This window comes from Mesorhizobium sp. M7A.F.Ca.MR.176.00.0.0 (assembly GCF_004023165.1).
GTDB lineage: Bacteria > Pseudomonadota > Alphaproteobacteria > Rhizobiales > Rhizobiaceae > Mesorhizobium.
In genome coordinates, this window is the sequence record NZ_RZTC01000021.1 from 1 (window position 1) to 57,671 (window position 57,671).

42 protein-coding genes and 2 pseudogenes (1 of these 44 running past the window's edge) are annotated in these 57,671 nt (G+C 60.2%); 28 read left to right on the forward strand and 16 right to left on the reverse strand.

Annotated features, from left to right (window positions below):
• The 11 genes and pseudogenes from EOB59_RS35620 to EOB59_RS09840 all read left to right on the forward strand — a co-directional run.
• The coding region (locus tag EOB59_RS35620; protein WP_206622037.1) for a hypothetical protein at positions 1-531 on the forward strand (531 nt) is incomplete at its 5' end.
• Positions 532-651: 120 nt separating this feature from the next.
• Positions 652-1,461, forward strand: coding sequence for a CpsB/CapC family capsule biosynthesis tyrosine phosphatase (locus tag EOB59_RS09795; protein WP_128288256.1), 810 nt, complete (start codon positions 652-654; stop codon positions 1,459-1,461).
• Complete coding sequence (locus tag EOB59_RS09800; RefSeq protein ID WP_128288257.1) at positions 1,461-2,243, forward strand: polysaccharide biosynthesis/export family protein; 783 nt, start codon at positions 1,461-1,463, stop codon at positions 2,241-2,243. Before EOB59_RS09795 ends, EOB59_RS09800 begins: the two co-directional genes overlap by 1 nt.
• A gap of 29 nt (positions 2,244-2,272) precedes the next feature.
• Entirely contained in the window at positions 2,273-4,651 is a 2,379-nt protein-coding gene (locus tag EOB59_RS09805; protein ID WP_128288258.1) for a polysaccharide biosynthesis tyrosine autokinase, read from the forward strand.
• Positions 4,652-4,688: 37 nt separating this feature from the next.
• A complete protein-coding gene (locus EOB59_RS09810) occupies positions 4,689-5,798 on the forward strand; it encodes a hypothetical protein (RefSeq protein WP_245486578.1) in 1,110 nt (369 codons plus the stop codon).
• A complete protein-coding gene (locus EOB59_RS09815; protein ID WP_128288260.1) occupies positions 5,795-7,126 on the forward strand; it encodes an O-antigen ligase family protein in 1,332 nt (443 codons plus the stop codon). Before EOB59_RS09810 ends, EOB59_RS09815 begins: the two co-directional genes overlap by 4 nt.
• 144 nt (positions 7,127-7,270) lie before the next feature.
• Positions 7,271-8,153 (forward strand): annotated as a pseudogene (rfbA, locus tag EOB59_RS09820) (glucose-1-phosphate thymidylyltransferase RfbA).
• Positions 8,154-8,708: a dTDP-4-dehydrorhamnose 3,5-epimerase gene (rfbC, locus tag EOB59_RS09825; RefSeq protein WP_127272014.1), complete on the forward strand. Its 555-nt coding sequence runs from the start codon at positions 8,154-8,156 to the stop codon at positions 8,706-8,708.
• Positions 8,709-8,730: 22 nt separating this feature from the next.
• Complete coding sequence (gene rfbB, locus EOB59_RS09830; RefSeq protein WP_127295707.1) at positions 8,731-9,801, forward strand: dTDP-glucose 4,6-dehydratase; 1,071 nt, start codon at positions 8,731-8,733, stop codon at positions 9,799-9,801.
• Positions 9,798-10,700 (forward strand): dTDP-4-dehydrorhamnose reductase, encoded by a 903-nt coding sequence (gene rfbD / locus EOB59_RS09835; protein ID WP_128288261.1) that lies wholly within the window; start codon positions 9,798-9,800, stop codon positions 10,698-10,700. Before rfbB ends, rfbD begins: the two co-directional genes overlap by 4 nt.
• The gene (locus EOB59_RS09840; RefSeq protein WP_128288262.1) at positions 10,697-15,115 is read left to right on the forward strand and encodes a glycosyltransferase; all 4,419 of its coding nucleotides are present in this window, start codon (positions 10,697-10,699) and stop codon (positions 15,113-15,115) included. Before rfbD ends, EOB59_RS09840 begins: the two co-directional genes overlap by 4 nt.
• 38 nt (positions 15,116-15,153) lie before the next feature.
• Here EOB59_RS09840 and EOB59_RS09845 read toward each other — a convergent pair whose 3' ends face one another.
• From EOB59_RS09845 to EOB59_RS09880, 8 genes are all read right to left on the reverse strand, one after another.
• Complete coding sequence (locus EOB59_RS09845) at positions 15,154-15,990, reverse strand: class I SAM-dependent methyltransferase (protein WP_128288263.1); 837 nt, start codon at positions 15,988-15,990, stop codon at positions 15,154-15,156.
• A 136-nt stretch (positions 15,991-16,126) separates the two neighbouring features.
• Complete coding sequence (locus EOB59_RS09850; RefSeq protein ID WP_128288264.1) at positions 16,127-16,783, reverse strand: hypothetical protein; 657 nt, start codon at positions 16,781-16,783, stop codon at positions 16,127-16,129.
• Positions 16,776-18,332, reverse strand: coding sequence for a glycosyltransferase family 39 protein (locus EOB59_RS09855; RefSeq protein WP_128288265.1), 1,557 nt, complete (start codon positions 18,330-18,332; stop codon positions 16,776-16,778). The genes EOB59_RS09850 and EOB59_RS09855 overlap by 8 nt, the downstream gene beginning before the upstream one ends.
• A gap of 52 nt (positions 18,333-18,384) precedes the next feature.
• Positions 18,385-19,317: a lysylphosphatidylglycerol synthase domain-containing protein gene (locus EOB59_RS09860; protein WP_128288266.1), complete on the reverse strand. Its 933-nt coding sequence runs from the start codon at positions 19,315-19,317 to the stop codon at positions 18,385-18,387.
• 4 nt (positions 19,318-19,321) lie between these two features.
• Entirely contained in the window at positions 19,322-19,945 is a 624-nt protein-coding gene (locus EOB59_RS09865; protein WP_128288267.1) for a methyltransferase domain-containing protein, read from the reverse strand.
• Positions 19,946-20,965, reverse strand: a complete 1,020-nt coding sequence (locus EOB59_RS09870; protein ID WP_245486579.1) for a glycosyltransferase family 2 protein — start codon at positions 20,963-20,965, stop codon at positions 19,946-19,948.
• A 99-nt stretch (positions 20,966-21,064) separates the two neighbouring features.
• Entirely contained in the window at positions 21,065-21,637 is a 573-nt protein-coding gene (locus EOB59_RS09875; protein WP_245486580.1) for an ATP-binding cassette domain-containing protein, read from the reverse strand.
• A gap of 134 nt (positions 21,638-21,771) precedes the next feature.
• Positions 21,772-22,563, reverse strand: a complete 792-nt coding sequence (locus tag EOB59_RS09880) for an ABC transporter permease (protein WP_128288269.1) — start codon at positions 22,561-22,563, stop codon at positions 21,772-21,774.
• 411 nt (positions 22,564-22,974) lie between these two features.
• Between EOB59_RS09880 and EOB59_RS09885 the strand changes: the two genes are divergently transcribed.
• The 3 genes from EOB59_RS09885 to EOB59_RS09895 all read left to right on the forward strand — a co-directional run bounded on the left by EOB59_RS09885 (position 22,975) and on the right by EOB59_RS09895 (position 26,596).
• Entirely contained in the window at positions 22,975-24,963 is a 1,989-nt protein-coding gene (locus tag EOB59_RS09885; protein WP_164873880.1) for a nucleoside-diphosphate sugar epimerase/dehydratase, read from the forward strand.
• 32 nt (positions 24,964-24,995) lie between these two features.
• The gene (locus EOB59_RS09890) at positions 24,996-25,931 is read left to right on the forward strand and encodes a glycosyltransferase family 2 protein (protein ID WP_127320325.1); all 936 of its coding nucleotides are present in this window, start codon (positions 24,996-24,998) and stop codon (positions 25,929-25,931) included.
• A 122-nt stretch (positions 25,932-26,053) separates the two neighbouring features.
• Positions 26,054-26,596, forward strand: a complete 543-nt coding sequence (locus EOB59_RS09895; protein ID WP_128288270.1) for a sugar transferase — start codon at positions 26,054-26,056, stop codon at positions 26,594-26,596.
• A gap of 52 nt (positions 26,597-26,648) precedes the next feature.
• On the opposite strand, the gene EOB59_RS09900 is transcribed toward EOB59_RS09895, so the two are convergent.
• Positions 26,649-27,584: an NAD-dependent epimerase/dehydratase family protein gene (locus EOB59_RS09900; protein WP_127397108.1), complete on the reverse strand. Its 936-nt coding sequence runs from the start codon at positions 27,582-27,584 to the stop codon at positions 26,649-26,651.
• Entirely contained in the window at positions 27,581-28,906 is a 1,326-nt protein-coding gene (locus EOB59_RS09905) for an O-antigen ligase (RefSeq protein WP_127397110.1), read from the reverse strand. The genes EOB59_RS09900 and EOB59_RS09905 overlap by 4 nt, the downstream gene beginning before the upstream one ends.
• Before the next feature lie 481 nt (positions 28,907-29,387).
• Between EOB59_RS09905 and cysD the strand changes: the two genes are divergently transcribed.
• The 3 genes from cysD to cysQ are packed head-to-tail and all read left to right on the forward strand — an operon-like array spanning position 29,388 to position 33,032.
• The gene (gene cysD / locus EOB59_RS09910; RefSeq protein ID WP_027035869.1) at positions 29,388-30,293 is read left to right on the forward strand and encodes a sulfate adenylyltransferase subunit CysD; all 906 of its coding nucleotides are present in this window, start codon (positions 29,388-29,390) and stop codon (positions 30,291-30,293) included.
• A gap of 2 nt (positions 30,294-30,295) precedes the next feature.
• Positions 30,296-32,233, forward strand: coding sequence for a sulfate adenylyltransferase subunit CysN (cysN, locus tag EOB59_RS09915; protein WP_164873879.1), 1,938 nt, complete (start codon positions 30,296-30,298; stop codon positions 32,231-32,233).
• Between the two features lie 10 nt (positions 32,234-32,243).
• Positions 32,244-33,032: a 3'(2'),5'-bisphosphate nucleotidase CysQ gene (cysQ, locus tag EOB59_RS09920; protein WP_164874015.1), complete on the forward strand. Its 789-nt coding sequence runs from the start codon at positions 32,244-32,246 to the stop codon at positions 33,030-33,032.
• 15 nt (positions 33,033-33,047) lie between these two features.
• On the opposite strand, the gene EOB59_RS09925 is transcribed toward cysQ, so the two are convergent.
• The 4 genes from EOB59_RS09925 to EOB59_RS09940 all read right to left on the reverse strand — a co-directional run bounded on the left by EOB59_RS09925 (position 33,048) and on the right by EOB59_RS09940 (position 37,030).
• Positions 33,048-34,190, reverse strand: a complete 1,143-nt coding sequence (locus tag EOB59_RS09925) for a DegT/DnrJ/EryC1/StrS aminotransferase family protein (protein WP_127810963.1) — start codon at positions 34,188-34,190, stop codon at positions 33,048-33,050.
• 247 nt (positions 34,191-34,437) lie between these two features.
• Positions 34,438-35,361, reverse strand: a complete 924-nt coding sequence (locus EOB59_RS09930) for a carbohydrate kinase (RefSeq protein WP_127810962.1) — start codon at positions 35,359-35,361, stop codon at positions 34,438-34,440.
• Complete coding sequence (locus EOB59_RS09935; protein WP_127396452.1) at positions 35,358-35,804, reverse strand: RbsD/FucU domain-containing protein; 447 nt, start codon at positions 35,802-35,804, stop codon at positions 35,358-35,360. Before EOB59_RS09935 ends, EOB59_RS09930 begins: the two co-directional genes overlap by 4 nt.
• On the reverse strand, positions 35,804-37,030 hold the full coding sequence (locus tag EOB59_RS09940) for an ROK family transcriptional regulator (protein WP_127810961.1): 1,227 nt from the start codon (positions 37,028-37,030) through the stop codon (positions 35,804-35,806). The genes EOB59_RS09935 and EOB59_RS09940 overlap by 1 nt, the downstream gene beginning before the upstream one ends.
• A gap of 227 nt (positions 37,031-37,257) precedes the next feature.
• On the opposite strand from EOB59_RS09940, the gene EOB59_RS09945 reads away from it, so the two are divergent.
• From EOB59_RS09945 to EOB59_RS09990, 10 genes and pseudogenes are all read left to right on the forward strand, one after another.
• The gene (locus EOB59_RS09945) at positions 37,258-38,274 is read left to right on the forward strand and encodes a sugar ABC transporter substrate-binding protein (protein ID WP_164874014.1); all 1,017 of its coding nucleotides are present in this window, start codon (positions 37,258-37,260) and stop codon (positions 38,272-38,274) included.
• A 159-nt stretch (positions 38,275-38,433) separates the two neighbouring features.
• The gene (locus tag EOB59_RS09950) at positions 38,434-39,495 is read left to right on the forward strand and encodes an ABC transporter permease (RefSeq protein ID WP_127269995.1); all 1,062 of its coding nucleotides are present in this window, start codon (positions 38,434-38,436) and stop codon (positions 39,493-39,495) included.
• Positions 39,496-39,497: 2 nt separating this feature from the next.
• Positions 39,498-40,280: an ATP-binding cassette domain-containing protein gene (locus EOB59_RS09955; protein ID WP_164762554.1), complete on the forward strand. Its 783-nt coding sequence runs from the start codon at positions 39,498-39,500 to the stop codon at positions 40,278-40,280.
• Positions 40,281-40,514: 234 nt separating this feature from the next.
• Positions 40,515-42,983, forward strand: coding sequence for a glycogen/starch/alpha-glucan phosphorylase (locus EOB59_RS09960; protein WP_128288271.1), 2,469 nt, complete (start codon positions 40,515-40,517; stop codon positions 42,981-42,983).
• Between the two features lie 106 nt (positions 42,984-43,089).
• Complete coding sequence (glgB, locus tag EOB59_RS09965) at positions 43,090-45,303, forward strand: 1,4-alpha-glucan branching protein GlgB (RefSeq protein ID WP_127397875.1); 2,214 nt, start codon at positions 43,090-43,092, stop codon at positions 45,301-45,303.
• Between the two features lie 35 nt (positions 45,304-45,338).
• Entirely contained in the window at positions 45,339-46,604 is a 1,266-nt protein-coding gene (glgC, locus tag EOB59_RS09970; RefSeq protein ID WP_127810959.1) for a glucose-1-phosphate adenylyltransferase, read from the forward strand.
• A 3-nt stretch (positions 46,605-46,607) separates the two neighbouring features.
• The gene (gene glgA / locus EOB59_RS09975) at positions 46,608-48,053 is read left to right on the forward strand and encodes a glycogen synthase GlgA (RefSeq protein WP_127327162.1); all 1,446 of its coding nucleotides are present in this window, start codon (positions 46,608-46,610) and stop codon (positions 48,051-48,053) included.
• A gap of 3 nt (positions 48,054-48,056) precedes the next feature.
• Complete coding sequence (locus tag EOB59_RS09980; RefSeq protein ID WP_127398063.1) at positions 48,057-49,685, forward strand: alpha-D-glucose phosphate-specific phosphoglucomutase; 1,629 nt, start codon at positions 48,057-48,059, stop codon at positions 49,683-49,685.
• Between the two features lie 208 nt (positions 49,686-49,893).
• Positions 49,894-51,905 (forward strand): annotated as a pseudogene (glgX, locus tag EOB59_RS09985) (glycogen debranching protein GlgX).
• The gene (locus EOB59_RS09990; protein WP_127396101.1) at positions 51,892-53,511 is read left to right on the forward strand and encodes an alpha-glucosidase family protein; all 1,620 of its coding nucleotides are present in this window, start codon (positions 51,892-51,894) and stop codon (positions 53,509-53,511) included. The pseudogene glgX and the gene EOB59_RS09990 overlap by 14 nt, the downstream one beginning before the upstream one ends.
• An 11-nt stretch (positions 53,512-53,522) precedes the next feature.
• Here the strand turns inward: EOB59_RS09990 and EOB59_RS09995 are convergent, their stop codons facing one another.
• On the reverse strand, positions 53,523-55,304 hold the full coding sequence (locus EOB59_RS09995; protein ID WP_127396102.1) for a TadG family pilus assembly protein: 1,782 nt from the start codon (positions 55,302-55,304) through the stop codon (positions 53,523-53,525).
• The gene (locus EOB59_RS10000; RefSeq protein ID WP_127396103.1) at positions 55,305-55,739 is read right to left on the reverse strand and encodes a TadE/TadG family type IV pilus assembly protein; all 435 of its coding nucleotides are present in this window, start codon (positions 55,737-55,739) and stop codon (positions 55,305-55,307) included.
• 390 nt (positions 55,740-56,129) lie between these two features.
• On the opposite strand from EOB59_RS10000, the gene EOB59_RS10005 reads away from it, so the two are divergent.
• Positions 56,130-57,671, forward strand: the 5' portion of a protein-coding gene (locus EOB59_RS10005; protein WP_127810955.1) for a peptide ABC transporter substrate-binding protein. Its footprint extends 51 nt past the window's final position; the window shows 1,542 of its 1,593 coding nt (coding positions 1-1,542); it begins with the start codon at positions 56,130-56,132; its stop codon lies beyond the right edge, outside the window.

Sequence of the window (57,671 nt, forward strand, 5' to 3'; positions counted from 1 at the left end):
ATTCGTACCAACAGGGCGAGTTACAGGTTTTGGTGGGGTAAAATGATGAGTTGCCATCGGTTCGGGGTTGCTTTTGCTTTTGTTGCATTCGTCGCAGGGGGCGCCCTGTTCGCCGCGCCCGAGGCTGTAGCTCAGCAAACCTGTTCCTGTCTTGTGCCGGCGTCCGCAGACGCAATAGGTCGTCTTACGCAGGTCCGGGGTGATGTCCAGATGTCCCAGGCCGGCGGCTATGCAGGGGTGGATGCCGAGGCGCCGGTGTATGCGGGCGCGCGCATCATGACCGGGGCGCAGGCGTCTGCTTCGCTGGCTATCGGAGCCAATTGCGCGCTCGATATTCCAGCCAATGCCACCGTCAAGGTCGACCCTATCGAAGGCGGCATGTGCGTTTCGCTTGAGACACCGTCTGCGACGATCGTACCCGCCAGCTCAGAACCTGGCATGCTGCCGGTTCTCTTGGGCGGCGCCGCCGTCGGTGGTGCCGCCGCCCTTATTATCGGCCTGCAGGATGACGACGACGCGGTCAGCCAATAGGCGGGATACGACCCCCGCTGTTTTGCGTAAATTTGTCAAATGCGTCATTCGCCTTCATGCGGGTGACGCGTTTCTATTTTGTCGAGGCGAAGCTTTGCCTCCTCTCAACCAGAAACGCCAATGATCGACCTGCATTCACATATCCTGCCCGGTCTCGATGACGGTTCTCCTGACTTGGCCATGTCGCTGGAGATGGCACGGCTGGCAGTGGCCGACGGTACAACGCATATGGCATGTACGCCGCATGTAATGCCTGGGGTTTATGAGAACGCCACGCCAAAGATTGTCGGGGCTGTTCAGGCGTTGGAATTGGAGCTTCATCGCGCTGCCATACCGCTTACCCTATATGTTGGCGCTGATGTTCATCTCGCGCCTGATCTCCCCAATCGATTGAGGCTTGGTACGGTGCCGACTCTGAACGGATCCCGCTATTTCCTGTTCGAACCGCCACATCACATTTTGCCTCCGCGGCTCGAAGACTTCGCCGCCCGTCTCATAGGCGCCGGCTTCGTGCCGATCCTCACTCATCCAGAGCGGTTGACCTGGATCAAGGCGAATTACGACGTCGTCGAGAGGTTGAATACGCTAGGCTGCCTTATTCAGCTCACGGCTGATTCTGTGACGGGGGCCTTCGGACGTACGGCGCTCTACTACTCGGAGAAGCTGCTGGATGAGGGCAGGGTGGATATTGTCGCCTCCGACACCCACGGCGCCAGCCGGCGGCGGCCAGGGCTTTCGCAGGCGGTTGTCGCCATCGCGAACCGGTGTGGGGAAGATGAGGCTTACAACATGGCAGTGAAACGCCCGGACGCGATATTGCAAAATCGGCCGCTCGTGCCCATCGGAAAGCAAAGCCCGAGAAAATCGGGCGGCAGCAGTGCGGGGCGGTTTGGCGGATTGGGCCGGTTGTTCAAGAGCGGGGCTCTTTGATGGGCATTTTCGATCTTGCAAGAAGTCATGCGGGCACCGTGCCCGCTTTGCTCGCATCGCTAGCAATATCTGCTTGCGCAAGCACTTCGTCGACATCGACGTCCTCCACCAGTTCTGTCGATGCGCTGCAGCCGACGGCGTCTTCATCGGCGCTCTCTGGCGGTGGTACGCTGCAGGTGGTCAAGGATCTCCCGCCGCCGCAGAATACCCAGAACGGCAGCGAGCAGCCTCTGTCTGCCAACGATGTGCTCGAGGTCAGTGTGTTTCAGGTCGATAATTTGAACAGAACAGTTCAGGTCGACGCGGGCGGACAGATTTCGCTTCCGCTGATTGGGACCATGACTGCAGCCGGCAAGACCGTTCGTAAGCTCGAGAAGGAAATCGAGACTGCCTACGGTGAAAAGTACTTGCAGTCGCCTGACGTGACGATTTTCGTCAAGGAGTCGATTGGCCAGCGCATCACGGTCGATGGTGAAGTCAACAAGGCCGGCATTTATCCGGTGTCCAGCAGCGCTTCCTTGCTCGACGCGATCGCCCTTGCCGGAGGGTTCAATCCGATCGGTGATGCCGGCAAGGTCTTCGTCTATCGCAATGTCGGCCAAAACAAGCTGGTCGCAAATTACAATGTCGAGGAAATCCGCGCCGGCAAGAACCGCAACCCGCGCATCTATGGTGGCGACGTGGTCGTCGTTTTTGCTTCGAAGTCGAAAATCGCGATGAACAATTTGAAGGATGCGCTGGGCCTCGCCTCCAGCGCTGCCCGCATTGCGGTCATTCCGTAGACACGGACAACCCCAGGATCACCTCGCGCATGCTCGATCGCAACAGGCAGCCCCAACTTGCCGGACCCGGACATGGCCAGGCCCTGTCCGCGGACTCCTATTACGACGTGCCGCAAAACTACGGTCCCTATGGTCGCGACTATGCGGGCCAGGATGAGGGGTTCAACCCGCTCAAGCTGCTTTTATACATCGTCCAGTATCGCTGGCTGATCGTCATGATGGCGGCGGCCGGGCTCGTTGCCGGCGTCATCGTGACGATGATGCAGACACCAAAATACCTGGCGACGACGCAGCTCGAAGTTCTGGTGCCTTCGGCGAAAGTGTTTCAGGACATTGAGGTCGTTTCCGAAAACAGCGACGTCCGGGCCTTCCTGACCGCTCGGGAGAAGCTGAAGAGTCGGGCATTGGCTCAGCGCGTGGTGTTCCAGCTTGGGCTTAGCGAAAAACCGGATTTTCTGTTTCCGACGCCGAGCTTTTCCCCGAGCAATATTGTCTACCGTGCGTTCGGGATGTCCAAGTCACCCTCCATTGAGGAGAAAACGCCTGAAGAGCGCGAGGCAATTGCGATCAAGCGCATCCAGGAAGATCTGACGGTCAATCTGGTCACCAATACGAGCCTGCTATCGATCACCTTCGTCGATCAAAAGCCGAAATATGCAAGCGACGTTGCCAATCAGGTCGCGCAGAGCTTTATCGATCAACGTCTCGATCAGACCAGCGAGACCTCTGATCTGGCACGGCAGTTCATCCAGGAACAGGTTTTGCAGGTGAAGCAAAAGCTGCAGACCTCCGAAGAGGAACTGGTCACCTATGCAAAAGATGCCGGCATCACGGTTACCGGCGATGACAAATCGCTGATCGGCTCCAACATCGAAGCCCTGAACACCGCCCTGGCCACTGCAATCCAGGAGCGTCTTGATGCGGGGCGGGTGGTCGATCAGATAGAAAAAGGCCGCGGGTCGAGCCTCGGTCCGGTTCTGGAAAGCGAAGGTCTGCAGAAGCTTAGCGAAAAGCTGGCGGATCTGACCAGCCAGTATCAGCAGAAATTGGGCATCCTGAAGCCCGGTTTTCCGGAAATGCAGCAATTACAATCGCAGATCAAGGAACTGCAGCGACTCTACAACAATGGCGTTCTGGCGATAACCGATTCGTTGCGGCTGAAATATCAGGAAGCACAGAACAAGGAAACCGACCTCAAGTCCAAGCTCGCGGAGATGGAGAGGCAGCAGGTCGTCTTCAACGACAAGAATATCAAATACACGATCCTGAAGCGCGAGGTCGACTCCAACCGGTCGCAGTATGACAGCCTTATCGCCAAGCTGAATGAAGTCGGCGTCAGCTCGGAGCTCAAGACGCAAAGCGCTGCGATAGTAGATTTCGCTTCGCTGCCCACAGCCCCCTATTCTCCACGTCTGAGCATCAACCTTGCAGTCGCTCTCGCGCTTTTCATGGCCCTGGCTGCATCGATCATCTACATCATCGAGTTGCTGAACAACACTTTCACCAACCCAGAGCAGATCGAGAAAGAGCTGGGGCTGGCGATGCTCGGCATCCTGCCGCTTGTCGGTGACCGCGAACTCATAGCCAGCATCGCCGATCAAAAATCCGGGCTCTCCGAGGCCTATCGTTCGCTGCGAACATCGCTGCAGTTCTCCGGTGCGGAGGGCGCGCCGCGATCGCTGCTGGTGACCAGTTCGGAACCGTCGGAAGGCAAGTCGACCACGTCGTTCAAGCTTGGCCAGGATTTCGCGGCGCTCGGCGCAAGGGTTCTGCTTGTCGACGGCGATCTCCGCAAACCCAACCTGCACCGGCTGTTCGGCCTCGACAATGCGATCGGGTTGAGCAACCTGCTGACTAATACCGTCCGCAAGGACGATCTGCCGGGCATTTTCAGACCGACGAAATACCCTAATGTCACCGTGCTGACGTCCGGAACGATTCCGCCGAATCCGGCCGACCTGCTCTCGTCACCGAAGATGGCGTTGATCTTGACCAATCTCGGCAAACGCTTCGATCTGGTCATCATAGACGCCCCGCCGGTCGTCGGTCTTTCCGATGCACCAATCCTCAGCCGGCTTGCCGAAGGCACATTGATGGTCGTTTCGACCAATCAGGTCACACGCAAGTCAGCCAAAACGGCACTCAAGCGTCTGCGCTCAGCCGGTGCGAACGTGATCGGAGCGGCGATGTCGAAATTCACGGTCAACAAGTTCGATTACAATTACGCCTATAAATACATGAACTATCAGTACTACGACTATGGCGCGAGTACCCCGAAAATTGAGGGCAAAGTCGATGACGGAGCAGGCGAGCCCGCTCACGCGAAATCTCCGGCGTTCAGGCGTTTGGTTCGTCGCCTCCGTTCTGGTGTTGGCGGTTTCGTCGATAGGGCTAAGTCGGCTTCTTGAGTCGGAAACGCCGGCCGTCTCGCTTGCGCTAGATCCGTTGAACATAGATGCCTTGATAGGCGAAATTGCCGGTCGGCTGAGCGAAACAGGCGACGGTGTTGATCTCGACGTCTTGGCAGCAAAGGCGAGGAGCGCGCTTCGTTTCAACGTCGCGGACGCCCGGCTCTACAGCCTGATAGGCGAGATTGAGTATCGACAAGGCGAGAAAGACGAGGCTTTTGAACTCTTCGACCAGGCTCGAAAGCTGTCCAAGACTGAAATCCATTCGCTTCAGAGATCGATCGATCGCTCGATCGAGATGGGCGACCTGTCAAAGGCCGTCGCCGAGATCGACACGTTGCTGCGCCGGTGGCCGGACACATTTCCAGTCATCGCGGCGGGCTTGCCGGCTATTCTTTCAAACCCGGACGGATATCAGGCTGTCCTGGCAGCCTTAAGGATCGAGGCACCGTGGAGGTCCAATCTTTTCTCCGCTCTTGGTAAGGATCCGCGGGGCCTGCGCGTCGCAAATCAACTGTTGCTGGACCTTACCGGATCGAACTCACAACCGACGTCGAAGGAATTGTCTGCCGTAATCAACGGGTACATCCGGCAGAAGGAATACGAGGCGGCCTATCGGCTGTTCCTGTTCAGTCTGACCGACCAGGAGCGGACACTGGCCGGATACATTTTCAACGGCGGCTTTGAACAGATCCTCAGCGACAAGCCATTCGACTGGCAGGTTCGCGACCGCTCCGGTCTGGAAATTACCTTTGCCGGGGCGCGCGATGTCGCAGAAAGCGATAGCGGAGCGACTGTCCGATTCCTGAATACGCCGGTGAAGAACGCCGCGCTCCAGCAATATGTCGAACTGCCTCCCGGCTCCTACAGGATTTCCCTGATCGCCTCCGCGAGAAACCTGAAGCTGCCCAAGCAGTTGTTCTGGTCCATCAGATGCGCGGATCCGGCGGGAGAAATAGCTCGGTTCAACATTCCGGAGGGCACATTCAATCGGCGGCAGTTGAGTCTGGATTTCGCGATCGGACTAGGCGCGTGTCCCATGCAAGTGTTGCGGCTGGAAACAGCTGCCATCGCTGAGAGCTGGCGATTTCGATACGTTGGCACGTTGGTCATGCACAAATTGAGCATCGAAAGAGTTTCATCTTGAGAGCGCGGTCAGCCCGGTCCACGGAATGGGAAAAATATCTGCTTGGGTCGGTTCTTTTCCTGTCAGTGCTGATTGGCGGCGGCACCGCGAGCGGTCTCTACACCGAAGCGCTGATCGAGGTGGCGGCGATTGTCGCGGCCGCGGCCATCTTTTCAAGGCCGTCTGAGCACGGCATCCCTCGCTCGGCCCTGTGGTTGCTTGCTCTGGGTCTTGCCGTGTTCTGTTTTCAGATCATGCCGCTGCCCGCCGCCCTGTTGAGCGGATTGCGGCCTGAGGTTCTACTTGCAAATCCATGGCTGAGCGGTGAAACCGGGCTGCGTTTCGTCAGTGTCGGCGTGGGACGCACGATCGAGTGTCTGTTGTACTTCGTGGCGATGGCTGCATTCTTTCTGAGCGTCACCCGCTTGCGCCCAGATCAGGTCTACGGCCTTCTGCCCTTCTTTTTGATGGGTGTCATCTGTAACGGATTGGCTGCGGCGATCCAGTATTCGCTCTCCGATACGGTTGCCATACAGGGTTTGCTGCCGTTCACGATCAATGCGGGACTGTTTGCCAACCAGAACCATTTTTCAGCTTTGCTCTTCGTCTCCATCCCCTTCGTCGTCTACTACGGCCTGTTTCGCGGGCACCTTCTGTCCGGGTCGCTCGGTTTGATAACGCTGCTGCTGCTGCTTCTGGCCGCCGGTTCGCGCGCCGGTATTCTGATAGGGCTGGCGATCACCATAATATCAGTCGTCTTTCTGTCCGCGCGCTCGAGGCTGGGCGGGTATGGAATACCCGCTGTCTTCATCGGACTTTCGCTCTACACGATCGGGGCGTGGACGAAGATCGATGCGGAAGTGGTTGACCCGGCCTTTGGACGGGCCGAATTTGCCCGCACGACGATCGCGGGAATTGAAGAGAACTGGGCGACGGGCGTCGGCTTTGGGAGTTTTCCGAAAGTCTACCAGATTTACGAAAAGGGAGAGATGATCTTCAAGCCCTACGTCAATCACGCCCACAATGATTATCTGGAACTGGCACTTGAAGGTGGCGCGCCTGTTGTCTTTCTGGTCGCGGCCTACTCGATATTGCTTTTTGCGTTTTCCCTGGCGGCACGGCGAGATCCGCTGCAGAAAATGGCGTTTCTCTCAGTATCGTTTCTGCTCGTTCATTCCCTGGTCGATTATCCCATGCGAACGGCGGCGCTTGCGATGACTTTCGCCTATATGAATGGCATCATCTTTCACAAGGGATTCGCTGGGCGGTTAAGCCAGAGAGGCGAGTCGACCGAGGCCCATGATGACAATCTGCTTGTTCCCGTCAGGCCGGCTCTGGCAAGACGATAGCAATGCGTCGCCTGGAATTGGCGATGGATTGGCGCCGGATCGTGACCCAGACGTTTGCCGAACGCCGAGATTGACAAGCCATTGCATGGAACCTAAGCACGGTCGGCTGGGGCCGGGGGGTTCAGGCATGTCAAGGAGAGCTTCTTGAAAGGAATTATCCTTGCTGGAGGCAGTGGAACGCGTCTTTATCCGCTAACATTAGCAGTCTCTAAGCAAATTCTGCCGATATACGACAAGCCGATGATCTATTATCCGCTGAGCGTTCTGATGCTCGCGGGTATCCGTGAAATTCTGATCATTTCGACGCCGCGTGACCTGCCGGTTTTTCGCGATCTGCTTGGCGATGGATCGGAGTTCGGCCTCGACCTGTCCTATGCCGAGCAACCGCAGCCCAACGGGCTGGCGGAGGCCTTCATCATCGGCCGCAATTTCATCGGCAAGGACAACGTGTCGATGATCCTCGGCGACAACATCTATTTCGGCGACGGGCTGTCGCAGCTTTGCCGCGACGCTGCCTCGCGCGAAAAGGGCGCTTCGGTGTTCGCCTATCATGTCGAGGATCCCCAGCGTTATGGCGTGGTTTCCTTCGACAAGGCCACGGGAACGGCGCTGACGATCGAGGAAAAGCCGCAGGCGCCGAAATCCAACTGGGCGGTTACCGGTCTCTACTTCTAATGACAACGACGTCGTCGACATCGCCCCTGCCATCCGCCCCTCGGCGCGCGGCGAGCTCGAGATCACGGCGGTCAACAACGTCTACCTCGAGCGCGGCCAGTTGCATGTGCATCGGTTGGGGCGCGGCTATGCCTGGCTCGACACCGGCACGCATGACAGCCTGCATGAGGCCTCGTCATTCGTGCGCACCATCGAGCACCGCCAGGGCATCAAGGTCGCTTGTCCCGAAGAGATCGCCTTTGAACAGGGTTGGCTGACAGTGGACCAGGTTCTGCGTCGCGCCGACCACCTGGGCAAGAATGAATATGCCGCCTATCTGCGCCGGCGTGTCGTCGACCTGTCGGAGGGCTAGGTGTTGGAGGTCAGGCCCCTTGGCATCGATGGCGTGCTGGAAATCGTGCCGAAGCGACATGGCGACGCGCGCGGCTTCTTCGTGGAAACCTACAATGCCGAGCGCTTTTCGCAGGCCGGCATAGACCTGGCTTTCGTGCAGGACAATCATTCCTATTCCGCCGCGGCGGGCGTCTTGCGAGGGCTTCACTATCAGCTTGCGCCGCGCGCCCAGGACAAGCTGCTGCGCGTCATCCGGGGCAGCATTCTCGATGTCGCGGTCGACATTCGCCGCGGTTCGAAAACCTTCGGAAAATGGGTCGCTCTCGAAGTGTCGGCCGAAAAGGGCAACCAGATTCTGGTGCCGAAAGGCTTCGCGCACGGTTTCGTGACGCTCGTGCCTGACACCGAGGTCCTGTATAAGGTGACCGACACCTATTCGCAGGCGCATGATCGGTCGGTCCGTTTCGACGATCCCGCCATCGGCATCGAATGGCCGTCATTGGCCGGCGGGTTCCAGCTCTCGGACAAGGACCTCAAGGCGCCGCTGCTGGCCGCCGCCGAGGTGTTCGCCTGATGGGTTGCGTGAGGACAGCGGCATGAATTTTCTGGTGACGGGCGGTGCTGGCTTTATCGGTTCGGCGGTGTGCCGGCATCTATGCGCCAACCCGGCCTATCGGGTGACCAATCTCGACAAGCTAACCTATGCGGGAAACCTGGCCTCGCTGCGGCCGATCGAGAACGCACACAATTATCGCTTCGCGCAGGCCGACATCTGCGACGAAAAGGCGGTGCTCGATATCCTCCGGCGCGACGATATCGACATCGTCATGAACCTTGCCGCCGAGAGCCATGTCGACCGCTCGATCGATGGGCCGGGCACCTTTATCGAGACCAACATCGTCGGCACCTACAAGATGCTCAATGCCGCGCTGGAATACTGGCGCGGCCTGCCCGAAGACCGGAAGAGCCATTTCCGCTTCCATCATGTCTCGACCGATGAGGTATTCGGCGATCTTCCCTTCGACGGCGGCATGTTCGTCGAGGAAACGCCCTACGCGCCGTCGTCGCCCTATTCCGCCTCGAAAGCCGCCTCGGACCATCTGGTGCGGGCCTGGCACGAAACCTATGGCCTGCCGGTCGTGCTTTCCAATTGCTCGAACAATTACGGACCCTATCACTTTCCCGAAAAGCTGATCCCGCTGGTCATCCTCAACGCGCTCGATGAAAAGCCGCTGCCGGTCTATGGCGCCGGCGCCAATGTGCGCGACTGGCTGTTCGTCGAGGATCACGCACGCGCGCTGGAACTTGTCGCGACCAGGGGTCTGCCGGGCGAAAGCTACAATGTCGGCGGCAATTCCGAACGCACAAACCTGGGCGTCGTCGAGACGATCTGCGATCTCCTCGACAGCAGGCGGCCGCGGGCAGGGGGCAAGAGCTATCGCGACCTGATTTCCTTCGTCACCGACCGCCCCGGTCACGATCGCCGCTATGCCATCGACGCCTCGAAGATAGGCCGGGACCTGGGCTGGGCGCCCAATGAGAATTTCGACAGCGGCCTCGCCAAGACCGTCGACTGGTTTCTCGACAACAAATGGTGGTGGGGACCGATCCGCGAACAGCGCTATGCCGGTGAACGGCTGGGCGAAGCACGCAAGGGGGCGGCGTGAGGCTGGTTGTCACCGGACGCGACGGGCAGGTCGCGGCAAGCCTCCTGGAGGCCGCCCAGGCGGCCGCCGGCGTTGAGGTCATCGCCATTGGCCGTCCGCAACTCGACCTCGCAAGACCCGACACGGTGATCGAAGCCATCGCGGCCGCGAAGCCTGATGTCGTCGTGTCGGCTGCCGCCTACACGGCGGTGGATCAGGCCGAGGACGAGCCCGATCTGGCATTCGCGGTGAACGCCGTCGGCGCCGGCAAGGTGGCGCAAGCCGCGGCCCGCCTGGGCGTTCCCGTCATCCATCTTTCGACCGACTATGTCTTCGACGGCACCAAGGACGCCGCCTACGTGGAGACCGATGCGACCGCACCAGCCAGCGTCTATGGCGCCTCCAAGCTTGCCGGCGAGCAGGCGGTAGCATCAGCCAATCCGCGCCATCTGATCCTGCGCACGGCATGGGTCTACAGCCCGTTCGGCAAGAATTTCGTGAAAACCATGCTGCGGCTGGCCGCCGACCGCGACGAGATCGCGGTGGTGGCCGATCAGTGGGGAAATCCAACATCGGCACTTGATATCGCCGACGCGATCCTGCATGCGGCGGCACGGCTGCACGAGGGCGCCGGCACATCCGGCATCTATCATCTGGCCGGAACCGGCGAGGCCAACTGGAGCGGCTTTGCCCGCCATATACTCGACACAAGCCGCGTGTTGGGTGGTCCCTGGGCGCGGGTACGGGACATTGCTACGATGGACTACCCAACCAAGGCGCGCCGCCCCGCCAATTCCCGGCTATCGAGCGCGAAATTCGCCTCCGTCTTCGGCTGGAATGCGCCGGACTGGCGGCAATCGACGGAAGCGGTGGTGCACCGGCTTCTCGACGGTGAGACGAAACAGGCATTGACGGCATGAACAAGCACCCTTCTGCGGACAACACGCGCGATGCCGCGCCCGTCGACGAGCCGAAGGCACGCAAGGCAAAGCCGAAAGCAGCCAAACGCACCTGCATCATGGTGCTCGGCATGCATCGCTCGGGCACCAGCGCGCTGACGAGGGCGATCAATCTGCTTGGCGCGGAACTGCCTAAGAACATGCTGGGCGCCAATCTATCCAATCCAACGGGTCACTGGGAGCCGGAGCGTCTCATTGCGCTGCACGACCAGATGCTGGCCGAAGCAGGAAGCAGCTGGGATGATTGGCGATCCTTCGATCCCAACGATCTCGGCGCGCAGCGTCTGCGCTTCTACAAAGCAGAGATCGCGCGGCTGATCGACGAGGAATACGGCAGCGCGCCGTTTTTTGTGCTCAAGGAGCCGCGTATCTCACGTTTCGTGCCGCTTTATGCGGAGATCTTGAGGCGCATGCGCATCGATGTTCGCTATGTGCTGATAGACCGCAATCCGTTGGCTGTGATCGCTTCCCTGGCGAACCGAAACGGTTTCACGATGGGCTTCAGTTCGCTTCTTTGGCTTCGCCACGAATTGGAAGCCGAGCGCGCAACTAGGGGTCGGTCACGCATCTTGTTGTCTTACGAGAGTCTGCTTGATGACTGGCGACAGGGTATCGACGGGATCACTGCTACTCTCAGCCTAGACTGGCCGGTACCCGACGTGAAATGGCAGTCCCTGCTGTCTGAGCATTTCGCTACCGACAATCAGCACTTTGCCGCCAGCACTGAGTTGCTCGACGCAGACTTGCGCATCATTGACTGGGTCAAAGACGCTTATACCGCACTGATAGCGCTCAGGTCCGATGATGCTGATGCAGTTGCAATAGAAAATCTTGATCGGATCAGAGCAGAGTTCGAATCTGTTTCAAGAACTTTTGGCGACGCTTTTTTCCCTGAAATTGATTGCCGTCTCAGCGTGTTTCATCGGCAGAAGTTGGAACAGCAGCAATTAGCCAAACAGCGCGATGCGCGGCCCGCAATGCAGGAACCATTCGTTTCACTTCGTGACCTGTACGACGCGCATCGCGGCAAAGTGTCGGATAAATGGTCGATCTATCTCAGCACCTATGACCATATTTTTTCAGAGTATCGAGACAGGCCGGTTCGAATCCTGGAAATCGGAGTTCAGAATGGCGGATCCCTGGAGATATGGCAGAAATATTTCCCCAATGCTGAAATAATCGTTGGCTGTGACGTCAATCTGGCTTGCGGAAATCTCGTTTTCGACAGCCGGAAGATAAAGATTTCCGTAGGTGACGCCAATACTGATGAAACAGAGCGCGACATCATCTCGATGTCGGAAAAATATGATATTATAATTGATGACGGATCGCACCTATCCTCGGATATAATACGCTCGTTCGCGCGATATTTCCCCCACCTTTCCGAAGGGGGCATCTACATCGCCGAAGATCTGCATTGCAGTTACTGGCAGGAGTTCGAGGGCGGTCTCTACGATCCGCTTTCCTCGATGTCGTTTTTCAAACGCCTGCTTGATGTGGTCAACCATGAGCACTGGGGGCTGGATCGCCGTCGGGTCGATGCCTTGGCGACTTTCGCCGACAGGCACCAGGTCGCATTCAACGAAGCTTCTCTCGCATCGGTTCATTCCGTCGAGTTCTTGAACTCGCTTTGCATTGTAACGAAGCTGCCAATTCCGGAAAACGTCCTGGGCGCGCGCAGCGTGCACGGGCGGGTCGCGCTCGCCGACGAGGGCATGGTTGCTCTCGACGAGACGAGGAGCAAGGCGACTGACCAAACCCGAAACCAGTGGTCGCTGAGAACGACGACCATGGAAGCGGAAATCGAAACCAACAGGGCGTTGGTGGTAAGCCAGGAAGCACGCATCGAGGCCTATTCCGGTGAGATTGCTGCGCTGACGGTCGAGCGCGAGCATCTCCGCGCGGCCACGCAAGCGCTGGAGTTGGCCCACACCAATCTCGCGGCAAAGGACCAGGACATAGCGGCGCTTCAGCGTGAGTTGCAGGAGCGCGAACATAAGCTGCAGGAACGCCACCGGCAGATGGCCGTGTTGAATCACGAAATCGAATTGGTTCACAGCAGCCGGACCTGGCGGTATCGATCGGTTTGGAAGAGGCTTGTGTCACCCCCAGCCAACGCAATTCTTTATGCCGGACGGACCGCTACGCTCAACGCACTTCATCACCTGGAAGGCGTGCCATTGGGCAAGGGGGCGACGGAGTGGACAATAACGGGCGATGATCCGCAGTTCGAACTCCTCTGGCCGGGCTCCCAGCCATTGCTCCCCGGACACTACAGGCTCAGCGTACACGTCCCGGCTGAAACGGACGCGTTGACTGACGCGCGCCTCTATGTCGACAGCGGCAGGGGGTACAACGAAATCGAACGGATCGATCTGCGGTTTCTTTCGAACGGCAAAGGCCTGGCAGCGGCGACCTTCCTGCTTAATGTAGCAGCCTCGAACCTGCGTTTCGATCCAAGCGACCGTGCCGCCCAGATCACGATCGGTCGCGTCCGGGTGCGTCGACTCGGACGAGTCGAATATTATGCTCGTCTTATCGCCGGGCTAGCCTCCCGCCACCTGACAAGCCCTCGTTCTCTCGGGCGGTTTGCCGCGCGTGCCGTAAAAATCTTGAGGCAAGGCGGCCTCAGGGGATTTGCGGCGACCCTCCGATCCGCGGAAGCACGAGGCGCACTGGGGGGCGCTACATATGAAGGGTGGATTGCGCTCAACGATACGCCAACGGAACACGACGTTGCGGATTTGAGGCGGCGGTTGGCTCTGTTGGAGAAGCCGCCGCTCATTTCGGTGCTCATGCCGGTCTACAACACCCCGGAGAAACTCTTGCGGGAGGCGATCGAGAGCGTCCGCGCCCAGGTCTACGAGAACTGGGAGTTGTGCATAGCGGACGATTGCTCGACAGAGCCGCATGTGAAGCGCGTTTTGAGTGAATATACGAAACGCGATCCACGCATCAAAATCGTCTTTCGCGACAAGAACGGCCATATCTCGCATGCATCCAATTCTGCCCTGGAACTGGTCACCGGCGAGTGGGTCGCATTGCTCGATCACGACGATCTTCTCCGTCCGCATGCGCTGGCCGAGATCGTGCTGGAAGTCGATCGCCATCCTGACGCCGAACTGATCTACAGCGACGAAGACAAGATCGATGCGGAAGGCAGGCGCTATGATCCCTGTTTCAAGCCGGATTTCTCGCGGGAACTTTTCCGCTCACAGAACTATCTGAATCATCTCACCGTGCACCGGGCGGAAAATATCCGCGCTGTCGGCGGCTGGCGCCCCGGCTTCGAGGGCAGCCAGGACTATGACCTCAATCTGCGCGTCTTCGAGCGCATAGCCCCTGAGAGAATTCGGCACATTCCGAAGGTGCTCTACCATTGGCGCGCGGTGGAAGGCTCGACGGCGCTCGATGGTTCGCAAAAGAACTACGCCTATATGGCTGGGTTGCGTGCGCTGGAAGAACATGTCGAACGCATGGATATTCCGGCGAAAGCTGAGGAAGCTCCCGGCACACCCTTTTACCGTCTTCGGTTTTTCGTCCCCGAGCCGCAGCCGCTCGTAAGCCTGATCATCCCAACGCGCGACAAGGTTGAACTCCTTCGCAACTGTGTGGAATCCATCCGCGAAAAGACCACCTACGGGAATTACGAGATTTTGGTGGCTGACAATGGCTCAGTGGAAGAAGAAACGCTCGCCTATTTCAGCGAGCTTAAGAAAACGAAGAACGTTCGTGTGCTCCGTTACGACAAGCCGTTCAACTATTCCGCAATCAACAATTTCGCCGTGGGAAAAGCGAAGGGGTCGATCATCGGCCTCGTCAATAATGACATCGAGGTGATCTCGCCCGACTGGCTGACGGAAATGGTCTCCTGGGCTGTCCAGCCGGATGTGGGTTGCGTCGGCGCAAAGCTCTACTATGCCGACGACACGATTCAGCACGGCGGTGTGATTGTCGGCTTGGGCGGCACCGCAGGGCATTCGCATAAGAATTTTCCACGCGATCATCCCGGGTATTTTTACAGGTTGAAGGTGTTGCAGAACCTTTCTGCTGTCACGGCAGCTTGCCTCCTGATCCGCAAAGGCGTGTTCGAAGAAGTCGGGGGCCTCAATGAGATCGACCTGACGGTCGCCTTCAATGATGTGGACCTCTGTCTGAAAGTCGGGGAAGCGGGCTATTCAAACGTCTGGACGCCCTACGCCGAGCTGTACCATCTCGAAAGTGTTTCTCGTGGTTTTGAAGATGCTCCGGAGAAAGTGGCGCGTTTCAGCAGCGAAATTGCATATATGCAAAGACGATGGAAGGAGATCATCGAGCGTGATCCTTTCTACTCGCCAAACTTGACAAAAGGGCGCGAAGATTTCTCGCTAGGCTGACATCGGAAAAGTCGCCTGAATTTCAGCCTTGATTTGACCTACGCTTTGCGGGCTACCAGAGCCAATGCCGGACCGTTCGGATGGTCCGGGTGGTCGAATTCGATCGCCTCCACGGTGAAGCCGAAATCGGCGATCGCCCGCATCAGGGAATCCCGGGTAAGCCAGAATGCCCAAGGCTTCCCGCCGCCGCAGAAGCCGGCCCATTTGAGCGCCTCCTGATAGTTCCGCCTGGATACTGTATAGGCTTTGCCGCTGACTTCGATCTCGTACGGCTTCTCGAACTGCTTCGCCAAGTCTTTCCGGGTGCGCAGCGAGTCGTCGTAGTAGTGCGTCCATAGAAAAATTGTATCGGATACACGCGCAATGTTGCCTAGAAATTCAATGGGGTGGGTCATATGATAGAGTATTCCCGACGCCACACACACGTCAAAGCGCTCGCTGGTTTCCGACAGATACTTCATCGCATCGCCATAGAGAAACCGTGCGCGGCTGAGGTCGAAGATTTCCTTGACGCAGAGGCATTTCAGGTAGGATCGCGAGTTGGCTTCGACGGCGAGTATCGATTCCGCCCCTGCTTCATGCATCATGTATGTGTGTCCCGCTTCCAGCGGTCCGAGTTCCAGAATGCGCTTGCTGCCAAATCCCCCGATGGTTTTCGAAAGCCAGTCGATACGCGGGTCCTCAAATAGGGCGGCGCTCCCAGGAGTCGTCGTCGCGCCGGCAGACGCCGGAAATTTGGACGACCATTCGTCTTTGAAGATATCAACTGCATTTTGAGCGCTTGGCGAAGTCGCGACATATGCGTCTAGAATGTCCATCATTTCCCCTAAAGTCGATGCTGGCCGGACCTTAGCAGCCTGCGGAGCTATCGTCACGCCGGGCTTCCTCGCACGCCTCTTCAACAGTGCGTGGCTGTGTCGGGCGAGCAGCAATGAAGGGAGGCGGGGCCACCCGGATAGGTCATAACAGTCGTGGTGTCGGCGGTGTTGCTTTCGGCTTGTTGCACTCGTATCAGGGCGCGTTATTTCTGCGTAGCGCCGAGAGCATCAGCACTGCGGTGGCCATCAAATAGATCAGGACGAGGATATTCTGCAGGTTGACCCGGTGGGCCAAGTCTGCCCGCTTGCTGATTGTGAACACAAGGCTCATGTTCGTTTGCCGGCCATTGATGGCAGCCGAGCCACGAGACGTATCTTGCGTGAGCCATGCGGTAATCGATGAGCCGTTTTCGCCTTCGAGGCTCTCAATGCGGAGGACGGGGTTTTGAACGCCGGTCGATTCATGCTTAACGTCCTGGCAGATCATAGCATAGTCGTTGTTCGGAGAATTCTTGAAATCGAAAACGCCTGTTGTGCTCCACTGGCTGGCAGTCAAAGATATTCGCATCTTCCCACTGTTGGGACGAACATATGTAGCAAGGAGCGGCTCGATGCATACCTGGTCAAGATTGGAGATTAATGCGTCTGTAGCCTGATTAATCACCAATGGTTGATCCAGAACAAACCCCTTTGTGAATTCACCAGCGGGCTTATTGTTGACGAGCGGGCTGGCCGAGACAATATCGTTGGTGCCAAGCGTGAAATAGTCCGGTGCGCGTAAAAAAAGGGTTGACCCAGCCAGGATGCAGATCAAGGCGGTGGCGGCAAGTGCCCGGACGGTATTATTCATAGAATGGAACCACCTGCACGATGAAGGTTTCGATTTCGAAATAGGCCATTATCAGAACCACAAGGATCGATACCGCGCCGAGGGTCCGAGAGCGTTTCGTGAGCATCCCAAATGCCAGGACAAGGAATGGGATGACTGGATACATGTAACGGCCATGCGAGGCTCTGAGTTGACCTAGCGCATTGGAAAGTGAATATATCTGCTCGACCAGAACAATAGCGAAGAAACCCGCTGTAAGAACGCAATACGAAAACAAACGCACGTCATTCGATTGCCGCCCAGAAACGATAGTGAATAAGGAGATCACGGCAGCATACATCAGAGCCATGGCGCCGATGGCTATGACGTAGCTGGTATTAGGAGATTGTGTCAGCACAAGAACAACAGCGGCTGCGACGGCGGCGCCAATCAGGATCAAGCCCGAGTATGCAATCCGCGATATCGGCGCGAGCCAATCATAGAATCTCCAGAAGTAATTGATGATCGGGCCGGGTGCCGGCAGCGCCGGCATAGGTCTTTGCGCTAGGCTCAAGGTGGCGCCGACCGCGACAATAATGGAAAATCCGCAAAAGATTACTGAATAGGCCGTCAGCGGAAGACCATTTATCTGGAACCACGAAACTGCGCCTTTGCCCGTCCCGATCCATCCGAACAGACCAAAGAAGTTGACGACGAAATGCTCGATCGCAGGGTAGGTGCGCATGAATTCAAAGAAAGAGAGCGACGTTGTCGACTGGCCAGGTGCTGCGCTGAGGTCAACGGAAGTTGTGAACGGATCGCTAAAATACCAGATATTTCGAGCCAGCCAAATTGAAGGCAACGAAATTGCGATCAGCGTCAAGCTCACGGCACGATTAAAAATCCTGCCCAGATTTCCATCAATCTCGAATACCAGGATTGCGACTATCGGAGCCAAGAGGACAAGCGCCGTCATCTTCGTTGATGCTGCCACAGCCAGCCAGAACGCGCATAGGTAAGCGTCTGATATCTGTCGGTCGACAATGTACCTGGAAAAGTATTTGGCCACCAGCGCGCAAAACAGGAAGAGTGGAACATCATGATTTGTACCCGACGCCAGATGGCTGAACATGGGGACAAACCCAGTAGCGGCGGCGACTGCCGTGGCCGTGCGGCGATCGACGGATAGAAACAGCAAGGTTTGGTACAACACGATTAGCACCAAACCGCCGGCCAGCGCGGCGACGATGCGTGGGGATCTGAAACGCAGATCCTGATTATCGGAGAGGATCGTTGTTATTTTCAGCGGAATGGCTGCGATCAAGTAATAGATGGGAGGGTGTTGCGCGATCCAGTTATCAGATGAAGGGCTGGGAACCCCAGTGACGTTAGTATTGATCTCTGCGCTGATATTGGCTGTTCCGAGCAGTGGAAAACCGCGCCCCGAGGCAATGTCCTCGGTATAGGCATAATGTCCGATCTCGTCTGGAATATCCCAAAGAGGCGTAACCCAGAAGGCCAGGAAAAATGCCTTCGCTGTAAACAGCAGTGCCAACGCAAGAATTGGCCAGTCCGATTTTATCCTGAGCATTGCACCCCATCCCGTTTCCCGCTGCCCGCTGCCTTGCTTAGGGCTCTCGCGCTTATGCGCTCTTCCCCTTTTGCAATATCAATTCCACCAGGGCGACCAGGCAGTCTCCGAGAACGGTGACGAGCCGGTTGCCGAGAGCAATCGCGGTGGCTGCCGGAGGCGGCAGGCCCGCGGCGGTAAGCCCCATGATCAGAACTGCTTCACGCACCCCAAGGCCACCCGGCGCTCCCGGAACGACAAAGCCAATGAGCCAAGCAGCCGCTCCTATGCCGACCAGCTCGGCCACATGCCCCGCATCGTCCAAGGTTCTGGAAAGCGCAACGATCAGCAACCCATTGCCGATGAAAAACAGTGCATAGAGAAGAAATGCTTCGGCAGAGGCGATTAGCGCTCTTCTCCCGATGCCGGCGATCCTGAAGCGAAACAAAAGCGCTGTCCCGACGGCAAGCGCCAAAAGCCCGGCGGCGATTATTCCCGCGAGCAATCTAGGGTTATTGAGACCATAGCGCGCATAGGCATTCTGGAAAACCGGCCATGCCAGCAAGGCGGCCAACGTTCCTGCGGCAAGGACGATGATGGACAATTCCCCTATCTGGGCAAAGGCAAGCGCCTTGTTCGACGCTCCGGCATTGCGGGCGAGGGCAAACCGGCCAACCATATGCATCACGTTGCTCGGCAGGTATTTGTAGATCTGCGTCTTCCCAAAAATGCCAAGCGCACGACTCAACCCAAGCGACGGCCCGTCAACGGCAACCAGGAAGCGATACCACGCGATGCCGACCAGTTGCAGGATGACGGCATAGGCGATGGCGCAGCCCGGTATGGCGATCAGAAAAAATGGTGAAATAAGTTGTCGTTGCAGGTCGCCGAAGGAGCGATGGATCGCCAATCCGACGAAGACAAGCGCGGCAAGGCTGACAATCAGACCCCCGGCACGAATTATTGAATTCAGCTTTCTGCTTTTGGCTGTTGGTGCCGTCTGCATTGTCTCAGTCACAACGGCAAAGGGCCATGGTCCAAGGAAGCGGCTTGCGGACCTCCACGACCTCCAGCGATTTGCCCAGCAGGTTGATGAAGGATGCGGATGACCAGTGCTGGATATGCCCCGGCGTGTTTCCAAGGCTTCGGATGTATTTACCTCTGGCCATGTTAAGTGCCCGCCAGACAGGCTCGCGTGGCACGCTGACAAGAAGGTAAGGTTTGGCAAGCGATTTGAGTATCGCAAGGGCTTGTTCGGTATCTGGGATGTGTTCGAGAACTTCGCAACAGATCACCAGTTCGGCCGAAGCGACTTCCGGTGTCAGGTCGAAAAGCGAGCGTGTTTCAAATATCGGCTCCAGCCCACGCTTCGTGCATTGCTCATTAGCCTCCGAAACACTGACGGATTCCAGGTCGCTGCCGCGAACATTCCACCCCCGATCATGAAGGCGAATCGACAAATTTCCCTCGCCGCAGCCGACCTCGTAAGCGTTGCGGACGCCTGTCTTCGCCGTCAACATATCGAAACTGCTCAGAAAGCCATCCATGAGATATCGTGCGATCGGATTCCGGGTATTGTATTTGTCGTAATAATTGCCCGGGACGTTATCGTAGGCTGCTGGCGCTTCGTTCATCTACACTATTCCGCTTATTTTACCTGCCTGAACCTTGGAACCCTCGCGATCTATCGAAAGCGAGCGGATCAATGCATTTTCCCGATGTTCCTGTTGCAATTGCCTGATCCTGATTTCTTCGAGGATTTGCCTGTTAACCGCGATCAGTTCGGAAAGGATACCGCTCATGGCGAGGATGCCAGCAAGGGCAAGCAAGGCGCTGGAGAGAACCAGCGACTGAATGTTGCCGCTGCCTTCACCCCTTAGATAATGGAAAAGGAACCGGGCGATCATGATCAAACCCGGCGTGGCGACTATGGCCGCACACACCGAAAAGAAGCGCAGCGGGCTATAGACGACAAAGATCCTCACAACCGTTATCAGGGAGCGCCGCACATAGCTTGGTATGCTCTTGACCAGCCGTGAGGGCCGGAGATCGCCGTTCACGCGGATCGGCACGGAGGTGATCGGAATGTTCCTGCGGCCCGCCTGGATGATCGTTTCCAGCGTGTAGGTGTAGCGGTTGAAGACGTTGAGCTGTATCGCCGCGTCCCGGTGGATGGCACGGAAACCGCTCGGCGCGTCGGGAACCGTCGTGCCGCTGGCAAGCTTGACGACCAAGCTTCCAAGCTTCTGCAGGAATTTTTTGACGGGAGAAAAATGCTCTATCTCGCTGATCGGCCTAGCGCCGACGACGATCAGGGCCTTTTTTTCCAGTATGGGGCGGACGAGATCGGGAATGCAGGAGGCATCGTATTGGTTGTCGGCATCTGTGTTGACAATAACATCGGCGCCGAGCTTCAACGCCGTCTCAATGCCGGTCATGAAGGCTTTGGCAAGCCCCTGATTGTGGGGCAGCGAGACCACGTGATCCACACCGTTTTCCCGGGCAACCTCCACTGTGCGGTCAGTGGAGCCATCGTCGATCACGAGCCACTCTACCTGGTCGAAACCCTCGACCTGACGTGGGAGATCAGCAAGCGTGACGGCGAGTGTCCCCTCCTCATTCAAGCATGGGATCTGGATGATAAGCTTTGACAATCCACCCTCTTCTCTTTTTTCTTAAGACCGGCTGGCTGCCATTCACGGCATGGACCTGAAGAACTTTGGATATGACGCCAATTGATCGCGAGGCGGCTTTTAAACCAGGGACTCGATCCGTCCAGCCCGAAGCGTCATTTTCTTCGTGCAAACGCGCTCGATGAGCGCTTCGTCGTGGCTGGCCAATACGATGATGCCGGCCTTTTCCGCCAGTTCGTTCATCCGTTGTTTGGCTTTTTCCTGGAACGATGCGTCGCCGGCGCCAATCCATTCATCCATCAGCAGAATTTCGGGCTCGAGCGTGGTCGCCGCCGCAAATGCCAGGCGCGCCGCCATGCCCTGGCTGTACGCCTTGAACGGCAGGTCGATGAAGTCACCCAGTTCGCTGAAATCGATTATTTCTTCCATCTTCTCTTCGATCTCGGTCGCCGTCCAGCCGCTGATCAATCCTCTCAGCACGATGTTCCTGCGCCCGGTGGCCTCCGGGCGAAACCCTATGTTGATGTTGAACAGGGCATCGACCTTGCCCGCGATCGATATCGTGCCACCCGACGGCTGATAGATTCCATATAGAACCTTGAGCAGCGTTGTCTTGCCGGCACCATTCGGGCCGACAAGGCCCAACCGGTCGCCTGCCTTGAGTTCGAAGCTGACATCGTCGAGCGCCTGCACGACCTGCTTGGTGCCCGACTTGGCTATGTTGCCGCCAAGAGCGCTGCGACGCCGGCCAGGCGCCGAAAGTGTCAATTTTTCGAACAGACGATAAACGAGGCTGACATTGTTCAGTTGGATGGATGTCATGGAACTCAGATCAGGAAAACGATGCGTTTGCGATAACGGCCCAACAACAGCAACGCAAGAGCCCATAGGCCGAGACTGATGTAACCAGCCACGGCCAACGCATGCGTCGGAAATATGCCGGCCGTGATCGGCTCACGCACGCCCTCCAGGAAATAGGTGAAAGGATTCCAATGATAGGCATATTTTTGGACGCCTCCCTGACCGCTATAGACCCAGAACACCGGCGTGAAGAACATGCCGACCCGCATCAGATTCCCGACGATGAACTCACTATCGGGAAAGAAGGCGCCCAAGAACGCAAAAACCGTTACGAATGCAGGCGTTGCCAAGATGATGAGCAGTAGACCCAGCAGCGACAGCAGCCAATTCGCGCTGATCCCGTAACCGCCCAGCAGCAGAACAAGAACGCAACCCGCCAACGAATAAGCAGCCCTGATGATGCATTGCATCGTCAATCGCATCACATAGACGAACAGCGGCAGCGTTGTGCCTTGAATGAAGCTCGCTTCTCGCTGGAAGAGCGACACGCTCATGGTGATGGTCTCGGTGAGATAGAACCAGACCAGCATGCCGATGGCTACATAGGCTATATAGCTTGGGTTGCTGGCGTCGGTGGTCACGAAAACAAAGACAAAAGTGCCGACGAAAGCGAAATAATTGACCAGCATCCAAAGCGGGCCGAGCGTCGTGCGTCTGTGCTGGTCGCCGATGTCCTCGTGGGCAAGCGCGATCCAGACCCGGTGTAATCTCATGGCCTTTGAGATATCGTCAAAAGCGCCGTTTAGTGCCGCAATCATAGCTGGGAGTATCGCAATCCGTTATTCTGGCGCATTATTCTTCGCTGGCCATAGCGAACCACCAAGCCCGTCTCTAATAGCCATTTCGATGGGCATATGGCAACGCATTGCGTCGTAACGCGGTGGGGAGCAGAGTCAACTGCGGCAAAACTGAACGCATGCTGATGCTGTGTGACTTATCTATTAGCTCTTGATAATGTTTCCTTTGCGGCAATCGCCCCAGCATGATCCATGTTCTCCACTGGACGCCTCTTCTCGAAAAAACCTCTAGCTATGCCCTCCGCCCCGCAGTATGCGATACACCACGGCGGGGGCCGGGGATGGCACTTAAGGTGGATTGGTCGCGAAGTATCTTCGTGTTCGCACTTCGCTGGTGTCGATCCCCTTGAGCCTGGAGTCTAGTGCCGTCCAATGAATTCTTACCTCGAATCAGTATTCGGGCTCAGGCCACAGATGCGGCGCGTCTTCATCATGGTCCAGGACGTGGTCATGGTCCTGGTCGCCGTGGCGCTCAGCCTCGTGCTTTCGCGGTCTAATCTTTCGTTCGACGCGCTCTCCAAGGAGGGTCTGGCGACATGGGCGGGCATCGTCGTCATCAGTCATTTGCTGTTCCGCTACAGTGGCCTCTACACCACCGTCTGGCGCTTCGCCTCGACGCCGGACTTTTTCAACATCCTGAAGAGCTGCGCGATCTTGACGTTCACTCTTTATGTGGCGTCGCTGCTGCTGCGGTTTTACCGGCCGGTGGCGGGGCTCAACGAGCGTCAGTTCATCGTCTTCTTCCTCGTCTCCTTCACGATCATATCGGCACCCCGGCTGTTCTACCGCTTCCTGCGTGACGGCGCGAGCTGGGGGATTCTGAGCCGCAAGACCGACATCAGGCAGGCCAAGCGCGCTCTGTTCGTCGGCCGGCTCGGCGAGGCCGACCTGATCATCCGCTTCACGCGCACGGCGCAACCGGCGGACTATTCCATCGCAGGCATCATGGCGACCGAGCGCGGCGCCCCGTTGGGCACGCGGATTCAAGGTGTTCCCGTGGTGGCGACCATGCCGCGCCTGATCGATGTCCTGGAAGACTATGCGACCGGCACCAAAAGCCTGGACTTGCTGATTTTCGGCAGCGGCGCCGAGCACGAAATCGAGGACTATTCGGAACTCGTGCGCATTGCCCGGCACGGCGACATAAATGTGGTGCAGTTCTCAGGCCTTTCGGAGTTGGAACAACACGGAAAGCTGGTTCTCGACACCGTCGAGATGGAAACGATCCTGCGCCGTCCGGCGGTCGCGTCCGACATCCAGCGCATCGGCGCCTTTGTCAGCGGCAAACGCGTTCTGGTAACCGGCGGTGCCGGTTCTATCGGCCAGACGCTGGTCAAGCGGTCGCTGGAACTGGGAGCCGAGGCGGTGCTGGTCGCTGACAACTCCGAATTCGGCATCTTCCAGCTGAGCCAGTATGTTGACGAGAAGGACCATGACCGACTCAAGGTCCGCATCGTCGATGTCTCCGACCGGCGCCAGATAACGCGTGTCGTCACGGAATTCCGGCCGGACATCATCTTTCACGCCGCGGCGCTCAAGCACGTGCCGCTGCTCGAGGAGAACTGGGATTCGGCCATTCAAACCAACATTTTCGGAACGCTCGTCTGCGCCGAGGTTGCCGCCAAGTGCGGGGTTGCGCAATTTGTCCTGATATCGAGCGACAAGGCGGTGGATCCCTCATCGGTGCTTGGCATGACGAAGCGGGCCGCCGAACAGATCATCAGTGCCTTGCACGGCACGCCGGCAGGCGAGACGGGCGGGCGCCTCCCGGCCACCAAGTTCATTGCAGTGCGGTTCGGCAATGTCTTCGGCAGCAATGGTTCGGTGGCGACCATATTCCAGGCGCAGATCGAGGCTGGGGGACCCGTCACCATCACCGACCGACGCATGACGCGCTATTTCATGACCGTGGCCGAAGCCGTCGATCTCGTCATCATGTCGGCGGCCGATGCCGCGTCGCGGCAGAGCGGACACGATTACGCCGTCTATATGCTCGACATGGGCAAGCCGGTGCCGATTCTTGAAGTGGCCGAAACGATGATCCGCTTGTCCGGAAAGAGCCCATACAAGGACATCGCGATCCGGTTCACCGGCATCAGGCCGGGCGAAAAACTTCACGAAACGCTGCATGGCGAAGACGAGGAACTCGTCGAACTCGGCATCTCGAAGGTTTTCGGCCTCAGCACGGACGTCGTGGAATGGTCGGATGTCCAGGTCGCGCTCACGGCCCTGCAGCAGTCGGCGAAAAACCAGGACAAGGCTGGCGCGCTCGCCGCATTGGCAGGTCTCGACCGCGCCAAGAAGGCCAGGGCAAGTGCACGTCAAGACGCGATCCCGAAAACGGCGGGGCAGGCGAGCTAGGCCCGTTCAGAATTCAGAAAGCGATCTTGCTCGTGAGCAAAGATGATCTGCGCATCGCGGTCCTGATGGGCACGAAAGACGGCGCCGCCTTCATCGAGGAGCAGCTGCAGTCCCTGCTCGAGCAGTCGCACCCTCTGGTCGACTTGTGGATTTCAGACGATGGCTCCACCGATGGCACGACCGCCATCATCGAGACATGGAAATCCCGCTGGCGGCCCAAGGGGCGGATGACGCTGGTAGAGGGGCCGCGGCAAGGCTTCGCCGCCAATTTCCGCTCCATGATCGTCGACCGACGCATCGAGGCGGACTGCTATGCCTTCTGCGACCAGGACGATATCTGGGAGACCGACAGGCTGGAGAGCGCTATCAGCTGGATGCGGACCCAGGATGCGAAAACCCCGCTGATGTTTTGTTCGCGAACCGCAACCATGACGGAAACAGGAAGCCTTGTCGGCCATTCGCCGCTGTTTGCCCGGCCGCCATCCTTTCGCAATGCGCTTGTGCAAAGCATCGCCGGCGGCAACACAATCCTGCTCAACGCCGCGGCACGCGACCTGCTGGCCAGGGCCTCCACGCGGACCGGGTTCGTCAGCCATGACTGGTGGGCCTATCTCATAGTGACCGCCGCCGCCGGCATCGTCCGCTACGATCCGCGACCGCTGGTGCGCTACCGGCAGCACGCGGCAAACCTGGTCGGCGCCAACGTGTCCTGGAAAGCAAGGTTCTCTCGGCTTGGCCGCCTGTTCAAGGGGGAATTCGCCGGCTGGACGGACCTCAACCTCGACGGTCTCGCCGTCAATCGCGATCTCCTGACCGAGGACGCGACGGCGTGCCTCGACCTTTTCATCCGCGGGCGCAACGGTGGCCTTTCCCGCCGCTTGGCAGGCTTGCGCCAAAGCGGCGTCTATCGGCAGACCGTTTCCGGAAACATTGGGCTCTATCTCGCCTTCATCCTGGGGCGCATCTGAACATTGCGACGGCTGCGTGGCGCGCTTGGTCAAGAGATCGGCTCATGCTACGTCGACCGGATTGACGGCATTGGCCTGCGGCGTTGCCTCGGGACTTCGGCAGGGAGCACTATCGGCCGTTCATGAAGACAGCCAAGCAAATCTTCGATATTGCCGGTGCGGCTCTGCTGCTGGTGGCCACATCTCCTGTCTTGGCGCTCACCGTCCTTGCCGTTCGGGCATCGTCGCCGGGCCCGGCTATTTTTTCACAGGTGCGGGTCGGCCGTGACGGTCGGCTTTTTCGCTGCCACAAGTTGCGCACGATGTATGTCGGGACGCCGTCACTACCCTCGCATGAGGCGCCGGCGGATTCCGTGACATCGGTCGGGAAGGTCCTACGGAAGTTCAAGCTCGACGAGCTGCCGCAATTCTGGAATGTCCTGAAGGGCGAAATGAGCCTGGTCGGGCCGCGCCCCTGCCTGCCGACCCAAAGCGAGTTGATCGAGTGTCGCAGGCGGCTGGGGGTTTTGGCGGCGCTGCCGGGCATAACCGGCCTGGCCCAGATCAGGTGCATCGACATGTCGAACCCGGAGCTTTTGGCCGAAACGGATGCTGCCTACCTCCGCACTGCGTCGTTCTGGCTCGATCTTCGGATACTGTTTGGAACGCTCTACCGCAGACCATGATCCCAAAAAGTGGAAGCCGGTTTTTGGGAAAGATCATGGTCAAGCAAGAAAGTCAGGATCTACCGAGCCGCGCCAGCTCGGCCAGCCGCTCGACCGTGCGGGCTTCAGGCGTCCACCCCTGCGATACCAGCAGGGCGGGGTCGCATATCTGTGTCGCGGTCAGGCTGTCCCAGAACGCCCGCCTGCCGAGCGCGGCCACGACCGGCCGTATCAGACCGGCCGGCACAGCCATCAGGCGCTCACGCCGCCCCAAACCTCTGCGAAAGGCGGCGATGATGGCCTCGACGGCGACCGGCGGCACATCTGCGCCGACATAGATCGGGCGAAGCGGTCCGGAATGGCTGAGCAGGTGCGACACTGCTCGCACCGCGGCCTCGGAAGACATCAGCGAGCGGATTCCGGTCAAGGCACCCGTCGGCAGCGGCAGCGGCGTATCGGCAAGGCGCATCAGCGTTGCCAGATTCCCCCTCATGCCGCTTCCATAAACCGGAGGCAGGCGCAACACGGCGGCGTCCGAGCGGCCGTGTAACGCGTAGGCGTCCAAAACCTTGATCTCGCCTTCGCGCTTCGAGCGTCCATAGGCGCATTGTGGGGCAGGAAGCGTGTCCTCGTCGATCGTTGCGCTGACGTGCGCGCCGATCACCGCTCGGATCGAGGAGAGATGGATGAAACGTCCGCTTATCTGGGCGGCCGCGGCATGCGCCAGCCTTGCGCTCAGTTCCACATTGGCCGCTTGGTAATCGGCTTCGGTTGCATTTCCCTGATCATTGTTGAGGCCGGCGCAATGGACGACGTCAGTCATATGCCGGGTCAGTTCCAGGAAGGCGGCGGCCGGCGCATCGAAGCCGGGCATCGGCACAGTCTCGTTCTCCGAACCAAGCCTCTCGGGATGGCGGGAGGCGAGGCGAAGCTCGGCACCGGCTTCGCGAAGGTGGCGCACGACAAGGCGCCCGATGAAACCTGTCGCGCCCGTGACCAGAACCTTCATGGCCTTACCCGAAACAGCTCTTTGGTGGCTGATGGAAGTGCTCGCTCTTCCATCACTGGTGCAAGTGCCTGCTCTTCCAACAAAGGAACATGGCGTCCGGAGGCGAGATATGTTCCGCTCACCAGGAAGACCATCAGCACCGAGTCCAGAATGTCATGGCCGATCAGGATGCCTGTCATTCCGGCCGTCAGATAGGTGATCACCACGACAACAATCATGGTCGCGCCGAACCGCTCGCTCGGATCGTTGCTGTTTCGCAAGACCCGGGCGGCATTTCCAGCGGCAACGATAAAGATCGCCGCCAGCGTCACGGCACCCAGAATTCCCGCTTGCACCAGGGCGGTCAGGAAGCCGTTGTGAAAATGGTTGAAGCCTGTGTCCATCGCGAACTGCTCATGAAAGCCCTGCTTGATCAGATGCTGGGTTGCACCCACACCGTGCCCGAACAGTGGCATGTCATGGAATGCTTTGAGGCCGATCTCCCAAAGCGCAACACGTATTCCCAACGAGGTGTCGTAATTGCCGCCAGCCCCAAGCGCACCCCAATCGGAGCGCAAAAAATCGACCCGCCCGGATATCGCCTGGAAGCTGGAAGCGGCGATCACGACGCCGACCGCTGCCAGCAGCAGCAGCAGGCGAACGGCATTCCTGCCTCTGAGCCTGTGCCGGTTGATCAGCATGACGGCGATGCCGGCGATCAGCAGTGCCAGCCAGACGATACGCGAGCCGGAATAGATGACGGCGATCGTCCCTGCCAGTGCCGCGTAGAAGAGGGGTGTCCGGGCTTGCTCAACACCGGACAAGGCGCCAGCCACACACATCACCACGGCAAGGCACACCACGGTTGCGAAGACGATCGGATTTCCGGCTCCACCCTCGGCCCTGACGCCAATCCAATATTGCTGGATGACGGCCATGAGCAGCGCGGCAAAACAGGCGGCCATGCTGGAAAGCACGATGATGCGGGTAAGCGTGGTTTTCTGAGTGATGCTCCAGGTCGAATAGGACACGGGAAAAAACAGGAAGGTGACGAGCGGGATAAGATGTGGCGCATCCCGGGCGAACGAATTGTTGACGATGGACGCCAGGAGATTGGAGGCGCAGTAGGCATAGATCGCGACCGTCATCCAGATCATGGCCCGGTCGGCGTTGAAGCGCCTTTTCCGTAAAGCAGTCAGCAGGACTGACGAAAGGCCTCCGCCATTGAATACAAAGCTGACCACCGATCCCAGAACCGGTGGAAAAAAGAAGCAAAGGATGGAGAAGTAGTTGTTGATCCGCGAAGGCGTGAATTGCTGTCTCAGGGATGAAAGCCGGGTCAATTTTCGGGCTCGCTGTCTTCGGCTAGTTTCATGCGGCGGATCTTGTTTGGCGAAGTTTAATGCGCTCGCCTCGAAATTGCCCATGATGCACTTGCCCACTTCCCGAGGCTGGTATAGCGGCTGCCCCCCATTTTCGATAGTGTATAGGGCAGATTGCCACCGAAAAGCGGCGGCAGGCGCGGGCCGACCAGAGGAAGTCCCTTGAAAGCCGCAGCTGATCCATTCAAGCAATATTTTCCCCGCGTTTTCTGGGCCGTTGAGCTTGCAGGCAGGAATTTCCGGATTTGCCGGCATCTGTGGAAAATTCATTCTCGAACCATGTGCGGCCGGGTCAGTCCAGCATTGTTCTTGACAATGGCGATCTGCTAGAACGCCGGCACGAGAAAGAACGTCCAGAAACAAGGCTCGAACCGGGCGCGAAGAGCTCGATGATTTGAGGCAAGGTCTTCTGTTGGAAGATACGAAAGAACGCCCACGGCCCATGACAACAGCGCTTACGCATCTTCAGCGGCTTGAAGCCGAGTCCATCCATATATTCCGTGAGGTTGCGGCCGCTTTTGCCAAGCCGGTCATGCTCTATTCGGTTGGCAAGGATTCATCCGTGTTGATGCATCTGGCGATGAAGGCGTTTTATCCCGCCAAGCCGCCGTTCCCCTTTCTTCACGTCGACACGACGTGGAAGTTCCGCGAGATGATCGCCTTTCGCGATCAGATGGCGCAGAAACTCGGCTTCGATCTCCTGGTTCATGTCAATGAAGACGGCGTGCGCGACAACATCAATCCGTTCGACCATGGTTCGAACACCCACACCCATGTCATGAAGACCGTGGCGCTGCGCCAGGCGCTCGACAAATACGGTTTCGATGCGGCCTTTGGCGGCGCTCGTCGCGACGAGGAGAAATCGCGCGCCAAGGAGCGCATCTTTTCCTTCCGCAACGCCCAGCATGTGTGGGATCCGAAGAACCAGCGCCCCGAAATGTGGAAGATATTCAACACCCGCATCGCATCGGGTGAATCGATCCGCGTCTTTCCGCTGTCGAACTGGACCGAACTCGATATCTGGCAGTACATCCTGCAGGAAAGTATCCCGATCGTGCCGCTCTATTTCGCCAAGGAACGACCGGTGGTGGAACGCGACGGCATGCTGATCCTGCGGGACGACGAGCGCATGAAACTGCGCCCCGGCGAGACGGTGGAGAACAGGCTGGTGCGGTTCCGCACGCTTGGCTGCTATCCGCTGACCGGCGCCATCGAATCGGATGCCGACACGCTGGAAGCCATCGTCGGCGAAATGCTGACGGCACGGACGTCCGAACGGCAGGGTCGCCTGATCGACCGCGATGAAGCCGGCTCGATGGAAAAGAAGAAGCGCGAGGGGTACTTTTGACCATGCGCCACATCATGGCAAAGAGCCTCGCTCCCACCGACGGCGTTCGCGACTATCTGGCTGCGCAGGAGAAGAAGTCGCTGCTGCGCTTCCTGACCTGCGGCTCGGTCGATGACGGCAAGTCGACGCTGATCGGGCGCCTGCTGTCCGACACCAAGCAGATTTTCGAGGACCAGCTCGCCGCGCTCGAACGCGATTCGCGCAAGCATGGCACGACGGGCGACGACATCGATTTCGCGCTGCTGGTCGACGGTCTGGAGGCCGAGCGCGAGCAAGGTATCACCATCGACGTCGCTTACCGCTTCTTCGCCACGCCGAAACGCAAATTCATCGTTGCCGACACACCTGGCCACGAGCAATACACCCGCAACATGGCCACCGGCGCCTCGACCGCCGACCTGGCGATCGTGCTGATCGATGCCCGGCAGGGTGTGCTTCGCCAGACAAGGCGGCATTCGATCATCGCCTCGCTGCTCGGCATCCGCCACGTCGTGCTGGCCGTCAACAAGATCGATCTTGTCGATTTCGATCAGGCGGTTTTCGACCGGATCGTCGAAGACTACGGGCAATTCTCGCGCGATCTCGGCTTCCAGACCATTGTGCCGATCCCGATGTCGGCCCGTTATGGCGACAATGTCAGCCGCCGGTCGGAAAGCATGGAATGGTATTCCGGTCCGACGCTGATCGAGCATCTCGAAACCGTGTCGGTCGACGAAGCGATGGTCGAACTGCCGTTTCGTTTCCCTGTCCAGTATGTCAACCGTCCCAATCTCGACTTTCGCGGCTTTGCCGGCACGGTCGCCTCCGGCTCGGTTGCGCCCGGCGACGAGGTCGTTGTCGCCAAGTCCGGCAAATCCTCGCGCGTCAAGCGGATCGTCTCGTATGGCGGCGATCTCGCCCAGGCGGCCGCCGGCCAGGCCGTCACGCTCGTCCTCGATGACGAAGTCGAAATCTCGCGCGGCAACATGCTGGTTTCGCCTGCCGCACGGCCGCAAGTCGCCGACCAGTTCGCCGCCAACATCGTCTGGTTCGACGAGCATGCGTTGCTGCCAGGCCGCTCTTACATCCTGCGCACCGAGACCGACCAGACCAGCGCCACCGTCACCGACCTGAAATATCGGATCAACGTCAATGACTTTGCCCATGAAGCGGCAAAGTCGCTCGACATGAACGAAGTCGGCATCTGCAACATTTCGACGCGGACGCCGATCGCCTTCGATCCCTTCGCCGAAAACCGCACCACCGGCGCCTTCATCCTGATCGACCGCATCTCCAGCGCCACGGTCGGCGCCGGCATGATCCTGCACTCGTTGCGCCGCGCCGAAAACATCCATTGGCAGTCGCTCGATGTCGGCAAGCGCGTGCGCGCCGACATGAAGAACCAGCGGCCCGCCGTGTTCTGGTTCACCGGGCTGTCGGGTTCCGGCAAGTCGACCATCGCCAACCTGTTCGAAAAGAAGCTGTTCGCCACCGGCCGCCACACTTATATCCTGGACGGCGACAACGTCCGTCACGGTCTCAACCGCGATCTTGGCTTCACCGACGCCGATCGCGTCGAGAACATCCGCCGCGTTGCTGAAGTGGCGCGTTTGATGGCCGATGCCGGATTGATCGTCATTGTTTCGTTCATTTCGCCCTTCAGCGCCGAGCGGCGCATGGCACGTGAATTGATGGCCGACGGCGAATTCGTCGAGGTGTATGTCGATACGCCTTTCGAGGAATGCGCCCGGCGTGATCCGAAGGGCCTCTACGCGCGCGCGCTGAATGGCGAGATCAAGAATTTCACCGGCGTCGATTCCCCTTATGAAGCGCCGGAAACCCCGGAGGTCCATCTTCGGACACTCGGCAAGTCGGCCGAAGAGATGGTCGACGCCCTGGAACACTGGCTGAACGAGCGCGACATTGCCGAAGACCAATACGATAGCGGCGGCGGCATCTGACGACAGGCTGATGCTTGAAATCTTCGAGCGCCTGGCCTTGTCGGCCGGGCGCGAGGTGATGCGTGTGTTCCACGCCGGCTGTGCGGTTGACCGTAAGTCCGACGCCTCGCCGGTGACCGAGGCGGACCGCGAGAGCGAAAAGATCATTCTCGCCGGACTGCGTGCCGCATTTCCCGATATCCCCTGCGTGGCCGAGGAAGAAGCTTCCGCCGGCATCGTGCCGCCCGATCTGGACGGGGCTTTTTTTCTGATCGATCCGCTCGATGGGACCAAGGAGTTCGTTAACCGCCGCACCGATTTCACCGTCAACATCGCGCTGGTCCGCGATGGCGTGCCGGAAGTCGGCGTCGTCTTTGCGCCCTGCACGGGCCGCTTCTTTTCCGGCCTGCCGGGCAGGGCGGAATCACTCGAAATCGATGGCGATTACCAGATCGTCGGCCGCCGGCCGATCGCGGCGAGAGCGGCCGCGACGCCGCTGGCCGTCGTCGCCAGTCGGTCTCACAACACACCGGAAACCGAGGCCTATATTCGCGACCTCGGTGCCGCCGAAATCGTTTCGGTCGGTTCGTCCTTGAAGTTCTGCCTTCTCGCCAGTGCCGAGGCTGATGTCTATCCGCGCTTCGGCCGCACCATGGAATGGGACACAGCGGCGGGCGACGCCATCCTGCGCGCCGCCGGCGGCATGACGCGCACGCTGGACGGCCAACCTCTGGTCTATGGCAAGCGCAGGCAAAGCGACGACGAGGATTTTGCCAATCCGCATTTCATTGCCAGCGGCAGGGCGGCGGGCCCCGGCTGAGAAAGGCTCGGCAGCTTACTCTGCCGCGGCCTGCGCCGAATTCGAGCCGATATAGTTGCGGATCGTCTCGATGATGCGGTCCTGGTCGGCTTCGCTGAGATAAGGGTGCATGGGCAGGCACAGGATCCGCTTCGGCAGGTCTTCCGATACGGCAAGGCCGGTCGGCGTGCGCGGGTAGTCGCGATAAGCGACCTGGGCATGCAGCGGCTTCACGTAGTAAATGACAGACGGAATGCCCTTTTCGCCGAGATGCGCCCTCAGCCCGTCGCGCTTGGGCGTCTCGATGGCGTATTGCGCCCAGGCCGAACGGCTGCCGTCCAGATTGCGGGCGGCGGTGACGATGTCGCCAAGCCCTTCGGCATAGCGCTTTGCCACCACCTGGCGGGCGACCATCTCGTCTTCGAGGATTGCCAGCTTCTCGATCAGGATCGCCGCCTGGATCGTGTCGAGGCGTGAATTGATGCCGACGCGGACATTGTCGTACTGCGTCTCGCCCTTGCCATGGAAGGCGAAGGAGCGAAGCTGCTCGGCCAGCGCATCGTCATTGGTGAACATCGCGCCGCCGTCGCCGTAGCAGCCAAGCGGCTTGGCCGGATAGAAGCTGGTCGATCCGACATGGCCGAAAGCACCGCACATCTTGCCGTCGAGCGAACCGCCCATCGACTGGGCGGCATCCTCGATCACCATCAGCCCTTCTCGGCTGGCGATCGCCATGATCGCCTCGTAGTCGGCGGCAAGGCCAAACAGATCGACGGGAATGATTGCCTTCGGCTTCAGCCTTCCTTCCTTGTTGATCATGGCAATGGCCGCTTCGAGGCTGGCAATGTCGATGTTGTAGGTATGTGGGTCGACATCGACGAACACCGGCTCGGCCTTGGCCAGCGCCACCACTTCGGCGGTGGCGGCGAAAGTGAAGCTCGGCACGAACACGGCGTCGCCCGGGCCGACGCCGGCCGCAAACAGCGGCAACAGCAGTGCATCGGTGCCGTTGGCGCAGGCCACGACATGCTTGGTGCCGATATAGGCGGCGAGCTTGTTCTCGAATTCGGTGACTTGCGGGCCAAGAATATAACGGCCTTCGTCGACGACACGGTCGATCGCGGCCTTCAGCCGGTCGCGGATTCGTTCGCGCTGCGCGCCAAGATCGATGAACTGCATGTCGGCCTCAAAACGGGTTAGCCAGATAATCGGCCGCTGGTACCAGAGTTGCGCTTGCCGAGAAAGCCGGGCAGGCGGAGCCCAAATTGCCCAAGTGTCGCAGTCCGTTACCAGTATTTCCCGGCGAATGTCAGTCAGATGCCGGAAATCCGGGCTTCGTCGGGCGCCATCCCGCCCTTATAGCCCTGTAAAAGAGCCCTGCGAAACATAAAGTGATCGATTGGGCTCAACTTATGTTGAGCGTTGCTCAGGCGATTTCATGTCGCCAGGGTGGATTGGCGCCGGCCCGCGACACGGTCACTGCCGCCGCCTTCGCGCCGAGCGCCAGCGCCTTGTGGATGGCGTCTTTCGACAAGGCGGAAATCGCCGCCTTGGTCAGCAGGCCCTGCTCATGCAAGGAGGCGAGGATGCCGGCGTTGAAGGTATCGCCGGCGCCGACCGTGTCGACCACCTCGACCTTTTCCGGCATGACGGTGACGGCATGTTCCCTGGTATAGCCGACGGCGCCTTCGCTGCCATGGGTGACGACGATCAGCTTCGGGCCTCGGTCCAGCCAGTTGCGGATGACATCCTCGTGCGAGCCGGCTTCGCCGAACCAGTTCAGGTCTTCGTCCGACAATTTCACGATGTCGGCCATCGCCATCATCGCGCGAATGCGCCTGAGGTGCTTGGCCTTGTCCGGTATGAAGTTCGGCCGGATGTTGGGATCGAGCATCATCACTCGACTTTCATGCTCGCGCCGCATGAACTCCTCATAGGCACTGCCGGCGGGCTCCGAAATCAGGCTGATGGCACCAAACAGCATGGCTTCGATCTCGCTGCCAAGCTGCGGCAGGTCGTCGACGGTCAGCATGCGGCCGGCGGTGTTCTCGTCATAGAAAGTGTAGGTCGCCTGGCCGTTGGTGAGCTTGACGAAGGCCAGCGTCGTTGGCCGTGGTGAGGTGTGCGCATAGGTGGAGCTGACCTTGCTTGCCCCCAGCGCATCCCGGAACTGGCCGCCGAACAGATCCGACGACAGGCCCGAAAAGAAGCCTGCCGGCGCGCCGAGCCGGCCAAGCGCGATCGCCGTGTTGAACACCGCGCCGCCGACATAAGGCGCAAAGGCCGGCTCACCCGCTGTCGTCGTGCGCGGCAGCATGTCGATCAGGGCTTCGCCGCAGCAGAGGATCATGGCTTCCTGGTCTCCGGCGGATGGATCACGCCCTTGCGTATGATGATGTTGGCGTAGAGCCGCGGCTCGCTGGTCGCGACGATGGCATGCGCCGATTTGACCCGTGCATAGAAGTCGGCGCCGGCCAGCGCAACCACCTTGCGGTCCGGCGCGCGTTTGGCGCAGATCGCCTCGATCTCATGGTGGACAGGATCGGCAAGCGAGGGATCGCCTTTGACAGAGGCGCGAAACAGCGCCTCTGGAACGGCGTCGTCTACCGGCAGCACGCTCAAGATCGCGTCGAGCACCGGGATGAGATGGTGCCCGTCGGCTCGCACCAGCCGGGTGGCCTGTTGTTCGGCCGGATAGTTTCCGTCGACAAGGGCGATTTCGTCGCCATGGCCCATGGCACGCAACGTGGCCAGAAGCTCCGGACCGAGCAGCGCCGGGATTCCGATCAGCATCAGGCGCTCCTGGAAATCGTCGTCGAGCCGATCAGGAAGCGTTCGGAAAGGGGCAGGCTGGCGCCGCCGAGCGCCCGGGCGTGAATGCCGACGGTTCCCTCGCGAACGGCGGGCAGCTTCAGGCCTTCGCCGTCGATCGTGGCGATTGCCGCGATGATGGCGTCGACCAGCCGGCGGCGCACCGCCTTCGGCATCCAGCCGTCGATCACCGCCGCTTCGAAATCGATGACCGAGGATGCGGCGACGATGGCGTAGGCAAGGGCTTGCGAGGCACTGGCGATCCAGTCGTCGAGTTCGGAGCCGATCTCGCCCCAGTCTTCCGGCGATGTCCACAGATGCGAGGCCTCGACGCCGCGCGCATTGAGCGCCTTTTCGAGCATGGCGATGGACGCCACGTCGATCAGCTGGGCCGGTTTGCCGTCCGGTCCGGGTACGGGCATCGAACCCAGCGCGCCGGCATTGCCGGTCGGGCCGCCAAACAGCCGGCCATTCAGCACGATTCCGCCGCCGGCAAAGGCGCCGATGTAAAAATAGACGAAGTCACGCGCGGCACCCGCCTGGCCGAAGACGAGCTCGGCGCCGCAGGCCGAAGTCGCATCGTTCTGCAAATAGACCGGAAAATCGCATTGCGCCTGGATGTCGGCCCTGATGTCGCGGTGGCGCCATTCGTCCATGACGTCGCGCGGGGCGCCGGCGGTATCGGCCCAGTTCCACAATTCGAACGGCATGGCGATGCCGAGCCCGGCGATGCGCTTGTCCTGTGCAGGCGTCAGCTCGCCGCGCATCTGCCGCATGCCGTTGCTGACGAAGTCTACTGTCTCGCGCGGCGCCGGGTAGCGATAGGAATGCTGCAGCATCGAACGGACATGGCCAAGGAAATCGATCAGCACCAGTTCGGCGCTGCGGCGGCCGATCTTGAGACCGATGAAGAAAGCGCCTTCGGGATTGAGCGCCATCGGGATGGAGGGTTGGCCGATCTTGCCGCGCAACGGCGCCTGGCGCAGCAGAAGGCTTTCTTCCTCCAGCTCGCGCATGATGACCGAAACCGTCTGCGCCGAAAGCCCGGTCATGCGGGCGATGTCGGATTTCGCCAGGCTGCCGTGCTGGCGCACCAACGAGAGCACCAACCGCTCATTGTGGTCGCGCATGCCGCTCTGGTTGGTGCCGCGGTGAATGAGGCTGTCATTCACCTCGGGCGAACCGTGCCTCGCAATGGCGGTTTCCACCCTGTTCCTCCCGTCGTTTCCCCTCAATGCTTTTGGGCCAGAATGGGTGAATGAAGCAAGGCTGTCAATAATAAATAAGAGTGATTTAATTATTGACAGAAGCTTCGGCCTGGTGTCTGTTGAGGCAGCGTCCACGCTGGGAGAATTTCGTTGGATGCGCTGCAGGTGCCGGTTGGCCGGCATCGGAATGGTTCCACTGGGAGGAAATCGTGACCAATACAAAACTGTTGAAATCGACCGTGTTTGCCGCCGCGGCTCTGGGGTTGGTGGCGTTTGCGTCGTCCGCATCCGCGGCCGGTGTCGGTGCCTGTCTGATCACCAAGACCGACACCAATCCCTTCTTCGTCAAGATGAAGGAAGGCGCCACGGCGAAGGCCAAGGAACTCGGCGTCGACCTCAAGACCTACGCCGGCAAGATCGACGGCGACAGCGAGAGCCAGGTCGCGGCGATCGAGAGCTGCATCGCCGACGGCGCCAAGGGCATCCTGATCACTGCATCCGACACCAAGGGCATCGTGCCGACCGTGAAGAAGGCGCGCGATGCCGGCCTGCTGGTGATCGCGCTCGACACGCCGCTCGATCCGATCGACGCCGCCGACGCGACCTTTGCGACGGACAATCTCGAAGCCGGCAAGCTGATCGGTTCCTGGGCAGCCGCCACGCTCGGCGACAAGGCCAAGGACGCCAAGATCGGCTTCCTCGACCTGACGCCTTCGCAGCCGACTGTCGACGTGCTGCGCGACCAGGGCTTCATGATGGGCTACGGCATCGATGTGAAGGATCCCAACAAGATCGGCGATGAGGACGATCCCCGCATCGTCGGCCACGACGTCACCAATGGCAACGAAGAGGGCGGCCGCAAGGCGATGGAGAACCTTCTGCAGAAGGACAACACCATCAACGTCATCCACACCATCAACGAACCGGCCGCTGTCGGCGCCTATCAGGCGCTCAAGGCTGTCGGCCTCGAAAGCCAGGTGTTGATCGTTTCCGTCGACGGCGGCTGCCCCGGCGTGAAGTCGGTGGCCGAAGGTGTCATCGGCGCGACGTCGCAGCAATATCCGTTGCAGATGGCAGCACTCGGCATCGAGGCGATCGCTGCTTTCGCCAAGGACGGAACCAAGCCGAAGCCGACCGAAGGCAAGGACTTCTTCGATACCGGCGTCAACCTGGTGACCGACAAGCCGGCCACCGGCGTGAAGTCCATCGACACCAAGGAAGGCCTCGCCAAATGCTGGGGCTGATGCCGGTCTGACAGGCATCTACCGAACCTGGGCGGTCGGGGCTTGATCCCCGGCCGCTTCGGGTGGACGATGGCTCGCGTGACCGCGAACAATCCCGGCAGCAGACCGGAAAGGCGTGGACTGGCGTCGGCGTTTGGCTGAAGCCTATGGGGAGTAAACATGGCTCAAGCTCAGGAATTCGAGAAGGTTCTCTCGAGCAGCGACACCAGCGTTGCTGCTTTTGACGAGCACAAATCGGCCGTCAAGCGCATCCAGCATTTCCTGCATTCGACGCCGGCCGCGGTGCCGCTGATCGTCCTGGTTCTGGCGATCATCGTTTTCGGCATCACCATCGGTGGCCGGTTCTTTTCGTCCTACACGCTGACGCTTATCCTGCAGCAGATCGCCATTATCGGCATTCTGGGTGCTGCGCAGACGCTGGTCATCCTGACCGCGGGCATCGACCTGTCGATTGGCGTGATCATGGTGATTTCAGCGGTGATCATGGGCAATTGCGCCGTCAGCTACGGTATGCCGAGCGCGCTCGCCGTGGCGATCGGGCTTGCCGCCGGCGCGGCATGCGGGCTGCTTAACGGGGTGCTTGTCGCTTACATGAAGCTGCCGCCCTTCATCGTGACGCTTGGCACCTGGAACATCGTCATGGCCACGAACTTCATCTATTCGGCCAACGAGACGATCCGCGACACCGATGTCGACACCCAGGCGCCGCTGCTGCATCTCTTTGCCATCAGCTTCAAGGTCGGCACGGCGGTGCTGACGCTCGGCGTCATTGCCACGGTCGTGCTCGTGATGATCCTCTGGTACGTGCTAAATCACACGGCATGGGGCCGCCATGTCTACGCCGTTGGCGATGATCAGGAGGCGGCGAAGCTGTCGGGCATCCAGACCAAGAAGGTGCTGATGACGGTCTACACCCTTGCCGGGCTGATCGCCGCTTTCGCTGCCTGGGTCTCCATCGGCCGCAACGGCTCGATCTCGCCGTCGGCTGCCGTCACCGACTACAATCTCCAGGCGATCACCGCGACGGTGATCGGCGGTATTTCCCTGTTCGGCGGACGCGGCTCGATCCTGGGCACGCTGTTCGGCGCGATGATCGTCGGCGTCGTCTCCATGGGCCTCAACATGCTGGGCGCCGATCCGCAATGGAAGGTGCTGCTCACCGGTGTGCTGATCATCGGCGCCGTGGCGGTCGACCAATGGATCAGAAAGGTTTCGGCATGACCATGACCCAGGAACCCATTCTTACCGCGCGTGGCCTGGTCAAGCGCTACGGCCGCGTCACCGCCCTCGACAACGCCGACTTCGACCTCTACCCCGGCGAAATCCTTGCTGTCATCGGTGACAATGGCGCCGGCAAATCGTCGCTCATCAAGGCGATTTCCGGCGCTGCCGTGCCCGATGAAGGCGAGATCCGGCTCGAAGGAAAACCCGTCTCCTTCAAATCGCCGATGGAGGCCCGCGAAGCCGGCATCGAGACCGTCTACCAGAACCTGGCGCTGTCGCCGGCGCTGTCAATCGCCGACAACATGTTCCTTGGCCGCGAAATCCGTAAACCGGGTTTTCTGGGCGATTGGCTTCGCATGCTCGATCGCCCGGCGATGGAAAAGCGCGCCCGCGACAAGCTTACCGAACTTGGCCTGATGACCATCCAGAACATCAGCCAGGCTGTGGAGACGCTCTCGGGCGGCCAAAGGCAGGGCGTTGCCGTGGCGCGTGCGGCCGCCTTTGGCAGTCGTGTGGTGATCATGGACGAGCCGACGGCCGCCCTTGGCGTCAAGGAAAGCCGCCGCGTGCTCGAGTTGATCCTCGACGTCAAGAAGCGCGGCCTCCCGATCGTGCTGATCTCGCATAACATGCCGCATGTCTTCGAAGTGGCCGATCGCATTCACATCCATCGGCTGGGCCGTCGCCTCGCCGTCATCGACCCCAAGCAATATACGATGTCCGACGCCGTCGCCTTCATGACAGGAGCCAAGGCCCCGCCGGAGGCGGCGCTGGCGGCTTGATACATCTCGCCCAAGTGGCTGGCGCATGGCGACAACGGCAAGCACGGAACAGGGATTTGAAGCGCGGCGCGCGGGCCGTCTTGGCGCGTCACCCTTCAGAATTGCCAAATTGCCGCAGGGGGCAAGCCGGATCGAACCTGTTTAAATCGATTGAATATATGGCGGTATCAGCTAGCATGGGCTGGGAGGAGCGATGAAAGCCGGTATGATCATGGCAACCGCACGAGAGGCATCATGACGAGCGCGATGACATCCGAACCCCTTCCTCCACTGCTCGAAAATCCTGACCCAAAGACACTCGCACGTGAAGTCTTGGTTGCCCTCAAATACAGGGTCGGCAAGGACACCACCGTTGCGACCCAGTACGACTGGCTGACCGCCTCGATCAAGGTCGTGCGCGACCGGATCGTCGATCACTGGATGCAGGCGACGAGAGAGGCTTACGACCAGAAGGAAAAGCGCGTCTATTATCTGTCGCTGGAATTCCTCATCGGCCGCCTGATGCGCGATGCCTTCTCCAATCTGGGCCTGATGGACAACATGCGCGAGGCGCTGTCCTCTCTCGGTGTCGATCTCGACTTGATTGCAGCACTCGAGCCCGATGCGGCGCTCGGCAATGGCGGCCTCGGCCGGCTCGCGGCCTGCTTCATGGAAAGCATGGCGACCGTCGACATTCCGGCGCATGGCTACGGCATCCGCTATGCCAATGGCATGTTCCGGCAGGAGATTCACGACGGCTGGCAGGTCGAACTGCCAGAGACCTGGCTTGATCACGGTAACCCGTGGGAATTCGAACGTCGCGAACGCTCCTTCGAGGTTGGTTTCGGCGGTTCGGTGGAATCGATCACCTCCAAGGACGGGCGCCTCGAACGCCATGTCTGGAAACCGACCGAGCATGTGCTGGCCGTCGCCTATGACACGCCCGTCGTCGGCTGGCGGGCCAATCGCGTCAACACGCTGCGGCTCTGGTCGGGCATGCCGATCGATCCGATCCTGCTCGACAAATTCAATGCCGGCGACCACATCGGCGCGCTCGCCGAAAGCAACAAGGCCGATGCCTTGTCGCGCGTGCTCTATCCCGCCGATTCCCACAAGGCCGGGCAGGAACTGCGGCTTCGGCAGGAGTATTTCTTCTCTACCGCCTCGCTGCAGGACATCGTGCAGCGCCATCTGAGCCAATATGGCGACCTGAAGTCGCTGCCCGACAAGGCGGCGATCCATCTTAATGATACTCATCCGGCCATCGCTGTGGCGGAGTTGATGCGCCTGTTGATGGACGTCCACGGCATGGACTTCGACCAGGCCTGGGATATCACCCAGCGCACCTTCGGCTACACCAACCACACACTGCTGCCCGAGGCGCTGGAAAGCTGGCCGGTGCCGCTGTTCGAGCGGCTTTTGCCGCGCCACATGCAGATCGTCTATGCCATCAACGCTGAAGTGCTTCTGGAGGCGCGTGCTTCCAACCAGTTCTCGGACGAGCAGATTGGCCGCATCTCGCTGATCCAGGAAAATGGCGACCGTCGGGTGCGCATGGGCAATCTGGCCTTTGTCGGCTCGCATTCCATCAACGGCGTTTCGGCTCTTCACACCGACCTGATGAAGGAGACGGTGTTCGCCGATCTGCACAAGCTCTATCCCGATCGTATCAACAACAAGACCAACGGCATCACGCCGCGGCGCTGGTTGATCCAATGCAATCCCGGACTGACGTCGCTCGCCCGTGAGGCGATCGGCGACCGTTTTCTCGATGACATCGACGCCATTAAGGATCTCGACGGTTTCGCCGGCGACGCCGCCTTTCGCGACAAGTTCGCCGCCGTCAAGCGCGCCAATAAGGCGCGATTGGCCAACCTCGTCGCCGACCGGCTCGGCATCAAGGTCGATCCTTCGGCGCTTTTCGACATCCAGATCAAACGCATCCACGAATACAAGCGCCAGCTTCTGAACATTCTCGAGGCGATCGCCCTCTATGACCAGATCCGCTCGCACCCCGAGCGCGACTGGATGCCGCGCGTGAAATTCTTCGGCGGCAAGGCGGCGCCCAGCTACCACAATGCCAAGCTGATCATCAAACTCGCCAACGATGTCGCAAAAGTCATCAACCGCGATCCGGCCGTGCGCGGTCTGCTGAAGGTGGTGTTCGTGCCGAATTACAATGTCAGTCTGGCCGAGATCATGATGCCGGCGGCCGACCTTTCCGAGCAGATCTCGACTGCCGGCATGGAAGCGTCGGGCACCGGCAACATGAAGTTCGCGCTCAACGGCGCGCTGACCATCGGCACGCTCGACGGTGCCAATGTCGAGATCAAGGAATGCGTCGGCGACGACAACATCTTCATCTTCGGCCTGACCACCGCCGAGGTCGCCGAGCGGCGCAACAACGGTTACGATCCGCGCGCCGTCATCGAAGGATCATCTGAGCTCGCGCAAGCGGTCGCTGCCGTCTCGTCGGGCGTCTTTTCGCCGGACGATCCGGAGCGTTACCGCGACCTCGTCAACGGCCTCTACAACAGCGACTGGTTCATGGTCGCCGCCGATTTCGACGCCTATGCCACCGCCCAGCGCGAGGTCGATGCGGTCTGGCGCAACAGTCCCGACTGGTACGCCAGGGCAATCCGCAATGTGGCGCGTGTCGGCTGGTTCTCCTCCGATCGCACGATCCGCCAATATGCGAAAGAAATCTGGAACGTGCCTGCCTGATGTGATTGCATGAGGCCGCAAACAGTGTGGTCCCGGTGGTGTGACTTGAAAGTCGGATCACACCACTAGAAACAAACACTCGGTGCCTGGGGAGGGACACTGCCTGATGAAGAAGCCGCGCGCGACCGCTGCGACAAGCGGGCCGGACGGACTGGCGGCAGCCAGCGATGTTGCGGCGATTGTTGCCGGCACGCATGGCGATCCGTTTGCCATTCTCGGTGTTCAGGAGGCTGGGAAGGGTTTTGTGGCCCGCTGCTTTGTTCCGAATGCCGAATTCGTCACCGCTTATACGCTGACCGGCACCATCGCGGGTGAATTGTCCAGGCGCGACGATGGCGGCTTTTTCGAAGGCAAGCTCTCGATCAAGAAGCGGCAACCGCTTCGCTATCACGCGCGCAATGCCGGCGGCGACTGGTGGCTGACCGATCCCTATTCGTTCGGTCCGGTGCTCGGGCCGATGGACGACTACTACATCGCCGAGGGATCGCATCTCAGGCTGTTCGACAAGCTCGGCGCCCATGTCATCGAGCACGAAGGCGCCACGGGCGTGCATTTCGCCGTCTGGGCTCCCAATGCGCGGCGTGTCTCTGTGGTCGGCGATTTCAACGAATGGGACGGCCGCCGGCACTCGATGCGGGATCGCCGCGACACCGGCATCTGGGAGGTGTTCATTCCCGATATCGGTGCCGGCCGGCCCTACAAATACGAGATCATCGGCCCCGACGGCGTCAGGCTGCCGCTGAAGGCCGATCCGTTCGCCTTAAAGTCCGAACTGCGTCCGGCCACCGCTTCGGTCGTGGCCGTGCCGCCGGCGCATGAGTGGGGCGACGAGGCGCATCGCAATTTCTGGCGCAATGCCGATCACCGGCGCGAAGCCATTTCGATCTACGAGGTCCATGCCGGCTCCTGGCAGCTTCGCGACGACGGTACGTTCCTGTCATGGGACGAACTGGCCGACCGGCTGATCCCCTATGTGGTCGAGACCGGCTTCACCCATATCGAATTCATGCCGATCTCCGAACACCCGTATGACCCGTCCTGGGGCTACCAGACGACCGGCCTCTACGCGCCATCGGCCCGCTTTGGCGATCCGGACGGCTTTGCCCGCTTCGTCGACGGCGCCCACCGTGCCGGCGTCGGCGTTATTCTCGACTGGGTGCCCGCGCATTTCCCGGTCGATGAGCACGGCCTGGCCAATTTCGATGGCACCGCGCTCTATGAACATGCCGATCCGCGCAAGGGGTTTCATCCCGACTGGAACACCGCGATCTACAATTTCGGCCGCCGCGAGGTGGTGTCGTTCCTGGTCAACAATGCGTTGTTCTGGGCCGAGAAATACCATGTCGACGGTCTTCGCGTCGATGCGGTCGCCTCGATGCTGTACCTCGACTATTCGCGCAAGGCCGGCGAATGGATCCCCAACGAGAAAGGCGGCCGCGAGAATCTCGAGGCGGTCAGCTTCCTGCAGAAGATGAACAAGGAGGTCTACGGCCACCATCCGGGCGTGATGACCATCGCCGAGGAATCGACCTCTTGGCCGAAGGTCTCGGCACCGGTGCATGAAGGCGGGCTGGGCTTCGGCTTCAAGTGGAATATGGGCTTCATGCACGACACGCTGGAGTATTTCTCCAAGGAACCGATCTTCCGAAAACACCACCACAACGACCTCACCTTCGGCCTGACCTACGCCTTTTCGGAGAATTTCGTGCTGCCGCTCTCGCACGACGAGGTTGTGCACGGCAAAGGCACGCTGCTTGGCAAGATGGCCGGCGACGACTGGCAGAAGTTTGCGACGCTGCGCGCGTACTACGCTTTCATGTGGGGCTATCCCGGCAAGAAGCTGCTTTTCATGGGGCAGGAGTTCGCGCAGCGCCGCGAATGGAGCGAGGCGCGCGCGCTCGACTGGAACCTGCTTGAATTCCGGCCGCATCGCGGCGTCTGGCAGACGGTGCGCGATCTCAACTATCTCTACCGTTCGCGCCCGGCACTGCATGGCCGTGATTGTGAGCCGGAAGGGTTTTCCTGGCTGATCGTCGATGACAGCCAGAATTCGGTTTTTGCCTGGCTGCGCAGTGCACCGGGCGGCAGCCCGGTGGCCGTCATTTCCAATTTTACGCCGGTGCCGCGTGACAATTATCGCGTGCCGTTGCCGACATCAGGCAAATGGCGTGAGATCATCAACACCGACGCTTCGGAATATGGCGGTTCCGGCAAGGGCAATGGCGGCATGGTCGAGGCGCGGGCGGAGGGAGGAAACATCTCAGCGACGATGCTTTTGCCGCCGCTGTCGACGATCATGCTTGAACTCGTTGCCGACTGAGCCATGTCGATATCGAGTAACTTGGGAGGGTAGAAATGGCAGACCTGAAACGGACCCAGCCGCTGGCGCGCGATGCCATGGCCTATGTATTGGCCGGCGGCCGTGGGAGCCGCCTCAAGGAACTGACCGACCGGCGTGCCAAGCCGGCCGTCTATTTCGGCGGCAAGACGCGCATCATCGACTTCGCGCTTTCCAACGCGCTCAATTCCGGCATTCGCCGCCTCGGTGTCGCCACTCAGTACAAGGCGCATTCGCTGATCCGCCATCTGCAGCGCGGCTGGAACTTCCTGCGCCCTGAACGAAACGAGAGTTTCGACATCCTGCCGGCCAGCCAGCGCGTCTCGGAAACGCAGTGGTATGAAGGCACCGCCGACGCCGTCTACCAGAACATCGACATCATCGAGGCCTACGGGCCCGAATACATGGTCATCCTGGCCGGCGATCACATCTACAAGATGGACTACGAGATGATGCTTCGCCAGCATGTCGATGCCAATGCCGATGTCACCGTCGGCTGCCTCGAAGTGCCGCGCATGGAAGCCACCGGCTTCGGCGTCATGCATGTCGATGCCAAGGACAACATCATCGCCTTCGTCGAAAAGCCTGCCGATCCGCCCGGCATTCCCGACAAGCCGGAGTTTGCCCTGGCCTCGATGGGCATTTACGTTTTCAAGACCAAATTCCTGATGGAGCAATTGCGCCGCGATGCGGCCGAGCCGGGCTCGAGCCGCGACTTCGGCAAGGACATCATCCCCTACATCGTCCAGCACGGTAAGGCGATCGCGCATCGCTTCGCCAAATCCTGCGTCCGCTCGACCGCCGAGAACGAGGCCTACTGGCGCGACGTCGGAACGGTCGACGCCTATTGGGAAGCCAATATCGACCTGACCGATATCACGCCCGAGCTCGATCTCTACGACCGCGACTGGCCGATCTGGACTTATGCCGAATTGAAGCCGCCGGCAAAGTTCGTGCATGACGAGGATGGCCGCCGCGGTTCGGCTGTGTCTTCGCTTGTCTCGGGCGATTGCATCGTCTCGGGGGCTTCGCTGAAAAAAAGCCTGATCTTCACCGGCGCGCGCATCAATTCCTATTCGACGCTGGAAGAAGTCGTCATGCTGCCCGACGTTCATGTCGGCCGGAACGCAAAGTTGAAGCGCGTGGTCATCGACCATGGTGTTAGGATACCGGAAGGGCTGGTGGTCGGCGAAGATCCTATTCTCGACGCCAAGCGCTTCCGCGTTTCCGAAAAGGGCATCTGCCTGGTCACGCAGGACATGATCGACAAGTTAGGGCTCTAACGCATGCAGGTTCTGTCGGTCACGCCCGAGATCTTTCCGCTGATCAAGACCGGAGGGCTTGCCGACGTGACCGGCGCGCTGCCCATCGCCTTGGCGGCCAAGGGCGTGACCGTGCGCACGCTCATCCCGGGCTTTCCGACCGTCATGGCCGCCTTCAAGAAGAAGCGGGCGGTTCTGCAATATCCCTTGCTGCAGGGCGGCAAGGCCTCCGTCCATTCAGTCCAACTCGCTGGGCTCGAACTGTTCGTGCTCGATGCGCCGCATCTGTTTGACCGTCCCGGCGGTCCCTACGGCAATGCCACCGGCGTGGACTGGCCAGACAACTGGCGGCGTTTCGCGGCCTTGAGCCAGGTCGGCGGCGACATCGCCGGTGGCGCCATCTCGGGCTACCAACCCGACATCGTCCATGCCCATGACTGGCAGTCGGCGATGACCCTGGCCTACATGCGCTACGGCAAGGCAGTTGGCATTCCCTCGATGATGACCGTCCACAATCTCGCCTTCCAGGGCCAGTTCGGCGCCGGCATCTTCGGTGAACTCGGCTTGCCGGCGGCGGCGATGGCGCTCGACGGCGTCGAATATTATGGTGGTGTCGGCTTCCTCAAGGCTGGCCTGCAGGCCGCCTGGGCGATCACCACGGTCAGCCCGACCTACGCGCAGGAGATCCGCTCGGCGGAATTCGGCATGGGTCTCGACGGCCTCATCAACATGCGCTCCAGCGATCTCTATGGCATCGTCAACGGCATCGATACCGGCATCTGGGATCCGGAAACCGACAAGCATCTGGTGTCCCCCTACACGGCGAGCACACTGAAGGCGCGCGCGCCCAACAGGACTGCCGTGGAGGACCGCTTCAGCCTTGAGCGTGACGACAGCCCGATCGTCTGCGTCGTCAGCCGGCTGACCTGGCAGAAGGGGATGGACATACTGGCGCTGGTGATCGACGGCATCGTTGCCACTGGCGCGCGGCTGGCCATCCTCGGATCGGGCGATGCCGGTCTCGAAGGCGCGCTGCTTGCCGCTGCCGCCCGGCATCGCGGCCGTATCGGTGTGGTCGTCGGCTACGATGAGGGGCTGTCGCACATCATGCAGGGTGGCTGTGACGCCATCGTCATCCCCTCGCGCTTCGAACCGTGCGGGCTGACGCAGCTTTACGGCCTGCGCTATGGCTGCGTGCCGGTGGTCGCGCGCACCGGCGGCCTCGCCGATACGGTCATCGACGCCAATGAGGCCGCCGTCTCTGCCGGTGTCGCCACCGGCTTCCAGTTCGCGCCCAACAATGGCGGTGCCTTGCTGCACGCCATTAGCCGCCTCGTCGACGCCCATGCCAGTCCGACGGTCTGGGAATCGCTGCAGCGCCAGGGCATGAAGGCCGATGTGTCGTGGGACAAGAGCGCCGAAAAATATGTCGAACTCTATCGCTCGCTGCTTTCGAAAAGGGTTGCCTGAAGCATGATACGGACCGTCCCCACCAAGCCTTATTCCGACCAGAAGCCCGGCACGTCGGGCCTGCGCAAGAAGGTGCCTGTCTTTCAGCAGGAGCACTATGCCGAGAATTTCATCCAGTCGATCTTCGACGCGCTTGACGGTTTCAAGGGCAAGACCCTGGTGATTGGCGGTGACGGCCGGTTCTACAATCGCGAGGTCATCCAGAAGGCCATCGCCATGGCCGCCGCCAACGGCTTCGGCAAGGTGATGGTCGGGCAGGGCGGCATCCTGTCGACGCCAGCCGCCTCGCATGTCATCCGCAAGTACAAGACCTTTGGCGGCATCATCCTGTCGGCCAGCCATAATCCCGGCGGCCCGCATGAGGATTTCGGCATCAAGTACAATGCCGGCAATGGCGGCCCGGCGCCCGAAAAGCTGACCGACGCGATGTTCGAGAAAACCAAGACGATCTCAAGCTTCAAGATCGCCGATATCGATCCGATCGACATCGACACAACAGGCACGGTCAAGGCCGCCGGCATGACGGTCGAGATCATCGACCCGGTCGCCGACTATGCCGAACTGATGGAAAGCCTGTTCGATTTCGATGCCCTGCGCAAACTGTTCAAATCCGGCTTCCGCATGCGCTTCGACGCCATGCACGCGGTGACCGGCCCCTACGCCAAGGAGATCCTGGAAAATCGGCTCGGCGCGCCCAACGGCACCTGCCGCAATTTCAAGCCGCTGCCGGATTTCGGCGGCCATCACCCGGATCCGAACCTCGTCCATGCCAAGCACCTCTATGACGAGATGATGGGACCGGACGCGCCGGATTTCGGCGCTGCCTCGGATGGCGACGGCGACCGCAATCTGATCATCGGCAAGGGCATTTTCGTTACCCCGTCGGATTCAGTTGCCATGCTCGCCGCCAATGCCCGCCTGGCGCCCGGCTACAAGGCCGGTTTGAAGGGCATCGCCCGCTCGATGCCGACCAGTGGCGCTGCCGACCGCGTCGCTGAAAAACTCGGCATCGCCCTCTATGAGACGCCGACCGGCTGGAAGTTCTTCGGCAATCTGCTGGATGCCGACATGGCGACGATCTGCGGCGAGGAGAGTGCGGGCACCGGCTCCAACCATGTCCGCGAAAAGGACGGCCTATGGGCGGTGCTTTTGTGGCTCAACATCCTTGCCGCGCGCGGCGAAAGCTGCAAGCAGATCGTCACTGAGCACTGGGCGACCTACGGTCGCAACTACTATTCGCGGCACGATTATGAAGAGGTTGAGAGCGACCGCGCCAACGCATTGGTCGACGAACTGCGCGCCAAGCTCGGCGCGCTGCCGGGTACCAGCGTGCGCGGCATGAAAATCGCCAGCGCGGACGATTTTGCCTATCGCGATCCGGTCGACGGTTCGATCAGCGAGCATCAGGGCATCAGGGTGCTGTTCGAAGGTGGTTCGCGGGTCGTCTTCCGCCTCTCCGGCACCGGCACGTCGGGCGCGACGCTGCGCGTCTACATCGAACGTTACGAGCCGGACAAATCGAGGCACGACCTCGACACCCAGGCCGCCCTTGCCGATCTGATAGCCGCAGCCGATGATATTGCCGGGATTCACAGCCATACCGGCCGCCCCAAGCCAAGCGTGATTACTTGAGGGTGGCGGTTCGCGCTTTCCCTTCTCCCCTTGTGGGGTTCGAAGGACGGGGCGAGACCCGTGGCTCGCCCCAGGGCGGTGGATCGGCGCGTAGCGCCGAGACGATTGAGGGGTGCGCGAAGGATCGCTGTCCTTGCCAAGCTGGAACACCCCTCATCCGTCGCCTTCGGCGACACCTTCTCCCACAAGGGGCGAAGGGGGAGACTGCATGACCCAGCTCGGCGCCACCGTCACCCGCGAAGGCATCCGCTTTGCCGCTTGGTCGCAGGCGGCCCGTCGGCTTTGGGTCTCGATCTTCGACGAGCAGGGCAACCGGGAAATCGAACGGCTCGAACTGCAGCCGGAAGGTGAGGGCGTCCATGCGCTGTTCATTGCGGGCCTTGGCCAGGGCATCCGCTACGGCTTTCGCGCCGATGGCGACTACGCGCCGGAACGCGGACTGTGGTTCGATCCCGCCAAGCTCCTGACCGATCCATATGCCGTCGAGATCGACAGGTCCTATGTCTATGACTGGCGGCTGGCCCAGCGCCGGGGCGAGGGCGCCGATACCGCGCCGCTGATGCCGAAGGCGATTGCCGCTGCGCTGCCGAAGCCGGTGCAGGGGCTGCCCCGCCGCTATTCCAGCCGGGCGGCCTTATTTACGAAGTGCCGGTGCGCGCCTTCACCATGCTGCATCCGGACATTCCCGAAAAATTGCGCGGAACAGTCGCCGCACTTGCTCACCCGGCGGTTATCGAGCATCTGAAAGAACTGGGGGTTGACGCGGTCGAACTGATGCCGGTGACCGCGTCGATCGACGAGCGACATTTGCCGCCGCTCGGGCTGCGCAACGCCTGGGGCTACAATCCCGTGACTTTCATGGCCCTCGATCCGCGTTTGGCGCCAGGCGGCATCATGGAGTTGCGAAACACGGTCGCCGTGCTGCGAGAGGCTGGCATCGGCGTCATCCTCGACCTCGTCTTCAACCACACCGGCGAGAGCGACTGGCTTGGCCCGACGTTGTCGCTGCGCGGCCTGGACAACCAGGCCTACTACCGGCACTCATCAGACGGCGGGCTGGCCAACGATACCGGCACCGGCAACACGGTCGCTTGCGATCATCCTGTCGTCCAGGAGATGGTCCTCGACACGCTTAGCCATTTCGTCAGGGATGCCGGCGTCGACGGCTTCCGCTTCGACCTGGCGCCAATTCTGGGCAGGGTTGAAGGAACATTCGATGCCGAGGCGCCGATGCTGAGAGCGATGCGCGACGACCCGCTGCTGGCCGATCGGGTGTTGATCGCCGAGCCGTGGGACATCGGTTCCGACGGCTATCAGCTCGGTAATTTTCCGCCGCCATTCCTCGAATGGAACGACAAGTATCGCGATGACGTCAGGCGCTTCTGGCGCGGCGACGCCGGCATGGTCGGTGCGCTGGCGACCCGGCTTGCCGGTTCGTCCGATGTGTTCGCAACGAACAGGCAAAACGCCAGTCGGACCGTCAATTTCATCGCCGCCCATGACGGAATGACGCTCGCCGATATCGTGCGCTACGAGCGCAAGCACAACGAAGCCAATGGCGAGCAGAACCGCGACGGTCACAATGAAAACCTGTCCTGGAACAGCGGCGTCGAAGGGGATGCGGACGATCCGGCCGTATGGGAGTCTCGCCAGAACGATCAGTGCGCGCTGCTCGCCACGCTGTTTGCCTCGCGCGGCACCATCATGCTGACCGCAGGCGACGAGTTCGGCCGTACCCAGCAGGGCAACAACAACGCCTATGCGCAGGACAACGAGATCACCTGGCTCGACTGGGCCGGCCGCGACCAGGCGCTGGAGCGCTACACGGCGGAACTCTCGAGGCTGCGCCGGTCGATGCCGGCGCTTTCCGACACAAGCTTCCTCACTGGCCAGCCACCGGCAGGTTCGGAGATACCGGACGTCGCATGGCTGACCGAGACAGGCGCGCCGCTCGACGAACAGAGCTGGCAGGATCCGCAGCGGTACCGCCTGGTCATGATCCTGGCCGCCGAGGATGACCGCCGTCTTGCGGTGCTTATCAACGGCGATCGCCGGGCCTGCATGTTCACCTTGCCTGAGCGAGACGGATTCTTCTGGGCTCCAGCCATCGAAGCGCCGGATGCGGCGGACAGCTCGCGACCGATATCGGGACGGGCGGTGATCTTCATGATCGAACGAGCGCAAGCCGGCACAGGGGAGAAGCGCGATGGCGGCGAGTGACAAGACCGGATGGTGGCGCGGTTGCGTCATCTACCAGATCTATCCGCGCTCCTACCAGGACACGACCGGCAACGGCAGCGGCGATCTCGCGGGTATCACGTCGAGGCTCGCCCATGTCGCCTCGCTTGGTGTCGACGCCGTCTGGCTGTCGCCTTTCTTCAAGTCGCCGATGGCCGATATGGGCTACGACGTGTCGGATTACTGCGATGTCGATCCGGTGTTCGGCACGCTCGAAGATTTCGATGCGCTGGTCGCCGAGGCGCATCGTCTCGGCCTGAAGATCGTCATCGACCAGGTGCTGTCGCATTCGTCCGACAAGCACGACTGGTTTGTCGAAAGCCGCGCCAGCCGCGATAACCCCAAGTCGGACTGGTATGTCTGGGCCGATACCAAGCCCGATGGCGGCGCGCCCAACAACTGGCTCTCGGTGTTCGGTGGCCCGGCCTGGGAATGGGATTCGACCCGCCGGCAATACTACATGCACAACTTCCTAGCCTCGCAGCCCGACCTGAATTTCCACAACCCGGAGGTCCAGGACGCGCTTCTCGACACGGTGCGCTTCTGGCTGGAGCGGGGCGTCGACGGTTTCCGGCTCGATACGGTCAATTACTATGTCCATGACCGCTGGCTGCGCAGCAATCCGCCCCTGGCGTCGAGCGTCGCCGGCACTAACAGCGAGACCAACACCTACCTCTACCAGGAGCATCTGTTCGACAAGACGCAGCCGGAAAACCTGGCGTTCCTGCGCCGCTTCAGGACGCTGCTCGATGAATATGACGACCGCGCCGCGGTCGGCGAAATCGGTGATGAAGGCCGCTCGCTGCAGACGCTCGCCGCCTACACGTCAGGCGGCGACAAGCTGCATATGTGTTACACCTTCGACCTGCTCGGTCCGCAGTTCTCGGCCGCGCATGTGCGTGGCTGCGTCGAAGCCTTCGAAGCGGCCGTTTCCGACGGCTGGGTCTGCTGGGCGTTCTCCAACCATGACGTGGTGCGCCATGTCAGCCGCTGGACAAGGCCGGGCAGCGATCCCGACGCGGTCGCAAGATTCTCGATCATGCTGTTGTCCTGCCTGCGCGGCTCGATCTGCCTCTATGAGGGCGAGGAGCTGGGCCTGGAGGAGGCGGAACTGGCCTATGAGGATCTGCGCGATCCCGTCGGCATCCGCTTCTGGCCAGGCGTCAAGGGCAGGGATGGGTGTCGCACGCCGATGGTCTGGGAGGCCGGCGCCGACAATGCGGGCTTCTCCACGGCCAGGCCGTGGCTGCCGATACCGGCCAGCCATCGCGCCCGCGCGGTCGACGTCCAGAATGCCGACACGGCCTCGGTGCTGAAGTCCTATCGGACCACGCTGGCCTTGCGCGGGGAGCATGAGGCTCTGGTATCAGGCTCGATCCGCTTTCTCGACGCCGAGGGTGACGTGCTCGCTTTCATTCGCGAGGGCGGCGGTGAAAGACTGCTCTGTGTCTTCAATTTCGCTGGAGGACCGGCCAATTGGCCGTTGCCGGGGAATATCGGAGCGGTTGTACAGCTGGATGGCACCGCGATCGTCACGACCGAGCTTTTGCTGCCAGCGCTCGGAGTCTTTTTTGGCAGGCTCGACTGATACCCGGACCGTTACTGCACCAGCACGGCACGTCCGCATGTCGCGCCGGTGACCCGGACATCGGCCTCGCCGAGATGCACGCCGAGCGTATCGAGCAGGTTGTAAAGCAATGTGTCGACTGGTGCCGTTACGGTTTTCAAAAGCGTCGTCACAGCTGGCTTCACGGTGCCGAGCAACGCCGTTATGTCAAGCCCGAGGATACCAAGCGCATTGACGGAAAGCGACAACTTGTCGACCAGTGACGTTGTCAGCGTCTGGGTAATGTCCCGTGTTGGCGTCGTCTTGATGGTTTTGGCGGCGATCTCGGTTTTGTTGAAGACCAGGTTGGTCGGGCTGACGTTGGTGATGTCGGCACCCGCCGAACCCTTCACCAGTATTAGCGGGATTTTTAACAGCAGCAGATTGAGGCTGACATCCGCGATGTTGGCGTCGGAGAACGACTGCGGGTTGCTGAAATCCGCGAAGGCGGTGGGGCTGTTATCGGCATCGCTGGCGGCAAGGTTCACCGCCGCGATGCCGGGCTTCGCGGCAATGGTAACCTTCAGGCTGTCGGGGCCGGTCGGGCAACTGATGTCGGTCAGCTTTGCTTCGGCGTAGGCCACTTCGACATTCAGCGGCAGCTTGACTGACAGCAGGCTGATACCGCCGCCCAGGTTTGGATTGCCGACGCCGACCGTGACCAGCAGCTTGATGCGCGTTTGCGCGGTGCGAACCACGGTGCCGGCTTCTCCAACCGCCAGCCACGGCGAGGATTGCGGCGGTTCGCCGATGGCGATGGCGAGCGTGGTCGACAGCACCCCCGGAATGGCGGCGCCGAGGGCGACGTCGACCTGCTTCGAACCGTTTGCCAGTCCGGCGGCGGCGGTCAGCATGCCCATCGCGCTGGCATCGACGCCAAGGCCGGCCGGCTTTTGACCGAGGCCCAACTTGCCGACGGAGCCGAGATCGATCAGATGACTGAGCGGGATCTGGACCGTACTGGTCGACTTGGAAGCGATCGTCTGCAGGGCGAACTTGGCCGTGTTGCCAAGCCCCGGCACATTGGCCATGGCCGTGGCGATTTGGCCGACGGTCGCCTTCGATGCCAGCACATCCGAATACGACACGCCGGTCAGGTTCAACTGTGTGGCAAGGCCGTCGACGAAGGAGAGCACGCTCACATCCGCGGAGAGCAGCGCGTTGTAGTCCATGACGCTGAGCGAGATGTTGCTGCCGAGAAGTCCGCCGAGAAGCGCGTTGAGGATACCGCCATCGAGGCTGGCGAGCCTCGATCCGACCGAGAACGTCGCCTGCGGCGTCATGCTGGCGATGGCTTGGGTGCCGATGACGGGGGTGGGGATCAGCGAACTCGCGAAATAGCGGGCCGGGATCTTCTTCAGGGTGACACGGACGGCATTGTAGGGTGTTACGCTGGCCTGGAAACGCTGGCCCACATTGGCACCGGATGCCACATATCGCCCGGGCGTGACCGTCACGACGGTTTTGCCGGCCGACGGCTCGATCGTCTGTCCCGAGCTTTGAACGACAACCCCTGGCATGCCGTTGTCGGTCAGCGTGGTGACAACCGCTGTGTTGACTTTGGTCATGTTCGAGGCGGCGGTGATCGCCGCCAAATCCACCATTGCCTGGGCTTCGCGGCGCTCGGTGTAGATCGAGGCTTCGTCGATGGCCACCGCGGCCAGCGCCAGCGCCACCGGCGCGCTCAATGCCGCCATGACAGTGAAGTTCGCTTTCCTGTCACTCAGCATCAACCGGGCAAGGCGGCCGATCCCATTGCACGCGTGCAGCAGCATTCAAATGCCCCCGACCCTGATCGTTGACTGACGCTTGATCGTGGTCCCGGGCATGGCTATGCCCGGGAAAAGGTTCCAGATCGGCAGGTTGCGGGCGTCGTACTGGATGGAAACCACGAACTGGCTTCCATCAGCCGTGCTGTCGTTGGCCTGGTAGGTCAACTTGCTGACATCCACGAAAGGATATCCGCCGGCATTGTTGCTGACGAAGCTGGCTACGAGCGTCTGGCGTTCGGTCTGGTTCAATCCGGCAATTGCCGTGCGGGCGGCATCCGCTGCGATCTGTTGGATCGAGTTGGCGGCGCCGAAGTATATACCATACGCAACCATTCCGAGTAGAAGGAGAATGAAAATCGGTGAAAGTAAGGCAAATTCGACCGCAGAAGTGCCCCGTTCTTCTTGAAATTTCCGCGTTAATTGACGGATTTTGGGCAATTTACTTTCTCTGTTACTCATAGCCGCCACGCGTCTGAAGTTCGAACCATATAGAAGGTACTCATAATGTAACCCCAGGTTGCTTAAGAACGCATTAAGACATTCCGGCAAACTGGCATGGCTCCGATTCGCGGTGAAAAATGGCGTCTAGGTGAAGAAACCAAGTCAAGCTTCTGGTTTCGGCTGGTGTTTCAGTGGCCACGCCATAGCTTTCGTCCGCCTTACTTTGGGTGACCCAGAGAGTCTGTTGAAATAAAAATTCTCCGCGTTAGTGTCTGGGCACGAGCCGCAGGACGGGAACCAGCGGCGCGCTCAAAGGGGTCAGATATCGACTCCAGGGCGTCAACACTTACTAGGCGCGCCAACGGCAGCGCCGACAGGGAGAACTTCATGCTGAAAAACATGCTGAAGGCGACGGTGCTCGCCACGACCATGGCGCTGGCCGCCGGCACGTTCTACACGCCGGCCTTCGCCGAGACCGTCTATAACAGAGGTAGCGCCGCCGAAGCGGAGACGGTCGATCCGCACAAGACCTCGACAGTCTACGAAGCCGATATCATACGCGACTTGTTCCAGGGCCTGGTCATGCATGACCAGAAGACGAACCTCATTCCGGGCGCGGCCGAAAGCTGGACAGTGTCCGACGACGGCACTGTCTACACCTTCAAGCTGCGCAAGGATGGCCTCTGGTCGGATGGCAGCCCGGTGACGGCGGACGATTTCGTCTATTCGTTTCGTCGGCTGGAAGATCCGGCCACCGCTGCCGAATACGCCTCGATGCTGTACCCGGTGAAGGGTGCGGAGGACGTCAACACCAAGAAGGGCAAGCCGGAAGATATGGGTGTCAAAGCGATTGACGCAAATACCCTCGAAGTCACGCTGAAGGCGCCGACGCCTTACTTCCTGGAGATGCTGACCCACCAAGCCACCTATCCGGTCAACAAGGCTTCGATCGAAAAGCTCGGCGCCGACTGGATCAAGGCGGGTAATCTCGTTTCGAACGGCGCCTATACGCTGGCCGAGTGGATTCCCAACGACCACATGAAGCTGGTCAAGAATCCGAAATTCTGGGACGCCGCGACCGTCAAGATGGACGTCGTCAACTATATCCCGACCGAAGACCGCTCATCGGCAATGAAGCGGTTCGAGGCCGGCGAACTCGACAGCTACGGCGACCTGCCGACCGAACAGCTCGCTGACCTCAAGACCAAGTTCGGCGACCAGGTCCGCGTCGGACCTTATCTCGGCACCTATTATTATGCGATCAAGACCGACAAGGCGCCCTGGGACAATGTCGAACTGCGCAACGCCATCTCGATGGCGATCGACCGCGACTTCCTCGCTGAGAAGGTCTGGCAGAACTCGATGCTGCCTGGCTATTCGATGGTGCCTCCGGGAATCGCGGGCTACACGCCGGCAATGGCCAAATACGCCGACATGTCGCAGATCGACCGCGAGGACGCTGCCAAGAAGACCCTCGAGAAACACGGCTATACGCCCGAGCATCCATTGAAGATGGAGATCCGCTACAACACTTCGGAAAACCACAAGAACACGGCCGTCGCCATCCAGGAACAGTTGAAGCCGCTCGGCATCGACGTCTCGCTCGTCAACACCGACACCAAGACCCACTACTCCTTCCTCGAGCAGAAGGGCGACTACGACGTGGCGCGTGCCGCCTGGATCGCCGACTACAAGGATCCGGAGACCTTCCTCGGCATCACCCGCAAGGCCAGCGGCAACAACTATTCGAGCTATGTCAGCCCGGCATATGAAGCGGCCATGGACAAGGCTGCGGCTGCCGGCGGCAAGCCGGAAGAGCGCATGAAGGACCTCACTGAGGCCGAGCGCATCCTTGTCGATGACGTCGGTAACATTCCGCTTCTCTACTACAGCTTCCACGACATCGTTTCCTCGAAGCTGCATGGCTTC

Excerpts from the sequence above, each read along its gene's own strand:
- EOB59_RS09995 (WP_127396102.1), bottom strand. The coding sequence starts at position 55,304 with ATGCTGCTGCACGCGTGCAATGGGATCGGCCGCCTTGCCCGGTTGATG.
- EOB59_RS09805 (WP_128288258.1), top strand. The coding sequence starts at position 2,273 with ATGCTCGATCGCAACAGGCAGCCCCAACTTGCCGGACCCGGACATGGC.
- glgA (WP_127327162.1), top strand. The coding sequence starts at position 46,608 with ATGCAGGTTCTGTCGGTCACGCCCGAGATCTTTCCGCTGATCAAGACC.
- EOB59_RS09865 (WP_128288267.1), bottom strand. The coding sequence starts at position 19,945 with ATGAACGAAGCGCCAGCAGCCTACGATAACGTCCCGGGCAATTATTAC.
- glgC (WP_127810959.1), top strand. The coding sequence starts at position 45,339 with ATGGCAGACCTGAAACGGACCCAGCCGCTGGCGCGCGATGCCATGGCC.
- EOB59_RS09800 (WP_128288257.1), top strand. The coding sequence starts at position 1,461 with ATGGGCATTTTCGATCTTGCAAGAAGTCATGCGGGCACCGTGCCCGCT.
- cysQ (WP_164874015.1), top strand. The coding sequence starts at position 32,244 with ATGCTTGAAATCTTCGAGCGCCTGGCCTTGTCGGCCGGGCGCGAGGTG.
- EOB59_RS09980 (WP_127398063.1), top strand. The coding sequence starts at position 48,057 with ATGATACGGACCGTCCCCACCAAGCCTTATTCCGACCAGAAGCCCGGC.
- EOB59_RS09900 (WP_127397108.1), bottom strand. The coding sequence starts at position 27,584 with ATGAAGGTTCTGGTCACGGGCGCGACAGGTTTCATCGGGCGCCTTGTC.
- EOB59_RS09855 (WP_128288265.1), bottom strand. The coding sequence starts at position 18,332 with ATGCTCAGGATAAAATCGGACTGGCCAATTCTTGCGTTGGCACTGCTG.
- EOB59_RS09930 (WP_127810962.1), bottom strand. The coding sequence starts at position 35,361 with ATGATCCTCTGCTGCGGCGAAGCCCTGATCGACATGCTGCCGCGCACG.
- EOB59_RS09795 (WP_128288256.1), top strand. The coding sequence starts at position 652 with ATGATCGACCTGCATTCACATATCCTGCCCGGTCTCGATGACGGTTCT.
- EOB59_RS09895 (WP_128288270.1), top strand. The coding sequence starts at position 26,054 with ATGAAGACAGCCAAGCAAATCTTCGATATTGCCGGTGCGGCTCTGCTG.
- cysN (WP_164873879.1), top strand. The coding sequence starts at position 30,296 with ATGCGCCACATCATGGCAAAGAGCCTCGCTCCCACCGACGGCGTTCGC.
- EOB59_RS09925 (WP_127810963.1), bottom strand. The coding sequence starts at position 34,190 with ATGCAGTTCATCGATCTTGGCGCGCAGCGCGAACGAATCCGCGACCGG.
- EOB59_RS09840 (WP_128288262.1), top strand. The coding sequence starts at position 10,697 with ATGAACAAGCACCCTTCTGCGGACAACACGCGCGATGCCGCGCCCGTC.
- EOB59_RS09955 (WP_164762554.1), top strand. The coding sequence starts at position 39,498 with ATGACCCAGGAACCCATTCTTACCGCGCGTGGCCTGGTCAAGCGCTAC.
- EOB59_RS09960 (WP_128288271.1), top strand. The coding sequence starts at position 40,515 with ATGACGAGCGCGATGACATCCGAACCCCTTCCTCCACTGCTCGAAAAT.
- cysD (WP_027035869.1), top strand. The coding sequence starts at position 29,388 with ATGACAACAGCGCTTACGCATCTTCAGCGGCTTGAAGCCGAGTCCATC.
- EOB59_RS09880 (WP_128288269.1), bottom strand. The coding sequence starts at position 22,563 with ATGATTGCGGCACTAAACGGCGCTTTTGACGATATCTCAAAGGCCATG.
- EOB59_RS09860 (WP_128288266.1), bottom strand. The coding sequence starts at position 19,317 with ATGCAGACGGCACCAACAGCCAAAAGCAGAAAGCTGAATTCAATAATT.
- EOB59_RS09850 (WP_128288264.1), bottom strand. The coding sequence starts at position 16,783 with ATGAATAATACCGTCCGGGCACTTGCCGCCACCGCCTTGATCTGCATC.
- EOB59_RS09885 (WP_164873880.1), top strand. The coding sequence starts at position 22,975 with ATGAATTCTTACCTCGAATCAGTATTCGGGCTCAGGCCACAGATGCGG.
- glgB (WP_127397875.1), top strand. The coding sequence starts at position 43,090 with ATGAAGAAGCCGCGCGCGACCGCTGCGACAAGCGGGCCGGACGGACTG.
- EOB59_RS09935 (WP_127396452.1), bottom strand. The coding sequence starts at position 35,804 with ATGCTGATCGGAATCCCGGCGCTGCTCGGTCCGGAGCTTCTGGCCACG.
- rfbB (WP_127295707.1), top strand. The coding sequence starts at position 8,731 with ATGAATTTTCTGGTGACGGGCGGTGCTGGCTTTATCGGTTCGGCGGTG.
- EOB59_RS09950 (WP_127269995.1), top strand. The coding sequence starts at position 38,434 with ATGGCTCAAGCTCAGGAATTCGAGAAGGTTCTCTCGAGCAGCGACACC.
- EOB59_RS09990 (WP_127396101.1), top strand. The coding sequence starts at position 51,892 with ATGGCGGCGAGTGACAAGACCGGATGGTGGCGCGGTTGCGTCATCTAC.